The organism is Shimia sp., from assembly GCF_022448905.1.
In the GTDB taxonomy this organism is placed as follows: Bacteria; Pseudomonadota; Alphaproteobacteria; order Rhodobacterales; family Rhodobacteraceae; genus Shimia.
Genome location: NZ_JAKVCW010000009.1, coordinates 167066 through 212509, shown reverse-complemented (window position 1 = coordinate 212509; position 45444 = coordinate 167066). Strand labels below are relative to the sequence as shown.

Genomic DNA, 45444 nt, shown 5'->3' with positions numbered 1-45444 from the left:
TTGGTCCAAATGACCAATGGCTTTAACGCCTCACAGCTTCAGACTCATAACATGACGGACACAGCGGGGATTGAAGCTTGTGGGTCGTACAACATATTGCCTAAAAAGGCTCTTGGGCCTCAGTGTCTAAAGGAAAGCTGCAAACCTTCAGCGAAACTCCACATCTCGGTTCTTGCCCTCACTTTGCTACATGAAAGCGTTGCCGCACAGACGCCGCATAAACAAGAATGTGCATTTATCGAGAGGTTCAACACGATTAATGACACGTGGATTGTCGAGAATTTCCTCTTTAGGACACACAATGCAAAGGCTTGTGTAGGCGGCTAAACTGTTACAGCCCCATTAGAAAACGTATTTTGTTTGTCTATCTTACGGTCGGTGAATTCGTGCCGGGGATCGATCCCGCAATTCTAGGCGCTGTGATGCGAGGTCTCGGTACTCGTCAAATCTGGTCATCCGGCATAACCGGACTTGAAGTCGCCTCAGTGAAAACACTGTTCGTATGCAAGATATCGGCTTCATGCGGGTCGAAGTCGTCGTTGCCAACAAGGCTCGAAGAATCCTGAAACCCAAAACCCAGACAGCGAAAGCCGACTATAAAAAATTCATTCGGAAGGACGAAATTAAGTGTCTGGCTTTGAAGGAGGATTGGGAAAATGCGGGTCTTGACTACTCTGAGGCATGGGGCAAAGCCCACCAAAATCTAAAAGATTGCTCCCAATGTGTGACGTAGGAAGTTTTCTATACTCTTGGGTCAAAGCCGGCCCGATTGGCTTGGGCACGCTCTACTCAGACCCGCGGTATTTGCGGGCGCAATCCGGGGAGCCGTACTTTGTTCTACCAACTGAAAGGGACCTCATCATAATGAAGTTACTATATGACGACCTTCTAAAGGCCAGCGACAAGCTTGAAACAACTCGGGAAACGGCCGTAGAGATCCTGAAGCGGGACTGCGGGGTTGCCGATTGAGTGGCAGTATGCACCGCCAAAACGAGACACCTTGCGAAGCAAAAGTCCCGCACCATAGTTTTCGGCGTTTCGTGCTCCGCGGAAAGTCAGACATCCAAAATTCCCTTAGCCCACGCCACGCATTGTCGCAAATAGTACACGCTGAGACGCAGTCCCTTGTTGACCGGTCCGCCCGTGGTCTGGCACACACGCGTCATGTTCGGTTCCGGGGGAATCCTCTGGAAGCAATAGGGAATGCAGTGCGGCCAATTCTGCCAATTCTGCAACTGCCCCCGCAACTGTAGGCGGTGAGCACAGCTGATCATGCCACTGGGATCACCCCGGGAAGGCCAGCTTCGTGTTTTGACCCGCAAGTCAGGAGACCTGCCGAACACGTGCCCTTGGGAAGGGGGCTCATCAACGGCGACGGGGTGTGCGCTGGATCTGTGTGTCGCGCGCGATATCCGGTTCCAAGCCATTCCAAGTCACAAGGACCAATGCGCCGGGGAAGGCGCGACGTGATAAGGACTAATTTTGTGAAAAAACTGCTTTTGGCGGCCACCGCTGCACTGGCCCTGCCAGTTATGGCACAAGCGCATTTCCTGCTTGAGTACACCGAAGACACAATGATCGAGCGTCCCGGCGATGTGCCGGTGAAGCTGATCTTCTGGCACCCACATGACGCCGGTCACGTGATGACTCTTGAAAAGCCGGAAGAATTCTATGTGATCCACAATGGCGAAAAGACCGACCTGTTGGACACGTTGGAAGAGACCACCTTTGATGGTCCTGACAACAGCGCCAAAGCCTTCATGGGCTCGGTGCCCGTGAAACGCTCCGGTGATTACGTGCTCGTGACCGTGCCAGCGCCGTATTACGAAGAGTCCGAGGACATCTACATCCAGCAGATCACCAAGGCCTATCTGAACCGCAACGAGCTGCCCACCGATTGGGATCGGCCACAGGGTCTGGCCACCGAGATCCTGCCGCTGAACAAACCCTACAACGTGATCGCAGGCGGCACTTTCACCGGCCGCGTGCTGAGCGAAGGCAAGCCGGTTGCCGGTGCGGAGATCGAGATCGAATACATGGCGGCAGAGCCTGACCTGTCGGGCACCGGCGCGAAGGCCACCACCGTGTCTCCACTGCCTGGTGGTGCGATTGTCGCGATTTCTGACGACAATGGCTACTTCACCTTTGGTGTGCCAAAGGCTGGCTACTGGGGCTTTGCCGCACTGGGGTCTGGCCCAGCCACAGAGCATGAAGGCAAAGAGCTTAGCCAAGACGCGGTTATCTGGATCCGCGCCTGGGATCTGGAGTAACCCCATATGCACATCGTTGACGGAGCCTTGTCCAACCCTGTTGTGATCGGTGGCGCAGTTGCCGCCGCAGGCGGGATCGCCATGGGCCTCAAGTCGCTGGACATCGACCGCATCCCAACCGCTGGGGTGTTGTCGGCCAGCTTCTTTGTCGCCTCGCTGATCCATGTGCCGATTGGCCCGTCTTCTGTGCATTTGATTCTGAACGGTCTGGCCGGGCTTCTGCTCGGCTGGGCCGCCTTTCCGGCGCTGTTTGTCGGATTGCTTCTGCAAGCGGTGTTCTTCGGCTTCGGTGGACTGACCGTGCTGGGCGTGAACACCTTCAACATTGCCATGCCCGCAGTTCTGGCCTGGATGATCTTTGGTCGTTTGATTGGCCGCGGTTCTCCTGTGCAGGGGGCGATCTGGGGCGGCCTTGGCGGGGCCTTTGCCATTGCCGCCACAACCCTCTTTGTGGCCGTGTCCCTTGCGTTGACTGGCGATGAGTTTTTGCCTGCTGCCAAGCTGGTGTTCTTTGCCCATATTCCGGTCATGGTGATTGAAGCTGTGCTCACTGGCTTTGCTGTGCTTTTGGCGCGTAAGGTCAAACCGGAGTTGTTTTTGAAAGGATCCTCCGCGTGAAACAGCTGATCCTGATTGTCAGCCTGATCTGCGCGCCGCTTCCCGTGCTGGCGCATAAGGTCATTGCCGGCGTGTTCCCGGCAGGTGACGCCATCGAGGGAGAGCTTGGCTTCTCCAATGGAGACATGGCTGTCGGGCAGGAGGTCATTGTGTTTGGCCCCGATGGCTCCGAGCTGGGCCGCACCGTGACCGATGAAGACGGGTTTTTTCTTTACACCCCCACTAGCCCCGTGGCGCATACCTTCACCGCCGACATGGGCGCGGGGCATGTGGCCAAAGTTGTCATGCTTGCCGAAGAGGTGGCCGACATCATGGGCGTGGCCGCAGAGATCGTAGATACGCCGGTGGCCGCTTCTGACGGACCAGTCGAAGGTGCAAATGTTGTCACCGTTGCTTCTCTGTCTGATGAGGAGCGTCAGGTTATCGCCAAGGCGGTGCGCGATGAAATCCGCCCACTCCGCCGCGAGATTGCCGCCTATCGTGAGAAAAACGACATGCAGAGCATCCTGGGGGGGATCGGTTATATCGTGGGCCTGTTTGGATTTGGCTTCTACCTCGCCGCCCGTCGGAAGATGGCCGCCTGATGGCGCACGCGCTGGAACCCAAGGCCAAAACCCTGGCCGAGGCGGGCAGCGATGCGCCCTATGGGGTGATCGGCGATCTCGACCCGCGTGTGCGTGTCGTTCTGGCCTGTGTCTTTGCCATCACCACCGTCGCGCTGACCACGATCCCAGCGCTGATTGCCGCGCTCGCCACCGCCATTTCGCTGTTGATGATGTCGCGCCTGCCCATCCGTCGCACGCTCAAACGTATGGCGATGATGGACAGCTTCATCATCTTTATGCTGGTGCTTTTGCCCTTCACCATGCCGGGCGACCCGATGTTCTCCGTCTTTGGCTTCCCCGCCAGTTGGCAAGGGCTGTGGAAGGCCATCGAGATCGGCCTGACCGCCAATGCGGTGATCCTCACGCTCATGGTGCTGGTCGGCACCATGGAGCCGGTCACATTGGGTCACGCCTTGCACAAGCTGCGCTGCCCCGAAGTGCTGGTGCATCTGTTGATGTTCACCATCCGCTACATCGAAGTGCTGCGCGAAGAATACCTCCGCCTGCGTGGGGCCATGAAAATCCGCGGCTTCCGGCCGGGCACCAATTGGCACACCTACCGCAGCTTCGGTTATCTTGTGGGCATGATGCTTGTGCGCGCGATCGAACGTTCCGAGCGCATTCTGGGCGCGATGAAATGCCGGGGCTTTTCAGGTCAGCTAATCTTGCTACAAGAGTTTCGCATGATCCGCCGTGATCACTTGTTCGCAACCCTTCTTGGTGGGGTCTGTGTCGGCTTGCTGTTTCTGGACTTTCTATGACGATCCTCGCACTGGAAAACATCCACTTTGCCTACCCTGGGCAGCCTCCGGTGCTGGATGGGGCGTCGGTACAGCTCACGGCGGGGCAGCGTCTGTCGATTGCAGGTCCTAATGGCGCAGGCAAGTCGACCCTGTTGCGCATTGCGCTGGGTCTACAGCTCCCTACCGCTGGCACCGTTACCATCTTTGGCACAGAGCGCCGGGTGGAGGCGGATTTCCACGAGGTCCGCCGCCGAATTGGCCTGGTGTTTCAGGACCCGGACGATCAGCTGTTTTGCCCCACCGTGGCGGAGGACATCGCTTTTGGCCCGCTCAATTTGGGCCGCACCAAAGGTGAGGCCTTGGCGATTGTCGACAAGGTGCTCACCGACCTGAACCTGATGCACCTGCGCGACCGCATCACCCATAAGCTCTCAGGCGGCGAAAAGCGTCTCGTGACCCTCGCCACTGTACTCGCCATGGAGCCCGAAGCGCTCCTTCTGGATGAGCCAACCAACGCGCTCGACACCAAAAACGAAGCGCGCCTGCTGGAAATCCTGCAAGGCCTGCCGCAAGCCATTCTCTTGGTCAGCCACAACCCCGCGTTCCGCGCCGCGCTGGCGCCGGAAATGCTGGAGTTGCAGGAGGGAAAGCTGGTCTGACCAACCGCTATCCAACGGCGTCACAGGGCGCCGTAGGTTGTTGGTATGTCCTCCTGAATAAGACCGATCACAGACTTTGCCACTAACGCCGCATTTTCGGCAGAATTAAAGCCTTCGATCTTGTCAAAGAACAAACCGTCGATTGCACCTTCATGTGACCGATCCACCAAGGCGCCGTATGCGCGTTCAAGCGCTGCATGGTCTACTCCAGCAGCGGCGATTTTTTCAAAATCTAAACCCTCTTCATAGAGCGTCACGCCAGGCAGGGATTTATACCACGCGCCGCCAAACACCACGGCCGGAATACCTGAGAGCAGCCCTTCCCAACCAGCCGTGCCGGCCACGGTACCGACCACTTGTGCGTTGGCCACCAATGCAGCTGAATCAGCAAAAGAGGGCAGCATTTTCACATTGGGGATGCGAGATAGGCGGTGAAAGAAAAAAGGTCCTCGAGCAAAAACACCCTGACGTGGATTCTCTTTGACATATACTTGCCAATCTTCCGGGATGGAGCGGGCAATGGCTTCTATCATCAACAGCTGATCGCGATACCGCCCGCCCAAAGTTGAAGCGGACATTTCAGGCTGGTTGTGCAGTGGCACGTATACGTATTTTTGGTTGTAATCGACCGTGCCGCGATCAAACTCGGCTAGATGCTCATAGTACGCCAGCGCATTTTTGTGGAAGTAATTTGCAAACGGATCCCGCCAATCGGGTAAACTCCCATAAACGTCCGAAACGCGCTTTAGCAGTTTATAGAGGTGAAGGGGCTTCAAAATAAGGCTGGGTTCACGCCTTAGGACATATTTCAAGAAACTCGCAAAGGCTCTTAGGTTTATTTTGCCAGTTTCACCAGGTTTCTGCCAGGTGCCATCCATATAAAACAAATCCAGCAATTTTCCTTGTTCCAATGGGATTGCTGGGGCGTCGCTATCAGTTGGATCAAAATTGCCATAGTCGTCGATGGAGCCAGAGGAGAAGAAACGGTTATTAAATAAGGACTGTTGGTTCATCACCAGCGTCTTGATGCCCAAGCTCTTTGCGACTTGGTATAGCACAGTGTCGTAACCCAGGTGCGGCGTCATAAAAAACACAACGTGGGTGATCTCTTCTTCAATCATCCGCTGGGAAATGACGTCAGTAAGAATGTAATAGTAGTCGAGGTAATCTTGAACGCTATCTAGATTGTGAGAGTTGTAGTTGTAGTTCTTGCTGACACGCTGAAAATGGTCGATCGCCATGGTCGCCATGTCGTGGAACTCATTGGAGGACAGCAAATCCAAATTGGCGCTCTGATGCACCGTATCTTGCATGTGATGTTTGCGCAGTCGTTCATGCCGCCAGTCCCGTTTCATCGTATTGATCGGGCGCGAGAACAAATCAGCACCACGGTCCCCGACAACAAGCGATACTTCTATTTCGCCACCTGACTGCTCCTCAATCTCTCGTAGGAACTCTAGGCGGTACTTTCCGCGAACATCACAGAGAAGTTTGGCCATTGGTTTCGGTCTCCCAAAGAAATTGAAGTGGCTTCTGGTGCCCCGGCGTTTCCATCGAAGCTCAGAAGCAGAATTGTCTCTTTCGTCTATAGTGCGCGGATCGGCTCATTTTAAGGCCAAATTCGCCTATCGGGCGACTTTTGAGGGAGGGTTCAGACAGTATGTGGACGACTGAGTTTTAAAGCGATCGGAAATCCATAAGTTTTTACTCGGGCAGGAAATTGTCGAACAAATCCTGAGACTTGGCGACCTGTTCCACCTTGTCGCGTGCCTTGTTGCCAAGCTCTGTCACCACATCCTGAAACATCAGGTTCAGACCAAAATGGATGCCGGTCGGGAATGGCAGGAACATATGGCCTTCGTTGGGGTAGGGCAGCATCACGTCGCTCAGGCTTGAGCCCCAATCACAGAACTCGTCGCAAAACAGGATCACCTTGAAGCCGCGCTCCCGCGCTGCCTTGGCCAGGATTGGCCCGTGATTGCCGTACCGGAACGTATCAATCAGGATCAGCGCCTTGGTCTCGGAGTCATCGCCAAAGACCTCGGCATAGACCCCGTCGGTGCCATCCAGAAAAATCACATTGGAGCGCAGGTATTTGAGCCGCATGGCAAAGCCATTCGCCAGATACTGCATCACCTGAAAACCCACCGCCATGACGCTGTCAGAGTGGGCGACATATTGCACCGCATCCTGCCAGCGTTCGGTTTCGCGCAAATCCAGCGCGGTGCGAATGGCGGCATTGGCGATGGCATGATCCTGCGTCGCGTCGCGGGTCTGGCTGGCCTGTTTGAAGCTTTTGAAGCGGCTGCCGATTCGTGCGGAGGTTGGACCATAGAGATCGCGCCGCGCATCTGCCCGCAGCTCGTTCAAATTGGTAAACCCCAGCTTCTTGAAAAACCGGCTCACCGTCATTGGGCTGACTTGTAGTTTTTCAGCAATTTCGGCGCTGGTTTCCAAGGCCACCGCCTCGGGCCGGCTGCTCAGATAGGTGGCAACCCGTTTTTCCAGCTTGGTAAACGACTGGTTTGCACTGGCAATTGCCTCCGAAATATTCACGCCCATCCTCAGACCCTTCTGCCCGACGCTGTCCCCAATGGGAGGACAGCGAAGATGAAAAATTCACAGTGGTTCCAGGTAGTTGGCGCAGCAGCCATCTCCTTTGGCATGGTGGCGAATGCCCCAATTGCCATCGCAGATAGCGATGCTGATCTCCTGGTGGTGGCTAAGGCGGCTGACCCGCAAACGCTCGATCCAGCACAAACCATGAATAACAATGATTGGACCGTAACATATTCGCTGTTCCAACGGTTGGTGCGCTATGACGTGTCTGAGGACGGCAAAGGTCTCACCTCCGTGGTGGGCGAATTGGCCAGCAGCTGGTCGGCGTCCGACGATGGCACGGTCTGGACCTTTGATCTGGCCTCCGCAACGCGTTTCACGACGGCGCAGCCGTGGATGCCGCCGCCGTGGAATACTCCTTCAACCGCCTGATGGATCTGGGCCGCGGCCCGTCTGAAGCCTTCCCGGGTGGTATGAAAGTCGAAGCCACCGGCGATATGCAGGTGACCTTCACGCTGGAGCAGCCTTTTGCACCGTTCCTCTACACTTTGGCCAACAACGGCGCAGGCATTGTAAACCCAGCGGTTGAAGGCAAAGGTGGCGACCGCGGCACCGAATGGCTCTCCGCCAATTCCGCTGGTTCCGGCGCCTACATGCTGACCGGTTGGGAGCGTGGCCAAAACCTCGTGCTGGAGCCAAACCCGAACTACGGTGGTACCACGCCTGAGATCGAGAAAATCCGCGTCGACATCATCGCAGAAGCCTCGGCCCGTCGTCTGAAGCTTGAAGCCGGTGACGTACACATCGCCGAAAGCCTGCCGGTGGATCAGCTGGACGCCTTGGGCAGCACCGATGGGGTTGAGGTACAGAACTACCCAAGCCTGAAGGTGACCTATCTCTACCTGAACAACAAAGTGGCCCCGCTGGACAATGTTGACGTGCGCCGTGCGATTTCCGCAGCTGTGGACTATCAGGGTATCATCGACGGCATTCTGGACGGCAACGGCGTACAAATGCACGGTCCGATCCCAGAAGGCATGTGGGGTCAGAACAAAAACGCGACCCAGTATTCTTATGATCTGGCCTCTGCGAAGAAAGCCCTCGACGTGGCCGGTGGCGCAAGCGAAGAAATCACCTTCCTCTATTCCGACCGTGACCCCCTGTGGGAGTCAATCGCCATCGCAACCCAGGCGTATCTGTCCCAACTGGGCCTGAACGTGAAGCTGGAGAAGCTGGCCAACGCCACCATGCGTGAGCGCTTTGACACTGGCGAATTTGGCATCGCAACCGGCAACTGGAGCCCGGATTTTGCGGACCCTTACATGTTCACCAATTACTGGTTTGACAGCAAACGCCATGGTCTGGCGGGCAACCGCAGCTGGTACTCCAACGACAAGGTTGACGGTCTGCTGCAACAGGCTGTGGTCAGCTCCGATCAGGCAGAACGCTCCGCGCTATACGGTGAGCTTCAGGAGATCGTGACCGACGAGGCCGCCTACGTCTATCTGTTCCAGAAAGATTACCGCATTGCCGTGCGTGATGATGTAGCCGGCTTTGTCTTCAACCCAATGCTCGAAGACATCTTCAACTTCGGTGACATGTCGCTCTCCGACTAAGCCTTAAGCAATCGGCCCCAGATCATCCCGGTGGTCTGGGGCCTTCAGCCACTAAAGAAACGCGCCGATGTCTTTCCTCAATGTCATCCGCCGCCGCTTGATGTTCCTGATCTTGGTTCTCTTCGGTGTGACGGTCATCACCTTCACCATCTCCAATCTCATTCCCGGCGACCCGGCCCGCATGATTGCGGGTGACCGCGCGACGCCCGAGATTGTGCAGAACATCCGCGAGGCCCTCGGCCTCGATAAACCGCTACCGGTCCAGTACGTCCGCTACCTCGAAGGCGTGGTCCAGGGCGACTTTGGCACCTCGATCCGCACCCGTCGTCCGGTGCTCGAGGACCTGCGTATCTTCTTCCCGGCCACATTGGAGCTGGCGCTGACCGCGCTGCTGTTCGCCACCGCATTGGGCATCCCGCTGGGCGTGGCCTCCGCCGTGTGGAAAGACAAACCAATTGACCACTTTGTGCGTGTGATCGCCGTGACCGGCATCTCCACCCCCGCCTTCTGGCTGGGCCTGCTGGTGATCCTGTTGTTTTATGGCAACCTTGGTTGGCTCCCCAGCGGTGGGCGCATTGATCCCTCGCTTGAGATGCCCACCCGCGTCACTGGCTTCCTGATGATCGACAGCCTTTTGGCCGGCGATTTGCAAGCCTTCGGCTCCGCCCTCAAACACATCCTTCTGCCCGCTTTCACCCTTGGCTTTGTCCACCTCGGTGTGGTGGCCCGCCAGGTGCGCGGCCATGCTGGAAGAGCTGCAGCAAGACTATATCCGCACCGCCAAGGCCAATGGCCTCAGCCGCTTCAAGATTGTCTTCACCGAGGCACTGCCCAACGCCATGATCCCTTCGATCACTGTGCTGGGTCTCGCGCTGGGCGACCTGCTTTACGGGACGGTGTTGACAGAAACCGTCTTCGCTTGGCCTGGCATGGGCGCTTATGTGGTGAACTCTATTCAGGCGTTGGATTTCCCAGCGGTCATGGGCTTCACCGTGGTGGTCTCGCTGGCCTATGTGCTGATCAACTTGGCGGTTGATCTGATCTATATGGCGGTTGACCCGCGCATCCGGGAGGTCTCGTGATGAGCGACGCAACCGTTTCTACAAACCCCGTGAAACGCGCCTTGTCGCGGGTGGATTGGGGCTATCTCTGGTATCAAGTCAAGAAAAGCCCGCTCACGCTTGGCGGCGGGGCCGTGGTGCTGATCGTGCTGTTTCTGGTGATCTTTGCACCTGTCTTTGCCACGCACGATCCCAATGCCATCGACCTGCGCGCCCGTCTGGCCGCGCCCAGTTGGGACAACTTCTTTGGCACCGACGAAGTTGGGCGCGATCTCTACTCCCGCATTCTTTATGGCGGGCGGCAATCTGTGGCCGTGGGTTTCTTTGTTGTGGTTGTCGCCGGCTCCATCGGCACTTTCATTGGCGTCTTTGCCGGCCTGATCGGCGGACGTGTGGACGTGGTGATTATGCGCATGATGGATGTGGTGCTCTCGGTGCCCTCACTGGTGCTGATCATGGCGCTCGCCGCAGCGTTGGGCCCAAGCCTGATCAACGCGGCCATCGCCATCGCGCTGGTGCGCATCCCGGTCTATGTGCGCATTTCGCGCGGTCAAACCCTGCTGATCCGGGAAATGTCCTTTGTGACCGCCGCCGAAACCTTCAAGGCGTCCAAGCTGCACATCCTACGCTGGCACATCCTGCCCAACATCCTGTCACCGGTCATGGTGCAAGCCACACTGGACCTCGGCAGCACCATCCTTCTGGCCTCCGCGCTCAGCTTCATTGGCCTTGGCGCACAACAGCCCACCGCCGAGTGGGGCGCCATGGTCGCGACGGGACGCAACTACATCCTGGACCAGTGGTGGTACTCGGCCTTTCCAGGCTTCGCCATCCTGATCACCGCCACCGCCTTCAACCTTTTGGGTGACGGCATCCGCGACATCCTTGATCCCAAACAGAAGGCACGCTGACATGGCGGACCCAGTATTGAAAATTGACGGACTGGAAGTTCTGTTTCCGGGCTTCGCAGGTGATGTGCATGCGGTGAACGGTGTGGATCTGGAAGTCCAGCCGGGCGAGATTGTTGGCCTTGTCGGCGAAAGTGGTTCGGCCAAATCCGTGACAGCGATGACCGCCCTGCGGCTCCTGCCGGACGGCGCGTTCCGGCAGGACGGCGGCAAGATCAGCCTGCTTGGCCGCGATGTGCAATCCATGTCCGAGCGCGAGATGAACCGCCTGCGCGGCGGTGATGTGGCGATGATCTTTCAGGAGCCACAAACGGCTCTGAACCCAACCAAGACCATTGGCAAACAGATGCTGCGGGTGATCGAGTTGCATTCCAATCTGCGTGGCATGGCGGCCCGGGATCGGGCCATCGAACTGCTTAAGGATATGCGCATCAATGATGCCGAAGAAATATTGGGGCGCTATCCCTTTGAGCTCTCCGGCGGTATGCGGCAGCGTATCCTGATCGGCATGGCCTTTGCCTGCTCTCCCAAGCTGCTGGTGGCGGATGAACCCACCACCGCTTTGGACGTGACCGTACAACGGCAGGTGCTGCAACTGCTGCACGCCAAAGCCCGCCAAACCGGCGCCTCGGTATTGTTCATCTCGCATGACCTCGCGGTGATCAGCCAGTTTTGCGACCGTATCTATGTGATGTACGCAGGCCGCGTGGTGGAAACCGGACCGGCCCAAAAGGTGCTCGGCAACCCGCAGCACCCCTATACGGCCGCTTTGATCGAAGCCTTGCCAGAAGACGCGGACCCGGGCGCACCGCTGGCCTCTATCCCCGGTACCGTGCCCAATCTGGTCAATCCCCCCAAGGGCTGCGCCTTTCAGGCCCGCTGCTGCCACGCGCGGGACGCCTGCAACTCGCGCCCATCACTCACGGATGTGGGTAAGAAACACCAAGCCGCCTGCTGGCTCTGTGAGGAGGTCACCGCATGAACACCAATAGCGTGATGACGCTCACCAACATCCACATGCGCTTTCCCTTTGGCGAAGACTGGCGCGGCCGTCCACGTGGCTTTGTGCACGCACTTAATGGCATTGATCTGGATATTCCTCGCGGGAAAACGCTGGGCATTGTGGGAGAGTCCGGCTGTGGCAAGTCTACTTTGGCGCAGGTGCTCATGGGCATCCGCAAACCTTCTGAAGGGGAGGTCACCCGTTACTTTGGCGCAGACCACGATGTGCAGATTGTGTTTCAGGATCCGCAAAGCTCGCTTAACGCGCGTATGCCGGTTTGGCGCGTGATCACGGAACCGGTCTTTGCGGTCTCCAAAACCCCAAAGGCCGAGTTGCGTGCGCTGGCCGCAGAGCTTGCCGCCAAAGTGGGGCTGCGTCCCGAAGTGCTGGACCGCTATCCACATGAATTCTCCGGTGGCCAGCGTCAGCGGATCGCCATTGCCCGCGCGCTGTCCTCCGACCCGGATGTGATTGTGCTCGACGAACCCACCTCGGCGCTCGACATCTCCATTCAGGCGCAAATCCTCAACCTGCTCAAAGAGCTGCAGGCGGCACGTGACCTGACCTACATTTTCATTTCCCACGACATCTCCGTGGTGCGTTATCTCTGTGATGAGGTGGCGGTGATGTATCTGGGGCAGGTGGTGGAGCACGGCGCGTCGGAAGTTGTCCTTGCTGCGCCCAGACATCCTTACACCCGTCTCCTGTTGGACTCGATCCCCACCATGCGCGCCACCGGCGGGCTGGGCGAGGCTCTCAGCAACACCGATCTCCCGTCCAACCGTAATCTGCCCGCAGGCTGCTTCTTCAAGGACCGCTGCGAGCTGGCGGGCGTGGGCTGTGACGTACGACAAAACATGGTGCCGACCGAGCAGGCCCAGGTGCGCTGTTGCCAAACAACAGCAGCCATCCCTCAGAAGGTGCCTGCATGACATTGGTCGCGATCCAACATGCAGCCATCGACGTGCAGCTGGCCTATGCGACCACCCAAAACTTTGCCGGTGAGGTGCTTTACACCACGCCGGAGGATCAACAGGCGCGCCTGCACAGACACGCCGCCGATGCCCTCTTTCATGCCGCTGATCGCGCCGCCGCCCTCGGACTGCGCTTTCTGCTGCTGGATGCCTATCGCCCCCAAGCGGTGCAACGCCGCTTGTGGGAGGTACGGCCCGACCCCGAATTTGTTGCAGACCCCGAGATTGGGTCAGACCACAGCCGCGGCACCGCCGTGGACCTGACGCTGACCCGCGCAGACGGCACTGTGCTCGATATGGGCACAGACTTTGACGCCGCCCTGCAATAATCGCATCACTCCAGGATCGACATCCACCGTGAGGCCCAGCAAAATCGTTTGATTCTGTTGGGTCTCATGGTGGGTGCCGGTTTTGAGATCAACCCCTATGAATGGTGGCACTACGCCTTGGAGAACTCGGAAAACTATCCGCTTCTCTGAGGTGATTAGGACAGGGCGCTTTACCGCGCCCGCCGCCGCAACAACCAGACAAAGAACATACCGCCCACCAAGCCGGTGACGATGCCAATCGGCATGTCTTCCGGTGCCATAATTGTGCGTGCGATGATGTCGGACCACAAAAGGTAGATTGCACCAAACAGGGCAGAGGCCGGGATCACGCGGGCATAATCCCCGCCCACCAGCATCCGCACAATATGCGGCACCATCAGGCCAACAAAACCAATCATGCCGGAAAAGGCGACCATCACCCCGGTGATCATGGCGCCGACAACAAAGATCATCAGACGAAACCGCGCCACCGGAATGCCCAGGGTGGAGGCGGTCTCATCCCCCACCGTCATCGCATTCAATTTCCGCGCATTGATCCAGATGTAGGTGCCGCAGAGGGCGAGCACCGCCAGCGGGAAAATCAAATGACTCCACTGCGCCAAGCCCAGACCACCCAGCATCCAGAACACCACCGTATGTGTCGCCCGTGGGTCGCCAAGGAAAATCAGCACATTGGCCAGCGACATCACAATGAACGACACGGCCACCCCCGCCAGGATCAACCGATCCGCGCTGGTGGCCGAGGCAAACTGCGACACGGCCAGCACCAGTAAGGTGGCCGCCAAGGCCCCGCCAAAGGCAAACAACGGCACGGTGATGAGTCCCCAAAACATGCCGGTGTGCATTAGGACCATGATCGCCCCAAAGGCCGCGCCGGAAGAAATCCCCAGCAAATGTGGATCGGCCAGCGGATTGCGCGTCACGGCCTGCAAGCTGCCGCCCACAACTGCCAATCCGGCGCCCACCAGACAGGCCAGCAAAGCGCGAGGAAACCGAATGTCCCAGACAATCGCTTCCCGTCCTTTGGACCAGTCCTGCTCAATTGTGCCCGGCGCGACCTGATTGATCAGGATGCTCCAGACGGTTTGCAGGGGCACAGAGACCGCCCCCACACTGATTGCGACCGATATCGAGAAAAGCAACAGGAGCACCCCTGCGCCGATCACATAAGGAAACCTGCTCTTTGGCTGTCCTGCTGCTCTTCCTGTCATTTATTTCGCCCGGAACGCTTCTGCGAGGGTTTTCACCGCAGCGATGTTGCGCGGACCTGGCGTCGCTTCAATGTATTCCAGGGTCACAAACCGGTCGTTCTTCACCGCGTCCATCTCGGCAAAGGCCGGATTGTTCATCATGAAGGCGCGCTTTTCTTCTGCGGTCACATTGCCGTAGTTCACGATCACGATGACCTCCGGGTTGCGCTCCACAACCGGTTCCCAGCCAACCTTGGCCCAGCTTTTTTCCAGATCGTTCATGATGTTGGTACCACCGGCCGCTTCAATCAACGCGTTTGGCATCGCATAGCGCCCTGCGGTGAACGGCGTGTCTTCGCCGCTGTCATAAACAAACACACGTGGGGCCGTTTCCAGAGGCGCCAAACCATCCGTGAAGGCGGCGAGGTCTGCTTTGTAGCCATCGACAAGCGCATCCGCCTTGTCTTTCACGTCAAAGATCGCGCCGAGGTTTTGGATGTCGTTGTACATATCATCCATGCTGGCGGCGTCTTTCTCGCCAATGTGGATGCAGCTCTCGGTCAGCTCATAAACCTTGATGTCAAACGGCGCGAGCGTCTCTGGTGTGACTTCGCCGCCCACTTTCATGCCGTAGTTCCAACCGGCAAAGAAGAAGTCCGCATCCGCGCCGATCAGCACCTCTTTACTTGGGTATTTTGCGGACAGCTCTGGCAGTTCTTCCACACCCGCGCGCATCTCTTCGTCCAGCGTCTTCCAGCCAGAGATACCGGTGTAGCCGACCATGCGATCCGCCAAACCCAGCACGAGCATCATTTCGGTCAGGTTCACGTCGTTGGAAATGGCCGCTTTGGGCGGTGCGTCAAACGTCACTTGGCGGTTGCAGCTGTCCACGGTGGTTTCCGCCAGCGCAGCGGTGGTGGACAGAGCCAGAAGAGCGCTGACCGCGACGGTTGTCAGTTGGGTTTTCATGGAGAAGGTCCTTTAGTTAGGTAGATGAAAAGTGAGGTGTTGATTTTGGCTGACGCTCAGCACTTGGCGCTGGGCGGTGACTGAAAACGTGTCAGAGACAAGCTGTTCGCTCAGCACGTGATTGGCGCTGCCAAAGCCTTGGCTGTGTCCGTCTTTCAACAGCAGGATGGCGTCACACACGTCTGCGGCCATGTTCAGATCGTGCAACGAGACCACGATGGTCAGCCCAAGCGACCGGATCAGCGATAGGATTTCGAGTTGATGGCGTATGTCGAGGTGGTTGGTGGGCTCATCCATCACCAGAACCTGCGGCTGCTGCGCCAAAGCCCGCGCGACCATCACCCGTTGCCGCTCGCCCCCTGAGAGGGTGTCGAAATCGCGGGCAACCAATGCTTCTAGCTGCATCCGGGAGATGGCCGCATCAATGATCTCCGCATCTCTTGCGCCTTCCGACGACAGTCCACTGCGGTGAGGCGTGCGCCCCAGAGCCACAATATCGCGCACCGAAAGGCCAAAGGCCCCTGGTTGTTCCTGCAACACAGCGGCCACCTTGCGGGCGGCGACTTTGGCGGACATCCCCCAAAGGTCCTGTCCATCCACCAAAATCTGCCCGGATGTGGGCTTCTGATAGTGATACACCATCCGCAACAGCGTCGACTTGCCTGCACCATTGGGGCCAACCACGCCAAGCACGCGGCCTGGATAGACCTCAAAACTCACAGGATTCAGCAGGAAGGGCTGGTTTCTGCCGGGGCGCCAGCACACATTCTTTGCCACCAGATGCCCTGCGATCATGATAGGCGCTCCGCGCTGTCTTCAATCGCCAGCATCATTGACGGTACCCGTGCCAAGGTGTTTTTGCGCAGCTTGCCGGGGCGATCCACCGACGAACACCAGCCGTCCCCAAGCACCGCATATTGCTGGGCAAAGGACACCAAATCCTCAATGTCCTGTTCCGGCGTGATGTCGCCAAAAAGATAGGTCGCCTTGCGTGTGCTGTGATAGGCCACGGTGCAGGGTCGCTTGCAGCTCGCCATGCAGGCCACACCGGAAATCTCGAACTCTTCCGTGATTGCATCACCCGCCATATCAATGGCGGCGCGCAAGCGCTTGATCAACTCATAACCGGGACGACAGCTTTCGCCGACATGTTTGCAGGATGTGCAAATCGAAATTCTGTGGGTGGGGTTGGCCATCTCGCCCTCCGCGATAGCGCGGGGCAAGCACAGTCAGTTTTTCACACGGATCAATCCGTAAAGCCATCTTGGCCTCCTGTCCGGACGCCCCGCCCGGGTTGAAGTTATCGTCGTGATGGCAGGTCTCCTGACTTGCGGGTTGTCGCGTTCCCGAACCTTCCCAAACGCATCGCGCTCAGTGGTGTTCTCGGGAGGCTCGCCGCTTACAGTTGCGGGGGCAGTTACGGAGTTGGTCTTTGAAGGCCGCACCGTATTCCCTTTTCATCCCGTTCTGACAAAGGTCGTCGCGGGAACCATCTCCGTCACCAAGTCAGGCAAAATCTCGATTGTGTCAATTCATTTTTGAACGGACGCTTTGTTCTGCGGCATCATGTGTCATGACGTTTTCCGAGTCGGAACTTAGGTCGCAACCTCTGGATGTAGGCTTCTTCTCGGATCCATATGCCGTCGGTTTTGTCTGTTTTGGTACGGCGTTGTGGTCTGGAAAACGAGCCAGTAGACACTTACAATAGTCGTCATACGCCGCTCTGCGACATCACGTTTGAGTAAGCCAAGACAATTGTTCCGAAGGGCAACTTGCGTCTTTTTCAAGCTTGGTATACATCGGCATACAATACCTGCCCTGTGAATCGCCTCCGGGTCAAAAACAGGGTGTTCATGCTTAAGCCAACCTCAAATCGCTAGGATCATCATGAGCTTGTATACAGATTATCTGAATGAGATTGAGACCCGCAAAACCGAAGGTCTGAATCCAAAGCCAATTGATAGCGGCGCGCTGGTCAGCGAACTGATCGAACAGATCAAAGACACCGGCAACGCCCACCGCGAAGACTCCCTGAAGTTCTTCATTTACAACACCTTGCCAGGCACCACGAGCGCCGCAGGTGTGAAAGCCGAATTCCTCAAAGAGATCATTCTCGGCGCGGCTGACGTGGCTGAAATCACCCCGGAGTTTGCCTTCGAACTGCTGTCCCACATGAAGGGTGGCCCATCGGTCCGCGTACTGCTTGACCTGGCGCTGGGCGACGATGCCGCGATTGCTGCGCAAGCCGCAGCCGTGCTGAAGACTCAGGTCTTCCTCTATGAGGCCGACACTGATCGCCTTGAAGAAGCCTTCAAGGCCGGCAACGCCATCGCCAAAGATCTGCTGGAAAGCTACGCCAAGGCGGAATTCTTCACCAAGCTCCCAGAAGTCGAAGAAGAAATCAAAGTTGTGACATACATCGCCGGTATCGGAGATATCTCGACCGACCTTCTGTCGCCCGGTGCCGAAGCACACTCCCGTGCCGACCGTGAATTGCACGGCAAATGCATGTGCTCGCCGGAAGACCAGGTGGCCATTCAGGAACTGCAGAAACAGCACCCTGAGGCACGTGTGATGCTGATTGCGGAAAAAGGCACCATGGGTGTGGGCTCGTCCCGTATGTCTGGTGTGAACAATGTGGCGCTGTGGACCGGTAAGAAGGCATCGCCTTACGTACCGTTCATCAACATCGCACCTGTCGTCGCGGGCACGAACGGCATCTCTCCGATCTTTCTGACCACCGTGGGCGTGACCGGCGGTATCGGCATTGATCTGGACAACTGGGTCAAAAAGACCGATGCGGACGGCAATGTTGTTGTGGATGAAGACGGCGAAGCCGTGCTGGAAGAAGCCTACTCCGTGGCCACTGGCACCGTGCTGACCATCAACACCAAAGACAAAACGCTGCGCGATGCGGACGGCAACGTGCTGAAAGACGTCTCTGCGGCCTTCACCCCGCAAAAAGTGGAGTTCATGAAGGCGGGTGGCTCCTACGCTGTGGTCTTTGGTAAGAAACTGCAGACATTTGCTGCAGGCGCTCTCGGTCAGGAACTGAAATCTGCCTACGCACCATCCAAAGAGCTGTCTGTGGAAGGCCAAGGCCTGACCGCAGTTGAAAAAATCTTCAACCGCAATGCGTTGGGCACCACACCGGGTGCAACGCTGCACGCGGGCTCTGACGTGCGCGTCAAAGTGAATGTTGTTGGCTCACAGGACACCACTGGTCCGATGACCGCGCAGGAACTTGAGGCGATGGCGGCGACTGTGATCTCCCCTTCCGTGGACGTGGGCTATCAGTCCGGCTGTCACACCGCGTCGGTTTGGGACAAGAAGGCGCAAGCCAACATTCCGAAGCTGATGAAGTTCATGAACGACTTCGGCCTGATCACCGCGCGTGACCCGAAGGACGAGTATCACGCGATGACCGACGTGATCCACAAAGTGCTGAACGACATCACCGTGGATGACTGGGACGTGATCGTTGGCGGCGATAGCCACACCCGTATGTCCAAAGGCGTCGCCTTTGGCGCGGACTCCGGTACTGTTGCTTTGGCGCTGGCGACCGGCGAAGCCTCTATGCCGATCCCTGAGTCCGTGAAGGTGACCTTTAAGGGCAAGATGGCTGACCACATGGACTTCCGCGACGTGGTGCACGCCACCCAGGCGCAGATGTTGCAGCAGCACGGCGACAACGTCTTCCAGGGCCGCGTGATCGAGGTTCACATCGGTACATTGCTGGCCGACCAGGCCTTCACCTTCACCGATTGGACCGCAGAGATGAAGGCGAAAGCCTCTGTTTGTATCTCCAACGATGACACGCTGATCGGGTCCCTGGAGCTGGCGAAAAGCCGCATCCAGATCATGATCGACAAAGGTATGGAAAACCGCACCAACACGCTGCAAGGCCTGCTGGACAAAGCGGACGCACGTATCGCGGACATCCGTTCCGGTGCGAACGGCGCTCTGAAGCCGGATGACAGTGCCAAGTACTTTGCCGAGGTTGTGGTTGATCTGGACCAGATCGTTGAACCCATGATCGCCGACCCAGACGTGAACAACGAAGACGTGTCCAAGCGGTACACACACGACACCATTCGCCCTGTGTCTTACTACAATGCAGAGAAGGTGATTGATCTGGGCTTTGTCGGCTCCTGCATGGTGCACAAAGGCGACATCAAGATTGTGGCGCAGATGCTGAAGAACCTCGAAGCTGCCAACGGCAAAGTCGAGTTCAAGGCACCGCTGGTTGTTGCTGCCCCAACCTACAACATCATTGATGAGTTGAAGGCAGAGGGCGACTGGGAGATCCTGGAGCGCTACTCCGGCTTTACCTTTGACGATCTGTTCCCAAAACAGCAGGCCCGCACCGAGTATGAGAACATTCTCTACCTCGAGCGCCCAGGCTGTAACCTCTGCATGGGTAACCAGGAAAAGGCGGAGAAGGGTGACACCGTTCTGGCAACCTCAACCCGCCTGTTCCAGGGCCGCGTTGTGGGCGACCTTCCGGAGAAGAAAGGTGAATCGCTGCTGGCATCGACACCACTGGTTGTGTTGTCCGCAATCCTTGGCCGCACACCAACTCTGGAAGAGTACAAAACCGCTGTGGAAGGCATCGACCTGACCAAGTTTGCACCTCCTCTGGAAGTTCCGGCCAACACCAAGTCGGCGCACTTCTAAAGCCAGACGGCGCTTCGGCGCAGTTTAGCAAAACGAAACCCCGGCGCAGCGATGCGCCGGGGTTTTGCGTTGCGTGGGCGCTTTGTTCAGATTCGAGGTTTCATATTTTTCAAAGCCCTCAGGATTCCGTTGCGATTGCTCAAGAAGAAGGAGAGCCCAACCGCGATCAAAGACACAAACAGCGCCGAGAAGATCACGTCAGATAGGAAATGACCGCCAAACACCACACGCAGTAAGGCGCCTGCGACGGCTAGGCTTAGCGCCGAGCCAAATAGGGTGCGGCGGAGTGCCGACGACCTGACAAATCGGGTCAGCACATAGGCGGCGATGGCAAAGGCGGTCGCGCCAGCGGCCTCGCCGGAAACAAAGGAGCAGTTGGCGACACATTGCGCCGCAATTTCAAAAGGCGGCGTGAACAGCAGGTCTCCGCCAAATTCCGTGGTCGCGACAGGCCGCGCGCGTCCCCAATGCGCCTTCAGGATGGAGTGCACCAACAGGCCCGGTCCAAAGAGATAAACCCCAACCAGGAAAAGCCAAACGCTCCCGGGGATGGTGAGCAGTTTGATATGTTTGAGCGCCAGCAAAGCACCAATCAGCGCCAGAACAGCCATCGCCGTATAGGCATGATAGCCGATGGCCCGCAGTTGTTTCAGGCTGTCGGCCTGCGCTAGATAAAACCCCTCTTCCGTGCTCCAAAACAGAGACGACACCCAGAGGTCAAGCGAGGGCAGAGAGGCAAACAGCGCCTGAAATGCGGCTGTCATCACAAGCAGCCAAAGCAAGGCCCGAAGGCGGGTTTGCCGCGTTTTGAGCTGCCATCTGCGCCGGGCGCTGTCGGAAAAACGGTCGCTTTGAGCGAGCTGTGTCGATGTCATCAAGTCCATCCTGTTCTGGCTCTTAGCGGACATGTGGCGCGCAAGAGCTATAGCCGTGCGTTGGTCCTGCCGCCGCTGCACCCGAGGTCTTGGGCGCAAAGCAATTCGCGGTGCGGGAGCGCAGCGAGGCAGTGGACTGAGGACTGGCGCAAAGGCGGCTTACCGATCCAGCGCAGATGCTTGAGTGGGCGGCGATCTGCGTGTGTGGTCACGCGGATTTCGCGAACGGTCGTTTCTGGACCGGTCGCGAAGCGGGTGGTAACGAGGGAGCATGATTTCGCAGAAGATTGCCCTCACCCCTCAAACACTAAAAACCACATTTGCTGCTTCGGTGGCTGGTGCAGTGGTGGTGTTGGTTCTGCAGCCGGAACACACCTCAAGCCTACCGATTCTGGTGGCTTATAGGCTTTGGGCGACACATCTGTTTTTTGGATTTTTGCTGTTTCTGTCCGGTGTGGCCTTGCTCCAACGGCTGGGCTGGCGCAATCCCTGGCCCACCATCGTGTCGGCCTTGATGTTGCCGATTCTGTTTGGCTGCGTCTCTCTGGCGCTGGACTATGGTTTTGGCAATCCGGAAGAGGGCGAACCAACTGCTACGACGTTTCTGGGTTTGCTGCTCGAAGAGATTGTCGCCGTCACGCCGGCCAGCTTTGTCATTGCCGGTGCTTTGATCTACCTGCTGCGCCGCGAAGCGCCGCCCGTTGAGCCCGCCGAGCCCGACGAGCCCACGCCCGTGTCGTTAAGAGGCCTGATCGCGTCCGTGCCGCTTGATCTTGGAAACGACATCATCCGCATGCATGCACAAGACCACTACGTCGAGGTGGTCACTACTCAGGGCCGTAGTCTGTTGTCCGAGCAGTTTGGCGAGTGCGTCGAGAAGCTCGCGGACCTTGACGGCATACACTGCCATCGCTCCCATTGGGTGCGTTTGGCCCATGTCGTGGACATCAAGAAAAAGGGCAGCGCCTATGCTTGCCTCTTGAGCAATGGGGACGAGGTCCCGATCAGTCGGCGCAAATACAGCGAATTCAAGTCCCGCCTCCACGACACAGCCACCAGGACCTGACGGTTTTTCAGGCGGATTGGGTTGTTTTTTGCGAAAGCGATGGGCGCGAAACAGCGGACACAACCCGAGTATGGAGCCGGTCTGACTTGACTGTCCGGAGGTTGGTTTGGTGGAGCCTAGGAGGATCGAACTCCTGACCTCTACAATGCCATTGTAGCGCTCTCCCAGCTGAGCTAAGGCCCCAAACCTGGTAGGCATCTCTGCCTGTGCGCGCCTAATTAGGCGCATCCCGGGGCGGGTTCAAGCGAAAAATTCCGCCCCAGGGAAACTTTTTTGACGATTAGTTTTCTTCGTCGTCAGAGGCCACGTCCGCGATTTCATCCAGCGAAACGTTGTCGTCCTCATCATCGTCATCCAGGACATCATCTTCGAGGTCCAGATCAACGGTGTCATCATCATCCAACACGTCATCCGCGTTGTCTGCATCAGACGCTTTGGCTTTCAGTGTTGCCGCATCCGCTTCGTCTGCCGCAATCATCCGGCTCTTGCCGGCGTCTACTTCCACGACATCGCCCGTGTAAGGGCTGATGACTGGGTTTTTGTTCAGGTCATAGAATCGTTTGCCGGTGGTTGGGCAAACGCGCTTGACGCCCCATTCTTCCTTGGGCATGGGTTGTCCCCTTCAATCGGTTGAGTCTCTCTCGACGATTTGGGGGAGGTGCCATAACAATGGCCCCGTGTCAAAGGGTAACATCGCATTGTCGATATAGGAGCGCGCATGGCGCAACATATCATCCCCGGAACGCCTCCTGTAGCGGTGGCTTTGCGCCGATCCAGCCGCGCGCGGCGCATCAGCCTGCGGGTGTCGCGGCTTGATGGGAAGGTGACACTGACGATTCCCTCCAGCGTTTCAGAGCGCGAGGCCATGGCCTTTGCTTTTGAGAAACAGGACTGGCTGCGCAAGCAGGTCGCACAACAGCCCGAAACTGTGGCGGTCGCACATGGCGCATCGGTGCCAGTCGCCGGGCGTCCACGATTGATAGTTGCCGGTGAGGGCCGATCCGTGCGCCTGGGAAGCGATGAGCTTTCCGTGCCCGGCAAGCCCGAGCAGGTCGCGCGCAAGGTGCAGGGCTTTTTGAAGGAACTCGCGCGCCACCGACTCGCCGAAGCGGTGGATCATTACGGCGCGCGCTTGGGGCGTCAGCCGACCAAACTCACTCTGCGTGACACCCGTTCCCGTTGGGGGTCTTGCTCCTCCACTGGGGCGCTGATGTTCTCTTGGCGTCTGGTGATGGCCGCGCCAGATGTGTTGGATTACGTGGCGGCCCATGAGGTGGCGCATCTCAAGGAGATGAACCACTCCCAAGCCTTCTGGAACGAAGTCTCCATCATTCACGGCCCTTACGAGGCCCCACGCCGCTGGCTGCGCGACCACGGACAGGAATTGCACCGCTACCAATTTGCCGCGTAACCCCGCCGCATTGACCTTTCTGACGTTTGTGATCACAAAGACGGCATGATCCCATCCAGCCGTCAACCGCAAGACCAATCCGCCGCCGCTCATGACCGCGTCTACCGCGCGCTGCGCACCAGTATCATGTATGGTGAACTTGCACCCGGCGAGGCGCTCACCCTGCGCGGCATCGGCAAACAGTTCGAGGTTTCCATGACCCCGGCCCGCGAGGCCGTGCGCCGCCTGGTGGCCGAAGGCGCGCTGACGTTGTCCAACTCCGGACGGGTCGCCACGCCGGAACTCAGCAGCGAACGGCTCGAAGAACTTGCCGCCCTGCGGGCCCTGATCGAAGTCGAGCTTGCCAGCCGCGCCTTGCCGCGGGCCCATATGGCCCTGATTGACCGTCTTGTCGCGATCAACGGCACCGTGGCTGATGCCGTCAGCCGCCGCGACTCCGTGGGCTATATTCGCGCCAATCTCGAATTCCACCGCACGCTCTACTTGCGCGCCCAGGCCCCGGCGATGCTGGCCATGGCCGAAACCGTCTGGCTGCAATTGGGCCCCACCATGCGCGCGCTCTATGGCCGTTTGCGCCAAACAGAGCCGCCGCATTACCACCGCTTGATCATTGCGGCGCTCAAAGCCGGTGACGAACCCGGCCTGCGCCTCGCGGTGCGCTCTGACGTGACCCAAGGCCTGCGCCTGCTGGCGCGCTAACCCCACTTACCCTTGAGTGGGCCAAACCTGGTGCTCATCATCAATCACAAAGGCATGCGCATGTGTGCCATGGCCATGCGCCTTTAGATGAGGGTGATCTGCCGGCAAGTCTGGGTGGTCATGCGCCACTTCTTTTGGTGACGGCGTCCAGAGGGCATACCCAAGCACCGCGCTGGCAAGCCCCACCGCTCCAAGAACAAGTAGGGACACCGCCTGCGATCCTGCCGTGGCGCTCCAGCCAGCCAAAGGATAGGCCAACAGCCAGCATGCATGGCTCAGCGCAAACTGTGCGGTAAACACGGCGGTTCTGTCCTCCTCATTGGCAGAGCGCCGCAGCAGTCGCCCGGACGGGGTGAGAATTGCCGAATACAACATGCCGGTCAGCAGCCAAACGCCAAGGAGCAGTGGCCAGCTCAATGTGCCCATGGTCTGCATCACCAGTCCGTGGCCAACCGTCAAACCGGCCAACAAAACCGCACTGTTGCCTATGAGCATTCGGTCTGACAGCTGAGATAGCAATCTTGGCAAAACCAAAGCGGTGATCATGCTGCCTGTGCCAAAGGCCCCCATGGCAATGGCCAATCCGGTTTCGCCCATGCCGTAGCCATCCCGCACCAACACCACCGTGTTGACCAGCACATAGGCCACACAGGCTGAGGCGGTCATGTTAAACGCCAACAGGCCACGCAGACGTGGCGTGGCCAGATAGATCCAGCTGCCACGGGTAAGGCGCTCCCGGAACGGGCGCTCTTTGGACATTGGACGTTTGGGCAAACGCGTAGACAGAATCAACAGAGTGGAAATCAAAAAGCCTGCCGCCGTGCCAACAAACAGTCCGTGATAACTCATCACCAAAAGTAGGATGCCAGCCAAGGCAGGGGAGAGCAGGTTTTCGAGGTCATAGGCCAGACGGGACAAGGACAGCGCGCGGGTGTAATCTTCCTCGTCTTTTAGGATATCGGGGATGACGGCCTGAAACGTCGGCGTAAACACGGCCGAGGCGCTTTGAATCACAAAGATCAGCACATAAATCTGCGCCACTGTCTCCACAAAGGGCAAACATAGCGCCACGCCAAAACGAACCAAGTCCGCCCCAATCAGCACCGCACGGCGGGGGAATTTACTGACCGCAGCCGCAAGTACGGGTGCCAAGCCCACATAGGCCACCATCTTGATTGCATAGGCCGTGCCCAGCACAGCCCCTGCCGCAGGACCGGCCAATTCAAACGCCAAAAGTCCAAGTGCGATGGTCAGCAGCCCTGTTCCGGCCAATGCCACAATTTGGGCGGCAAACAACTTGGCAAAGGCGGGATGTGAAAGAATCTTTAGCATGCCTTCACACTATCCCCGATCCCTCAGATCGCAAGAGACCCAGTCGCCGCGTCAGCGCGACAAAAGTGCCTGTTCCCCTATGCCTAGCCTCTGTTAGACAGAAGGCACATCACAGGGAGACCACCATGACACAGACCATGACTGCCGTTGAAATTTCAAAACCCGGTGCTGCGGATGTGCTCAAAACGGTGCAACGCCCGATCCCGACCCCCGGTCCCGGCGAGGTTCTGATCAAGGTGGCCTACTCCGGTGTGAACCGCCCGGACGTGCTGCAACGGGCCGGTCTCTATAATCCGCCGCCAAACGCGTCCGATCTGCCCGGTCTCGAAGCTTCTGGCTCCATTGCCGCTGTCGGAGCGGGGGTAAGTGAGTGGGCCGAAGGCGACGAAGTCTGCGCTCTGCTGCCCGGCGGCGGCTACGCCGAATATGTGCTGACACCGGCTGCGCATTGCCTGCCCGTGCCCAAAGGCATGGGATTGAAAGAGGCGGCCTGTCTGCCAGAGACCTTCTTCACCGTCTATTCCAACGTCTTCCAGCGTGGCGGTCTCAAAGCGGGTGAACGCTTTTTGGTGCACGGTGGCTCTTCTGGCATTGGCACAACCGCCATCCAGCTCGCCAATGCCTTTGGCGCGCGCGTCTTCACCACCGCAGGCTCTGACGAGAAATGCGAAGCCTGCCTAAAGCTTGGCGCAGAAAAGGCCATCAACTACCGCTCGGAGGACTTTGTCGATGTGCTGCGGGCTGAAGGCGGGGCCAACCTGATCCTCGATATGGTCGGCGGCGATTACCTGCCACGCAATGTGAAGGCCCTCGCCGATGACGGACGTCTGGTACAGATCGCCTTCCTGCAAGGCCCGCAAATCCAGCTCAACTTTGCCCATGTCATGATGCGCCGTCTGACCATCACCGGCTCCACTTTGCGCCCGCAAAGTGACCTTGCCAAAGCCAAAATCGCCGAAGCTCTTTTGGCGGATGTCTGGCCACTTCTGGAAAGCGGTCGTGTTGCCCCTGTGATGGACAGCGAATTTGCCCTCGCGGATGCCGTGGCGGCGCACCAACGCATGGAAAGCAGCGGCCACATCGGCAAAATCGTGATGAAAGTTGGGTAGTTAGCGAAGTCTGAATTGGCAAAGCAACCAATGGTTGACTTGAGAGGGAATCTCGGCGACCATTGGTTTACTCATTTAATTCATGCTGATTGCCACCACTCACCTAGCTTACAATCAGCATGCCATGCCCCGCTCACGGGACGCTTCGCGCTTTTGCTGTGATCTGCGCAGCCAAAAGACCACAAAAAAGGCCGGAGTGTTGCCACTCCAGCCCTTCCCATTTACTCGCGATCAGGCCGATCCTCAGATCGCCGCCTTCTTGCTCTCGTCCAGATAGATCTCACGCAGACGGGTCGCAATTGGCCCTGGTGTGCCATCTCCCAGCGCCACGCCGTCGATCTCCACGACCGGCATCACAAAGGCACTCGCCGAAGTGGTAAACGCCTCATCCGCGCACTGCGCTTCCTCAACGGTGAACAGACGCTCTTCGATTTTCAGCTGCGCTTCAGCCGCCATCCGCAAAACCGCCTTACGGGTGATGCCATGCAGGATGTCGTTGCTCAGCGGACGGGTGACAATCACACCATCCTTCACAAAATACGCGTTGTTGGAGGTTCCCTCAGTCACATAGCCGTCTTCCACCAGCCAAGCGTCATCCGCACCCGCCTTTTTGGCCATCATCTTACCCATCGACGGATACAAGAGCTGCACGGTTTTGATGTCGCGACGGCCCCAGCGGATGTCCTCAATCGAGATGATCTTCGCGCCCTTCTTGGCCGCGGGGCTGTCCGCCAGGCCCGGTTTGTTCTGGGTAAACAGCACGATGGACGGGGGCGTGTCTTCAGACGGGAAGACAAAATCGCGGTCACCATCGCTGCCACGGCTGACCTGCAGATACACCAGACCTTCCACAATGCCGTTGTCCTCGACCAGCTTGCGGTGGATCGCCAGCAACTCGTCTTTGCTGCAAGGCTCTGCCATCTCCAACTCATCCAGCGAGCGCTTCAGACGTACAGCGTGGCCTTCAAAGTCGATCAGCTTGCCGTCCAGCACGGAGGTCACCTCATAGACCGCGTCCGCCATCAGGAAGCCCCGGTCGAAAATCGAAATCTTGGCGTCTTCTTCCGGCAGGTATTCGCCATTGACGTAAACAGTGCGGCTCATCGTGTGTCTCTCCTAGCAATCTGCTGCTTTGTCGGGTGCGCTGCACCACAGGTCAAGCGTGTTTCGAAATCTCAGGTCTCAAACCATCCGGTTTTCAACGGATGCGCCCAGTCTGAGCGGTTGTGCGCCTGCGCAAGCGTCACCATCCGGTTGGCGTCATAGGCCACCCGGTGCAGGGAGATGTTCCACCCATGGGGTCCGCGCTCCAACACCGCAAACTGCGCCGCTGGGTCACCACTTTGCACCACATGTGGCACCGGCGTGACGTCGTCATAGGCGGGCAGGCCAACGCTGCCGGGATTGAGCACCACTGCACCAGTCGCCAGTTGCACAATGCGCGGCAAATGCGTGTGACCACATAACAGTACCTGTGCCTCAACAGGCGCAGGGGTTGCCAATGCCGCCACCGCACACGCGCTGCGATCCACCAAATCCCCGTGCGACGTCACATCATGCAGCCAATAGGTCTCGTCACTGTCCGGCGTGCCATGGCAAAGGAAGACATCCTCCACCAAGGCTGTTGGCGGCAGCGCTGCAAGCCATTCCTTGTGGGCGTTCGTCAACTGTGCTGCCGCCACCGCATCCGACGGGCCCAGCGTCTCCGGGGGAGCCAAAAGATAGCGGTCATGGTTGCCGCGCACAGAAATCATATCATCCCACGCCATAAGCACATCCAGCGTTTCCGCTGCCGCCAAAGGCCCACTGGCGTGATCGCCAAGGTTCAGGATGCGGGAGCAACCCAGCCGGTCAATCTCGGCCAGCACCGCTCGCAATGCGTCCACGTTGCCATGGACGTCGGAAATCACCGCCCACCGGTCCGTCATGGCTTAGCCCCAAAGCGCCGCGCTGGGCGGATGCACGCCGTCTGCGTCAAAGGTTAGCGGCGTGTCGCGATCTTCGGCCAACAACAGCGGCCCGTCCAGATCGGTCACCATGGCGCCCTGAGCCACCAGTGTTGCCGGGGCCATCGCCAGCGAACTGCCGACCATGCAGCCGACCATCACCTTGTAGCCTTCCGCCAAGGCCGCTTCACGCAAGCGCAGCGCCTCGGTTAGACCGCCGGTTTTGTCGAGTTTGATGTTCACCACATCATATTTGCCCTTGAGCTTGGACAGGGTTGAGCAGTCATGCGCGCTCTCATCGGCACAGACAGGCACCGGGCGCTCCATGCCCAACAGGGCGTCATCGTCCCCAGCGGGTAGCGGTTGCTCCACAAGCGCCACACCCAGCCGCACCAGATGCGGCGCCAGATCGGCATAGACCTCGGCAGACCAGCCTTCATTGGCATCCACAATGATGGTGGATTTTGGCGCACCGGCGCGCACCGCTTCCAGACGCGCCATGTCATCCGGCGTGCCCAGTTTGATTTTCAACAAAGGCCGATGGGCATTCTTGGCCGCTTGGGCCTGCATCTCTGCCGGTTCTGCCAAAGATAGCGTGTAGGCGGTGATCTCCGGTCCCGGCTTCGGCAAGCCAGCCAACTCCCAAGCGCGCTTTCCGGCCTTCTTGCACTCCAGATCCCAGAGCGCACAGTCCAGCGCATTGCGGGCCGCGCCCGCAGGCAAAGTATACAGCCCTTCACGGGTCACCGGGCCTTTTACGCTTTCGATCAGCTGCGTGACATTCTCCAATGTCTCGCCATAGCGCGCATAGGGCACACATTCACCCCAACCTAAAAATCCGTCTTCCTCGACCTTCACGGTCAGAACTTTGGCTTCAGTGCGTGAGCCACGGGAAATGGTGAACACCTGCGCCAGTTTGAACACATCAGGGGTGACGGAAATTTGCATGGACAGCCTTTCAGGTCGCGCTTTTGCCATTTGACAGGCGTTCAGACGCGCCTGCCCATTTTCTTCTTGCCGGAAATATCCCGGGGGGCCGGGGGCCGCGCCCCCGGCTCGTTGTCGCAACGTTAAAGCGCTGAGAGTGCATCCACCAGCTTGCCCGCGCCAAAACGGAACGGGTCTGTGGCGGGCAGGCCCATATCGGCTTCAACCCGCGCCAGATAGGCTTTTGCCTCATCTTCCGCCATGTGCTGGGTGTTCACCGACACGCCCACAACCTGACAGGCCGGGTTGGCCACTTTGGCCAGCGGCAGCGCCAGATCGCGCAGCTCTTGCAGGCTGGGCTGCTGATACTCCGGCAGGCCACGCATGTGGTCGCGGGTTGGTTCGTGCGCCAGGATCAGTGCGTCCGGCTGGCCGCCGTGGATCAACGCCATGGTCACACCGGAGTAAGACACGTGGAACAGGCTGCCCTGACCTTCGATGTGGTCCCAGTGGTCCTCGTCATTGTCCGGCGTCAGCCACTCCACGGAGCCTGCCATAAAGTCGGCAATCACCGCGTCCAGCGGTACGCCGTCGCCGGTCACCAGAATGCCGGTCTGACCGGTGGCGCGGAAGGTGGATTTCATGCCCCGCTTGCGCATTTCCGCATCCATGCAGAGGGCGGTGTACATCTTGCCAACGGAACAATCAGTGCCCACAGCCAGCACGCGTTTGCCGCTGCGCTTCTTACCGTTGGCGATTGGATACTCGACTTCTGGAACCCGTACATCGTGCAGCTTCTGGCCGGTCGCCTCAGCCACCGCCACCAGATCCGGCTCGTCGCGCAGCAGGTTGTGCAGGCCGGAGGCCAGATCAAAACCCTCTTCCAGCGCCATCACTAGCACTTTTTTCCATTCGGGGGAAATCACGCCGCCACGATTGGCCACGCCAATCACCAGCGTTTTAGCACCCGCTTCGCGGGCTTCCACCAGACTCATGTCGGTCAGCCCCATATCGGCTTTGCAGCCTTCCATGCGGAATTGCCCTACGGCATTCTCTGGACGCCAGTCTTTGATGCCCTGCGCCACTTTGGCGGCCAGTTGGTCCGGTGCATCACCCAAGAACAGAAGGTATGGAGTTTCGATCATCGCGCGTCCTTTTCGTATCATCCCCAGTTAACGGACAAAGTTTATGCGCTGGGCGCCGGGTCAGGTTCTCAAATATTGCGTCTGTACATCATAGCATTGCAAATTTCTTCGAAAGGGACTTGGATTAACGAAAGAAATTTGCTGCATCCGCGAAAAATTCGCACCTCCGTGATACAGCTGCGATACCGACACAATACCGACGTGCCAAACCACGCATTTGCGCCGCAACGCAGCGAAATTAATGCCGCGTACGCACAATTCACTTGCGGTTAATCACGCAACTTCCTAACAATCGGCGTCAGAAAAACGTAATATCCTTACTTAGAGAGTGACGTCATGAGCTTCCGACTTCAGCCTGCCGCCCCCGCCCGTCCCAACCGCTGCCAGCTGTTTGGCCCAGCGTCCAACACCAAGCTGTTTGCCAAAATGGCGGCGTCTGCGGCGGATGTGATCAACATCGATCTGGAAGATTCTGTGGCGCCATCGGACAAAGACATGGCGCGTGCGAATGCAATTGAGGCAATCAATTCAATTGATTGGGGCAAAAAGACCCTGTCGGTGCGCATCAACGGTCTGGACACGCCATACTGGTACCGCGACGTTGTTGATCTGTTGGAGCAGGCCGGTGAGCGTCTTGATCAGATCATGATCCCCAAGGTCGGTTGCGCCGAAGACATCTACGCCGTGGATGCATTGGTGACCGCGATTGAAGCCGCCAAAGGCCGCAAAAAGCGCATCGCGTTCGAAGTCATCATCGAATCGGCCGCCGGCATCGCCCACGTAGAAGCCATCGCCGCTGCTTCTCCAAGACTCGAAGCCATGTCCCTCGGCGCCGCCGACTTTGCCGCGTCCATGGGGATGCAGACCACAGGTATTGGTGGCACGCAGGAAAACTACTACATGTTGCATGAAGGCCAGAAACACTGGTCTGACCCATGGCACTGGGCGCAGGCCGCAATTGTGGCTGCCTGCCGCACCCACGGCGTGTTGCCGGTGGACGGTCCGTTTGGCGACTTCTCCGACGATGAAGGCTACATCGCGCAGGCCAAACGTTCTGCCACTTTGGGCATGGTTGGCAAATGGGCAATCCACCCAAAACAGATCGCGCTGGCCAACGAGGTGTTCACCCCATCTGACGAAGCGGTCAATGAAGCGCGTGAGATCCTTGCTGCGATGGAACAGGCCAAAGCCAACGGCGAAGGCGCCACTGTCTATAAAGGCCGCTTGGTCGATATTGCGTCCATCAAACAAGCCGAAGTGATCGTGGCACAAGCGGAATTGATCGCGGCAGGCTAACTGTAAGGCCCTGATAAGAATATAGAAGCGCCCGTGACTTATGAATTCGCGGGCGTTTTTATTTGGCAAAATCGCTTAGGCGCGCTCGTCTTTTGGCGAACCCATCACCACATAGCTGGTAATCGAATGTACCTGTTCGACCGTGCCCAGAACCTCGGTATGGAAGCGCTTATAAGACGGCAAATCTGCCGCCTCTACCCGAAGCAGATACTCCACCTGCCCAGTGATGTTGTGACACTCCCGCACCTCCGGGGCTAGCGCCATCGCCCGCTCAAACGCCAATTGTGAGTCCTTGGTGTGTTTGTTTAAGCCCACAGTGATGTAGGCCACAAACCCTGTCCCCAAGGCCGCCCTGTCCAGAACCGCGCGATAGCCAGTGATAATCCCGGTCTTCTCTAGCGCGGCAACGCGCCGCAAACAGGCAGAGGGGGACAGCCCCACTTTCTCTGCCAAAGCCAGGTTGCTCATACGCCCGTCCTTGGAGAGTTCACGCAATATGTGTTCGTCAATTTGATCAAGCGCCGTCATAAGTTGTGAATTTATCTGTCTTGCGCACAAAAACGCAACTCAAATGCGCGAGCTTTGCGTCACGCTTGGTCCATGACTTACGATATCCTGACCGCTCTTCTCCTGTTTGCCTTTGTGTCCTCGATCACTCCGGGACCAAACAATCTTATGCTCATGGCCTCTGGTGCCAACTTCGGCTTTGCACGCACGATCCCACATATGCTTGGCGTCGGCATTGGCTTTGTGGTCATGGTGGCTTTGGTCGGCGTAGGGTTGATGCAGGTGTTTGACAGTTATCCCATTGCGCACACAGTTTTGGCGGTCGCGTCAGTGACTTACCTGCTGTGGCTGGCTTGGAAAGTCGCCAATGCGGGGGCGCCCGAGGAGGGCGAAGGCACGGGTGGCACACCGATGACCTTCTTGCAGGCGGCGGCCTTCCAATGGGTCAACCCAAAGGCCTGGACTATGGCGCTCACCGCAGTCACGCTCTACGCTCCAGATCGCTCACTGACGGCGGTACTTCTGGTCGCTGCTGCCTTTGGTGCGGTGAACTTGCCCTGTGTCTCCAGCTGGACCGTCTTGGGGCAGCAAATGCGGCGGCTCCTGACCTCTCCCGCGCGTTTAACTGCCTTCAACTGGACCATGGCAGGCTTGCTTGTCCTGTCGCTCTATCCCGTTGTGGCGCCCATGGTTTCGGCAGGCTAACGCCGCGCTTTGATGTCTAATGTGGCGCGGCTTTGTGCGCTTCCCGTTGCAATTACCCAAAGTCACCGTCATATAGCCTTGTCAAGAAACCAGTGTGTGGAGTGCACAATGACCAACTATCTCGACTTCGAAAAACCGCTCGCAGAGATTGAGGGCAAAGCCGAAGAACTGCGGGCGCTTGCGCAGCAGAACGAAGAGATGGATGTCAAAGACGAAGCCGCCGCGCTGGACCGCAAAGCAGCGGAGTTGCTTGAAGAGCTTTACAAAGACTTGACCCCTTGGCGCAAATGCCAGGTCGCGCGCCACCCGGACCGTCCGCACTGCCGCGACTATATCAACGAGCTGTTCACCGATTATACCCCTCTGGCGGGGGACCGGAACTTTGCCGATGACCTCGCCGTCATGGGCGGCCTTGCGCGTTTCAACGATCAGCCGGTTGTGGTGATTGGTCAGGAAAAAGGCCATGACACCAAGTCGCGGATTTCCCACAACTTTGGCATGGCCCGTCCGGAAGGCTACCGCAAGGCAGTGCGCCTGATGGAAATGGCCAACAAATTTGGCCTGCCAGTTGTAACGCTGGTGGACACTGCTGGTGCTTACCCGGGTAAGGGTGCTGAGGAACGCGGCCAATCTGAGGCCATCGCGCGTTCAACAGAGATGTGTCTGCAAATTGGCGTGCCGTTGATTTCCGTGATCATCGGTGAAGGTGGCTCCGGTGGCGCCGTGGCCTTTGCCACCGCCAACCGCGTCGCGATGTTGGAGCACTCGGTGTACTCCGTGATCAGCCCTGAAGGCTGTGCGTCGATCCTGTGGAAAGACAGCACCAAGATGCGCGAAGCGGCTGAAGCGTTGCGAGTGACTGCGCAGGATCTGGAGCAGCTGGGCGTTGCCGACCGTGTGATCGCAGAACCCATGGGTGGCGCGCATCGTGATCGTCAGGCCACCATGAAGAGTGTGGCTTCGGCGATTGAGACCATGCTGGGCGAGTTGAAAGACATGTCCAAAGAAGATCTTGTGGCCAACCGCCGCAAGAAGTTCCTCAACATCGGTTCCAAAGGTCTGGCTGCCTAGGGTCACGCGAGACCAAGAAATACTCGCTGGAATTCAGAGGGGGCTTTGGCCCCCTTTTCTTTTTTAAAGCACAGGTAGCTTAGCTGCCTTTCTGTCCCCAATGACCCGGCATGTTGCCCGGAATCGTGGGCGCGCGCAGCTTGGAGAGCGCGCCAAGCGGTCCGGACATCATTTTGCCAACCGGGCTGTTGTTGAACTGCGCTTTGGTTTTTTCAAACTGCATCACATTCTCGATGCGCCGATCCAAAAACGCCCAGGTGGCGGTATGGCCGTCGCTGTCATCGCCAAGCCAATAAAGCACCGTTGCGGAGTAAACCGCGGACAAGGTTGCGCGCTTAGAGTACCAATTGAAGTCTTGTGACGTGTCGCCAATTGCCGTCCAAATCGCATCGGCTGTGCCCCAGATCAGCTGCGCGCCGGTCGCCGCATATTGGGGCAGGGCAAACAACGTGCTACCCCGACGCACAATTTCCCGATCCGGGCAGAGTTCTAATCGCGTGCGGACGGCAAAGGTGATCTTTTCCCGAATTTTCATCTCGGCAAGCGTCGCATCCGTCAGGGCCGCCACCATCTGAGAATCACCGCGTTTGTGGTAAGCGACAGCCAAGTCCACGGCGCCCCGCGGGCAAAGCGCTTTGGCCACGGCCGGGTCGACGCCGCTGTCGGCGATGGCGGCCTGAAAGCTTGCATCAGACCAGCCATCAAACGGCACATGCATCTCTGCGGCCTCAAGAAGTTGGCTTTTGATATCGGTGTGGGCGGTGTCTGACATGGAAGCTCTCCGGCGCTGTGAAACAAGCTCTGTTGCACTGACTACGATACTAGACAAACTTTGGACCCTTTGCTATACGGCGGCCTCCTGCAATTTCATTGCAACTCAAACTTAGAAAGGTGGTGAAAACCACATGCAGGTTAGTGTTCGTGACAACAATGTCGATCAGGCGCTTCGTGCCCTGAAGAAAAAGCTGCAGCGTGAAGGCGTCTTCCGCGAAATGAAGCTCAAGCAACATTTCGAAAAGCCGTCCGAGAAAAAAGCGCGCGAGAAGGCTGAAGCGATCCGCCGTGCCCGTAAACTGGCACGTAAGAAAGCACAGCGTGAAGGTTTGCTCTAAGCACACCTTTCCAGCTTTGGACACAAGAATTGACGACCCCCGAGGCCTGGCTTCGGGGGTTTCTCTTTTGTTGTAGCGACGGAATTTGTGCTTACATGCGTTGAGGTCGCATAGACGGCACTCCAAAACGGGACGGGAAGTAAGATGAGGCGCACCTTTGGGTCGTTTGTGTTTGTGCTGGTGGCGGGTGCCATCATTGGCGCGCTCTATGGCCTCATGATGAATGAGATCCTCGACCGCAATTGGGGGTTAAAAGCGCCTATACGCGGGGCTGTGCGAGGCATGGTGGTGGCCTCTGTGGCCGTAGTGCTGGAGGTCTGGATCAGCAACAGCGCCATTGGCCGTTGGCAGCGCAGCCTGAAGTTCCGTCGGGGCGTGGCGCTGCGTGTCATTATCACCTGCCTTATCATCTACGTCGCGCTGGCAAGCTCTCACCTGGTTCTGATTGGCGACCGGGAAATCTACCTTCAGTGGTTTCAGAACGGCTTTGCACCAGATTTCCTGTTTGCGCTGGGCGCCGGTGTGGTCATTCAGGTGATGCTGCAGGCGCGTCGCCTGATTGGTGGCCGGACACTGACCTACTTCCTGTTGGGGCGCTATGCGCGCCCTACAGAGGAACGGCGGATCTTTGTGTTGGCTGACCTGAAAGACTCCACGGCCATCACCGAAAAACTCGGAGATCAGAAGGCGCTGGAGCTCATCACGGGTGTTTTTCTGGATATTGATGCGGCGATCAAACGCAACCGCGGTGTGATCCACAACTACGTTGGTGATGAGATCATCATGAGTTGGCGGGACCGTGGTCCAGACGGTAATATGCCGTTGCTGCAATGTATTGATGAAATTTTTCAGACCCTCTCCGTGCGACAAGCGCATTACCTCAAGAAATACGGCGTGGCACCAACATTGCGGCTCGGGATCGCGGGCGGCCCGGTGGCGGTTGGCGAATGTGGTTGGGAAAAGCGCCAGGTGGTCTACATCGGCGATACGATCAACAAAGCCAAACGCATGCAGGAAGCCTGCAAACGCCATGATCTGTCTGTGATTTTGGATGCGGAAACCGCGCGCGGGATCACCATGCCAATGGGGATCGGCATTGCGGCGGTCGAAGAGGCCACGCTACGCGGCCGTGCCGAGGCGACCAAGATGCTGACGTTGACGGGACCTGACGGAAACGCGCTGGAGGCGCTTCCGTCACTGCCTGTGCCTGCTTAAGGCCTATTTGCCCGACTTGCCTTTGGCCGCTGCTTTAGCAGCAGCTGCACGGGCTTTGTTTTTCTTGCTGTTCGCTTTGCCTTTTGGCGGTGGTGGGCCTTTAGGCTTGCGGCTTGGCTTTGCCTCGCTCAAGGCACCATCCGCCATGGCGCGACGACGTGGGGCTGCATCCCCACCAGACTCACCGCCGCGTGGCTTGCCGTTTTTTGGTGCAGCCTTGGGCTTTTTCTTGCGTGGGGCCGGGTCATCGTTCCACTCAACGGGTGGCGTGGATTTGGCGGATTTTTTGCCCTTGGTCGGCGCATAGTCCGATTTTTCATCGAATTTTTTGCTTTTCGGCTTGTCAAAAGACGGCTTGTCGTCGGCAAATTTGTCGCCCCGAGGCCGCTCAAACTTGTCTTTTTCGAACTTGCCTTTGCCGCGATGCGGTTTGCGGTCATCCCGACGCGGGCCTTTTCCTTTGTTAAAAGGTTTCTTGCCGCTGTCGCCGCGTGGACCGCGCTCCAGAACAGGCTCTTTGTCCATCTGGGCCAGCTTTGCGCCCTCTTCGAGGGTCATCTTTGGCCCAATTGCGTTCAGGAACCCAGCTACGCTGGTTTCCAGGACCTGCACGTAGCTTTCGTCCTGATTGATGCGGATTGCGCCAATGTCGTCTTTGGTTAGATCGCCCATTTTGCACAGCATGGGCAGCAGGCGACGTGGCTCCGCACCCGCCTTACGGCCACCGGAAATGGAGAACCAAACGGACGGTCCAAAATCTTTACGCGGCGCCGGTTTTGCATCAGATGCAGCAATCTCTTCTGGTGCAGAATGTTTGGAATTGTAAAGGCGCAGGTAAGCAGTGGCGACTTGCTCCGCGCTAAATGTGCCAAGCAAAGATTCAATAAGAGGCTTTTCGTTAACTGTTGGCGCCTCAGCCCAATCCGGATCGGCAAACATCCGTCCCTGATCCTGCGCGGAGACTTCTTCGGCAGATGGCGCGCCGGACCACTCCGCTTCAAGCTTGGCCCACCGCAACAAACGCTCTGCTTTCTTGCGCGACTTGCGGGTCACGATCAGGGCGGACACGCCTTTGCGACCAGCGCGACCCGTCCGGCCAGAGCGGTGCAACAAAGTCTCGTGGTTGTTGGGCAGTTCTGCGTGCACCACCAGATCAAGGTTTGGCAAATCGATGCCACGTGCGGCCACATCGGTGGCCACACAAACCCGCGCGCGGCCATCACGCATGGCTTGCAGCGCGTGGGTGCGCTCAGATTGGCTCAATTCACCGGACAAGGACACCACCTGAAAGCCGCGGTTGGACAGACGGGTGGTGATCCGGGCCACCATGGCGCGGGTGTTGGCAAAGACAATCGCATTGGGCGCTTCGTAAAAGCGCAGCGTGTTGATCACAGCGTTTTCCGCATCCCGATCCATAACGGTCATCGCGCGATATGTAATGTCGGCGTGCTGTTTCTGCTCGGATTTGGTTTCCACGCGAATTGCGTCGCGCTGATAGTTCTTTGCCAGCTGCGCGATCATTTTTGGTACAGTGGCGGAGAACAAAAGCGTCTGGCGCTCTTCTGGCACCTGCTCAAGAATGAACTCCAGCTCTTCGCGGAAGCCGAGGTCCAGCATTTCGTCCGCTTCATCGAGCACAACCGCGCGCACGTCCAGCAGGTCGATCGATCCACGATCGATGTGATCGCGCAGACGGCCCGGCGTAGCAACAACGATATGTGCGCCGCGAGCCAAAGCACGGCGTTCGTCACGCATGTCCATCCCCCCCACACAGGAGGCGACCCGCGCGCCCGCTTCGGCGTACAGCCAAGTCAACTCGCGTTTGACCTGCAACGCCAGCTCACGTGTTGGTGCGATGATCAGGGCCAGCGGGGCCGCTGCTTCATCAAAGGCTTCGGCGTCGCCAAGCAGGGTGGTCGAGATGGCGAGACCAAAGCCTATGGTCTTGCCGGAACCGGTTTGCGCGGAGACCAACAGGTCTTTGCCGGTCAACTCAGGGTTCATGACCGCTTCTTGAACTTGCGTCAGCTTGTCATAGCCCTTGGCGTCCAGGGCTGTTTGGATGGCTTGTTTCACAGTGATGTCTACTTTTGTCAGAGAAGTGCCAGCGTGACGGCGTCGGCGGGCTCCCTCAAACTCTGAACCGCTCTCAACATCATATGTGGCAAGAAGCGCTGCGTTTAGCTTAGTTTTGCGCACATGTATAGACCTGTACCCAAAAGCGTTAACAGGGATGTGAGCAGAAACTTTCTAACAATCTGCGCCACACGGTTTGAAACCGCGCCAAAAGTCTTAAGTTAACGCAAACGCAATTCACACACAGGGCTTGAAACGATGACCGAGAGCTACACTCCCCCCAAAGTCTGGACATGGGATTCCGAAAGCGGCGGCAAATTTGCCAGCATCAACCGCCCCATCGCCGGGCCAACCCACGACAAAGATCTGCCGCGCGGTGAGCATCCCTTCCAACTCTATTCCTTGGCGACGCCCAACGGTGTGAAAGTTACGGTGATGTTTGAGGAGCTTCTGGAAGCCGGTCACAAAGGCGCCGAGTATGACGCCTATCTGATCAACATTGGCGACGGTGATCAATTCTCCTCCGGTTTTGTCGATGTGAACCCCAACTCCAAAATCCCGGCGTTGATGGATCTCAGCGGCGATAAGGAAGTGCGCGTGTTTGAGAGCGGCGCGATCCTGCTGCACCTGGCCGAGAAGTTTGACGTGTTCCTGGGCCCGAAAGAAAACCGCGCCGAGATGATCAGCTGGCTGTTCTGGCAGATGGGCAGCGCGCCCTATTTGGGTGGCGGCTTTGGCCATTTTTACGCGTACGCGCCGGAGAAATGGCAGTACCCGATTGATCGCTTTGCCATGGAAACCAAGCGCCAGTTGGATGTGTTGGACCGTCAATTGGCCGACAACACCTACATCTCCGGCGAAGCGTATACCGTGGCTGATATCGCGATCTGGTCCTGGTATGGGCAACTGGTACTTGGACGGCTTTATGAGGCGGCAGAGTTCCTCGATGTGGCCAGCTACAAAAACGTGGTGCGTTGGGCGGAAGCGATCGATGCGCGCCCCGCGGTGAAACGTGGCCGCATGGTCAACCGCGCTTGGGGTGAGCTTTCTGAGCAATTGCGCGAGCGCCACGCGGCGGAGGACTTCGACACCCGCACGCAAGACAAGCTCGAGCCGGAAGCCGCAGAGTAGTTGGCGCTGCCCCCGTCACATCGATGATGTGACTCCCCCGAGATATTTGGGGAATGAGAAAGCAGAACGCCGCCCGTTTGGCGCGGCGTTTTTTGTTTTGGGTACAATGCTTGTGTTGAGCGGGCCGCGGTTTGGCGTCAGGTTTCTGACAACGTCGCAGGAGAGCCCGATGAGCATCACCGAAATTCTGACCTTTGCATTTGTGGCAAGTTTGCTGGTGATGTCGCCAGGTCCCAATGGGGTTCTGATTGCCAAGACTGTGCCAACTTCGGGCCGGGCGGCGGGATTTGCCAATGTTGCTGGATTTGTGGCGGCGTTTTATGGCCACGGCGCCTTGTCTGTGTTGGGGATTTCGGTCCTGTTGGTGCAGTCGGCGGTGGCGTTTTCCATCGTGAAGTTTTTGGGCGCGGCTTACCTGTGTTGGATCGGGGTTAAGGCGCTTTGGGCGGCTTGGCGCAGTGTCGAAACAGCGGCGGGCGTGGCGCCTTCGCAAAACAAACGCACGCTTTGGAAAGCTTTTGGCGAGGGTGTTCTCACCAATGGGCTTAATCCGAAGGTGTCGATGTTTTATCTGGCTGCATTTCCTCAGTTCCTAACGGTCGGCGATGCCTCGGCCTCTGCCGCTTTTACTTTGGTTACGGTGCACGCGGCCATCAATGCGCTGTGGTTCACGGCTATGGTCCTGTTGTTTGCGCAGCTCACGCAGGCCGCGCGTAGTGGGCAGTTTCAGCGGTGGCTAAAAGGCGTGACGGGCGCGGTGTTTGTTGGCTTTGGTGTAAAGCTAGCGACGCTGCGCGCCAGATTCTGAGGGGCTTCCTATCGCGCCGCCAGCATCATTTCGGCGGCTTTTTCACCGATCATAATGCACGGCGAGTTGGTGTTGCCGCTGGTGATCTTTGGCATCGCTGAGGCATCGACCACACGAAGTCCGCTCAGACCACGTAAGCGCAAATCTGCATCCAATGGTGCGCTGGGCTCACTGCCCATCCGCACGGTGCCTACGGGGTGAAATATCGTTGTGCCGATGTCGCCCGCCGCCTGTGCCAACTCTGCGTCGTCTTGCGCGGCGAGGCCGGGCTTCATTTCCTCTGGCGCATATTTGGTCATGGGCCCTTGCGCCATGATGCTGCGGGCCTGACGGATCGCTGCCACCGCGGTTGCGCGATCTCCTTCCGTGGAAAGATAGTTGGGCGCAATCTTGGGTGCCACAGCGGCGTCCGGTGAGGTAATTTCCACCGTGCCACGACTCTCGGGGCGCAAATTGCACACGCTGGCGGTCATGGCTGGGAAGTCATGCAGAGGTTGGCCAAAGGCTTCCAACGACAGCGGTTGCACGTGATATTCAAGGTCCGCTGTTGCCACATCCGGGCGGGATTTGGTGAAAGCGCCCAGCTGGCTTGGCGCCATTGACATGGGACCGCTGCGCTTTAACAGGTATTCCATGCCAATCTTGGCTTTGCCAAACAGCGAGTTCGCCATGGTATTGAGAGTTTTTGCGCCGGTGAGTTTCCATGCGCAGCGCAGTTGCAAATGGTCTTGCAGATTGCGGCCAATCTCCGGCTGATCCAGCTGCACATCGATTCCATGTTTTTGCAGCAGGGCCCCCGGTCCGATGCCGGAAAGCTGCAGGATTTGAGGTGAGTTCACCGCACCCGCAGAGAGCACAACTTCGCCGCCACACTTGGCTTGCTGCAGGGTGCCGTTCTGTCGGTACTCCACGCCCACAACTTTGCCATCTTCGATCAGCAGACGTGTTGTATGCGCGTGGGTTTCGACCTTCAGCTGGCCATCTTTCTGCGGGCGCAGAAAGGCCTTGGCGGTGTTCCAGCGAAACCCACGATGTTGATTGACTTTAAAGTAGCCCACGCCTTCGTTGTCGCCGCCGTTGAAATCATCCGTGCGCGGCACACCCGCCGCTTCCGCCGCAGCCATCCAATCGTCTAACACATCCCAGCGCAGGCGCTGATTGTTCACATGCCAGGGGCCGCCTGCACCATGCAGATCAGACTCGCCCTCCATGTAGTCTTCAGATTTTTTGAACAGCGGCAGCACATCTTCCCAGGACCATCCCGGCAAGCCCATCTGGCGCCAGCCATCATAATCGGCGGCCTGTCCGCGCAGGTACAACATGCCGTTTATGGACGAACAGCCGCCCAAAACCTTGCCGCGCGGGTAAAGCAATTGCCGTCCGTTCAAACCTGCATCCGGTGCGGTTTTGTACATCCAGTCAGTGCGCGGATTGTCGATACAGTAGAGGTAGCCCATCGGGATGTGAATCCAGTGATAGCTGTCTTTGCCTCCGGCCTCCAAAAGCAGAACGCGCCGCCCAGCCTCTGCCAGTCGTGCCGCAACAACACAGCCTGCGCTTCCTGCGCCCACCACGATGTGATCCCAGTCCATTTGTGCTCTCTCCTCGCTCCAGCATCGAGAAAAGAGCGAAGCTGAGACCATGTCAAACACATTTGTCTGACATTTAAGCGTTGGACGGAAGTACGCGTAATTTTTCAGGGTTGCGCATCACGTAAATCCAATGGGTTGCGCCGGTTTTGTCGGGCAGGACCAGCGTCAATGTGTCCAGAACACCGTCCACGTATCGCGCCACGGCGGGTTGCCGGTTCGCCGTGACTTGTGCAAACCGTACGTTTGACAGCTCTTTGGATTTTTCCATGACAGCTTGCGTGACCGTCATAATATCGGCTGGTCCAAATAGGACGCGGAAGGCCGCCGAGGCTTTTCCGCCGCCATCGGTGATCGCTATGGCGTCTTCCGACAGGACTTTGATGGCTTGGGCGTGGTCCTGTGCCGCGGCAAAGAAAAACCGCTCAGCCGCTTTGGCCGCGTCCTCGGCGCTGACATCAAACCTCGGCCCGCTGGTTTGCAACCGCTTGTGTGCTCGGCTGACCATTTGGCGGCACGCAGCCTCGGATTTGCCCAGAGTTTTGGCAATCTCGGCGTAGTCTGCGTCAAACGCCTCGCGTAACACAAACGCGGCGCGCTCTGTGGGTGCCAGTCGCTCCATTGCCCAAAGCAAGGCCAACTCACACTCTTGTGCCAATTGAAATTGGCTTTCCGTGGAGGGGCCATGCTCCGAGATGATCGGTTCCGGCAGCCACGGACCAACATAGCTTTCCCGTCGGACGCGTGCAGATTTCAATGTGTCCAGCGCAATGTTGGTCGCCACGCGGCGCAGCCAGGCGCTTGGGTTCTCGATTGCGGGTACGTCTGAGGCGGCAAACCGCAGCCAGGCTTCCTGCACCACATCTTCAGCGGCGCTGACTTCGCCCAACATACGATACGAGATCGACAGGAGCGCAGGGCGCTCCCGTTCAAAGACTGCTGTGTTGGGATCCATCTAGACCGCCACCTTTCCGACCCGTCCGTTTACCACAAGCTGCTGACAGGCATGTCCGTCCCCCAGCCCGCGTTTGAAGACCGGATAAAACCGTCCGGACCCAGCTGCGAAACTGGCGGCAATGACAGCTTGGTCGCCAAATCGCTGCCGAATGCGGTCGCCAAATGTGTTAGGCTCATAAGAGCCGGAAATGGCATGATGGGCAAATTGAAACCCCAAACCAACGTCACCGGCCTCATCAAACCGGCCCTCCATGGCGGCAAGCAGCTGATCCCCATCCACGCCCTCTTCGAGCGCAAAAGAGACCACTAGTTGACCACATGGCCCGCAGTCTCCGTCCAAGGTAGAGGCCAGCAGCGCCCCGGCCCAGACGGCACGAGCTTCCTCCGGTCCTTTGTACTGCGTGACCATCGGCAGAAAGGTCAGTGCCAATCCGGCCTTTGTCGAGGCGTCGATCACCTCGTGCATATAGGTAACATCATAGTCGTATTTCTTGCCAAAGCTGCGGGTGCCAGAATGGAGTAGCGTGCGGATCATGCCTGTGCTCCCTCTTGTTTGAGTTTAGACGCTGCAAAAAGGGCCATCCACGCCGGAACTTGAATTCCAAGTAAGTTTGTCAAGGCAATCACGTCCACCGCAGTGTTGCGATGCGCGATCCAAATCCAGATGTGGAAGACGGCATGCAAGCAGGGCCATGCAGCACCAAACATTGCCAATCGGTGGTCATTTAGTCTGGCCGCAGCCACTAGAGCCAAAGATGAGACCAAAAAAGCTAGGGCAACATCTTTGATGAAGTGGCTATTGAAGGGGCCGGTTTGGGCAACTCCTGGAACGGTGTCATACCAAGCAATAGGGGCAGTCCACATAAATTCCGCGTTGATTAGGAAGTATGCTGACAGCCCTAAAAGTAAGGGGTGGTTCATTACTGGTCTCCTAGATGTTTCTAAGGAGACGACACAGCCCGTCGATTTGTGACAGCTTGCTTGGATTAAACCGGCAGGGCCGTTGTTTTGAACACGGTCCGCAGCGCAAAACTGGATTGCATCTGCGCCACACCCGGCAGGCGGGCCAGATGTTGGCGATGGATGCGAGCAAAGTCCTCGGTGTTTTCTGCCACTACCTTCAGGATGTAGTCGGCTGTGCCCGCCATAAGATGGCATTCCAACACATCCGGAATGCGTGACACGGCTTTCTCAAACGCGTCGAGCACTTCATCGGCTTGACCCGAGAGTGTGATCTCGACAAACACCGTGGTGGGCACATCCAGCTTGCGAGGGTCCAGCAGCGCCACATAGTCTTTGATGTAACCGTCTTTCTCCAACCGGTGCACGCGGCGGTGACAGGCGGATTGGGACAGATTCACGCGCTCTGCCAGTTCCGCATTGGAGATGCGTCCCTGCTTTTGTAAGACGGTGAGAATCCGACGATCTGTTTGATCAAGTGACATATGGCGAAAGCTCCTTGCGCGCCTGAATACAGTATTCGAAGGTTCTTGCAATCGCGAGTTTTTAAACTGCCTAAATTCTAAGCAAATTCGGGGCGAGGCTTCCTAAGCTGAGGACAGTTCAATTTGGAGACGGCGCATGAAAATCGGTTGCCCCACAGAAATCAAACCCCAGGAATTCCGCGTCGGTATGACGCCTGACGCGGCGCGTGAAGCGGTCAATCATGGCCACGAGGTGCTGATCCAGTCCGGCGCTGGTGTAGGTGCTGGTTTCACGGATGAGGACTATGTCGCCGCCGGTGCCAAGATGATCGGCACCGCAGAGGATGTCTTTGCCGAAGCCGACATGATCGTGAAGGTGAAAGAACCTCAGGCGGTAGAGCGCAAGATGCTGCGGGAAGGCCAGCTGTTGTTCACCTACTTGCATTTGGCTCCGGACCCTAAGCAAACCGTAGACCTGCTCGAAAGCGGTTGTACGGCCATTGCCTATGAAACGGTAACCGACGATCGTGGCGGTTTGCCGCTGCTGGCCCCGATGTCTGAGGTGGCCGGACGTCTTGCACCGCAGGTTGGTGCTTGGACGCTGCAAAAGGCCAATGGCGGTCGTGGCGTGTTGATGGGCGGTGTTCCCGGCGTGGCGCCTGCCAAGGTGGTTGTGATTGGCGGCGGTGTTGTTGGCACCCATGCGGCCAAAATCGCCGCTGGCATGGGCGCAGACGTGACCGTTCTGGATCGCTCTCTGACACGCCTGCGCTATCTGGACGATGTCTTTGGCGGCACCTTTAAGAACCAATACTCCACCGCTGGCGCAACCGCCGATCTGGTGCGCGAAGCCGACATGGTG

The 45444-nt window shown here is 58.0% G+C and carries 46 protein-coding genes, 1 tRNA gene, 2 pseudogenes and 2 riboswitches (1 of these 51 running past the window's edge); of the genes and pseudogenes, 27 read left to right on the top strand and 22 right to left on the bottom strand.

What is annotated here, in order from left to right; translation table 11 throughout:
- From MK208_RS13055 to MK208_RS13025, 7 genes are all read left to right on the top strand, one after another.
- Positions 1–327: hypothetical protein (locus MK208_RS13055; protein ID WP_294117170.1), on the top strand; the 327-nt coding region annotated here is incomplete at its 5' end.
- A 175-nt stretch (positions 328–502) separates the two neighbouring features.
- Positions 503–733 carry a hypothetical protein gene (locus MK208_RS13050; protein WP_294117169.1) on the top strand — a complete coding sequence of 77 codons (231 nt, stop codon included), beginning with the start codon at positions 503–505 and terminating at the stop codon, positions 731–733.
- 419 nt (positions 734–1152) lie between these two features.
- Positions 1153–1355, top strand: a riboswitch (cobalamin riboswitch).
- Positions 1356–1484: 129 nt separating this feature from the next.
- Positions 1485–2270, top strand: a complete 786-nt coding sequence (locus MK208_RS13045) for a DUF4198 domain-containing protein (protein WP_294117167.1) — start codon at positions 1485–1487, stop codon at positions 2268–2270.
- Positions 2271–2276: 6 nt separating this feature from the next.
- A complete protein-coding gene (gene cbiM / locus MK208_RS13040) occupies positions 2277–2888 on the top strand; it encodes a cobalt transporter CbiM (protein ID WP_294117166.1) in 612 nt (203 codons plus the stop codon).
- Positions 2885–3472 carry a cobalt ABC transporter permease gene (locus MK208_RS13035; RefSeq protein ID WP_294117164.1) on the top strand — a complete coding sequence of 196 codons (588 nt, stop codon included), beginning with the start codon at positions 2885–2887 and terminating at the stop codon, positions 3470–3472. The genes cbiM and MK208_RS13035 overlap by 4 nt, the downstream gene beginning before the upstream one ends.
- Positions 3472–4254 (top strand): cobalt ECF transporter T component CbiQ, encoded by a 783-nt coding sequence (gene cbiQ / locus MK208_RS13030; RefSeq protein ID WP_294117162.1) that lies wholly within the window; start codon positions 3472–3474, stop codon positions 4252–4254. The genes MK208_RS13035 and cbiQ overlap by 1 nt, the downstream gene beginning before the upstream one ends.
- Entirely contained in the window at positions 4251–4895 is a 645-nt protein-coding gene (locus MK208_RS13025; protein WP_294117161.1) for an ABC transporter ATP-binding protein, read from the top strand. Before cbiQ ends, MK208_RS13025 begins: the two co-directional genes overlap by 4 nt.
- A gap of 20 nt (positions 4896–4915) precedes the next feature.
- Here MK208_RS13025 and MK208_RS13020 read toward each other — a convergent pair whose 3' ends face one another.
- Together MK208_RS13020 and MK208_RS13015 are read right to left on the bottom strand one after the other, a co-directional pair.
- The gene (locus MK208_RS13020) at positions 4916–6394 is read right to left on the bottom strand and encodes a hypothetical protein (protein WP_294117159.1); all 1479 of its coding nucleotides are present in this window, start codon (positions 6392–6394) and stop codon (positions 4916–4918) included.
- Between the two features lie 205 nt (positions 6395–6599).
- A complete protein-coding gene (locus MK208_RS13015; protein ID WP_294117157.1) occupies positions 6600–7451 on the bottom strand; it encodes a MurR/RpiR family transcriptional regulator in 852 nt (283 codons plus the stop codon).
- Positions 7452–7505: 54 nt separating this feature from the next.
- Here MK208_RS13015 and MK208_RS13010 point away from each other — a divergent pair, with 54 nt between their 5' ends.
- The 7 genes and pseudogenes from MK208_RS13010 to ddpX all read left to right on the top strand — a co-directional run bounded on the left by MK208_RS13010 (position 7506) and on the right by ddpX (position 13495).
- A complete protein-coding gene (locus MK208_RS13010) occupies positions 7506–7886 on the top strand; it encodes a hypothetical protein (protein ID WP_294117155.1) in 381 nt (126 codons plus the stop codon).
- On the top strand, positions 7847–9070 hold the full coding sequence (locus MK208_RS13005; RefSeq protein ID WP_294117152.1) for an ABC transporter substrate-binding protein: 1224 nt from the start codon (positions 7847–7849) through the stop codon (positions 9068–9070). Before MK208_RS13010 ends, MK208_RS13005 begins: the two co-directional genes overlap by 40 nt.
- 67 nt (positions 9071–9137) lie before the next feature.
- A pseudogene (locus tag MK208_RS13000) lies at positions 9138–10152 on the top strand (ABC transporter permease).
- Positions 10152–11042, top strand: a complete 891-nt coding sequence (gene ddpC / locus MK208_RS12995; protein ID WP_294117148.1) for a D,D-dipeptide ABC transporter permease — start codon at positions 10152–10154, stop codon at positions 11040–11042. Before MK208_RS13000 ends, ddpC begins: the two are co-directional and overlap by 1 nt.
- A 1-nt stretch (position 11043) precedes the next feature.
- Entirely contained in the window at positions 11044–12021 is a 978-nt protein-coding gene (locus tag MK208_RS12990) for an ABC transporter ATP-binding protein (RefSeq protein ID WP_294117146.1), read from the top strand.
- Entirely contained in the window at positions 12018–12974 is a 957-nt protein-coding gene (locus MK208_RS12985) for an oligopeptide/dipeptide ABC transporter ATP-binding protein (protein WP_294117145.1), read from the top strand. The genes MK208_RS12990 and MK208_RS12985 overlap by 4 nt, the downstream gene beginning before the upstream one ends.
- Positions 12971–13495, top strand: a pseudogene (gene ddpX / locus MK208_RS12980) (D-alanyl-D-alanine dipeptidase). Before MK208_RS12985 ends, ddpX begins: the two are co-directional and overlap by 4 nt.
- 20 nt (positions 13496–13515) lie before the next feature.
- Here ddpX and MK208_RS12975 read toward each other — a convergent pair.
- The 4 genes from MK208_RS12975 to MK208_RS12960 are packed head-to-tail and all read right to left on the bottom strand — an operon-like array spanning position 13516 to position 16727.
- Positions 13516–14556 carry an iron ABC transporter permease gene (locus MK208_RS12975; protein ID WP_294117143.1) on the bottom strand — a complete coding sequence of 347 codons (1041 nt, stop codon included), beginning with the start codon at positions 14554–14556 and terminating at the stop codon, positions 13516–13518.
- Positions 14557–15504 (bottom strand): ABC transporter substrate-binding protein, encoded by a 948-nt coding sequence (locus MK208_RS12970; protein WP_294117142.1) that lies wholly within the window; start codon positions 15502–15504, stop codon positions 14557–14559.
- 12 nt (positions 15505–15516) lie between these two features.
- Positions 15517–16299: an ABC transporter ATP-binding protein gene (locus MK208_RS12965; protein ID WP_294117140.1), complete on the bottom strand. Its 783-nt coding sequence runs from the start codon at positions 16297–16299 to the stop codon at positions 15517–15519.
- On the bottom strand, positions 16296–16727 hold the full coding sequence (locus MK208_RS12960; RefSeq protein WP_294117139.1) for a DUF1636 domain-containing protein: 432 nt from the start codon (positions 16725–16727) through the stop codon (positions 16296–16298). The genes MK208_RS12965 and MK208_RS12960 overlap by 4 nt, the downstream gene beginning before the upstream one ends.
- 72 nt (positions 16728–16799) lie before the next feature.
- Positions 16800–17013: riboswitch (cobalamin riboswitch) on the bottom strand.
- Positions 17014–17391: 378 nt separating this feature from the next.
- Here MK208_RS12960 and MK208_RS12955 point away from each other — a divergent pair.
- Positions 17392–20181 carry a bifunctional aconitate hydratase 2/2-methylisocitrate dehydratase gene (locus MK208_RS12955; RefSeq protein WP_294117138.1) on the top strand — a complete coding sequence of 930 codons (2790 nt, stop codon included), beginning with the start codon at positions 17392–17394 and terminating at the stop codon, positions 20179–20181.
- An 86-nt stretch (positions 20182–20267) separates the two neighbouring features.
- Here MK208_RS12955 and MK208_RS12950 read toward each other — a convergent pair whose 3' ends face one another.
- Positions 20268–21065 (bottom strand): phosphatase PAP2 family protein, encoded by a 798-nt coding sequence (locus tag MK208_RS12950; protein WP_294117136.1) that lies wholly within the window; start codon positions 21063–21065, stop codon positions 20268–20270.
- Positions 21066–21327: 262 nt separating this feature from the next.
- Here MK208_RS12950 and MK208_RS12945 point away from each other — a divergent pair, with 262 nt between their 5' ends.
- The gene (locus MK208_RS12945; RefSeq protein WP_294117134.1) at positions 21328–22122 is read left to right on the top strand and encodes a LytTR family DNA-binding domain-containing protein; all 795 of its coding nucleotides are present in this window, start codon (positions 21328–21330) and stop codon (positions 22120–22122) included.
- A gap of 107 nt (positions 22123–22229) precedes the next feature.
- Here the strand turns inward: MK208_RS12945 and MK208_RS12940 are convergent.
- Positions 22230–22305: transfer RNA gene (locus MK208_RS12940), tRNA-Ala, on the bottom strand.
- Positions 22306–22402: 97 nt separating this feature from the next.
- Entirely contained in the window at positions 22403–22732 is a 330-nt protein-coding gene (locus MK208_RS12935; RefSeq protein WP_294117132.1) for a TIGR02300 family protein, read from the bottom strand.
- Positions 22733–22840: 108 nt separating this feature from the next.
- Between MK208_RS12935 and MK208_RS12930 the strand changes: the two genes are divergently transcribed.
- Together MK208_RS12930 and MK208_RS12925 are read left to right on the top strand one after the other, a co-directional pair.
- Positions 22841–23533 carry a SprT family zinc-dependent metalloprotease gene (locus MK208_RS12930; protein WP_294117131.1) on the top strand — a complete coding sequence of 231 codons (693 nt, stop codon included), beginning with the start codon at positions 22841–22843 and terminating at the stop codon, positions 23531–23533.
- 45 nt (positions 23534–23578) lie between these two features.
- Complete coding sequence (locus MK208_RS12925) at positions 23579–24232, top strand: GntR family transcriptional regulator (RefSeq protein WP_294117129.1); 654 nt, start codon at positions 23579–23581, stop codon at positions 24230–24232.
- Between the two features lie 6 nt (positions 24233–24238).
- Here the strand turns inward: MK208_RS12925 and MK208_RS12920 are convergent, their stop codons facing one another.
- On the bottom strand, positions 24239–25564 hold the full coding sequence (locus MK208_RS12920; RefSeq protein ID WP_294117127.1) for an MFS transporter: 1326 nt from the start codon (positions 25562–25564) through the stop codon (positions 24239–24241).
- Between the two features lie 125 nt (positions 25565–25689).
- Between MK208_RS12920 and MK208_RS12915 the strand changes: the two genes are divergently transcribed.
- On the top strand, positions 25690–26673 hold the full coding sequence (locus MK208_RS12915) for an NAD(P)H-quinone oxidoreductase (protein WP_294117126.1): 984 nt from the start codon (positions 25690–25692) through the stop codon (positions 26671–26673).
- A 243-nt stretch (positions 26674–26916) separates the two neighbouring features.
- On the opposite strand, the gene MK208_RS12910 is transcribed toward MK208_RS12915, so the two are convergent.
- The 4 genes from MK208_RS12910 to dgcN all read right to left on the bottom strand — a co-directional run bounded on the left by MK208_RS12910 (position 26917) and on the right by dgcN (position 30691).
- Positions 26917–27777 carry a D-amino-acid transaminase gene (locus tag MK208_RS12910; protein ID WP_294117124.1) on the bottom strand — a complete coding sequence of 287 codons (861 nt, stop codon included), beginning with the start codon at positions 27775–27777 and terminating at the stop codon, positions 26917–26919.
- 71 nt (positions 27778–27848) lie between these two features.
- Positions 27849–28601 (bottom strand): metallophosphoesterase family protein, encoded by a 753-nt coding sequence (locus tag MK208_RS12905; protein WP_294117122.1) that lies wholly within the window; start codon positions 28599–28601, stop codon positions 27849–27851.
- Positions 28602–28604: 3 nt separating this feature from the next.
- The gene (dgcA, locus tag MK208_RS12900) at positions 28605–29567 is read right to left on the bottom strand and encodes an N-acetyl-D-Glu racemase DgcA (protein ID WP_294117120.1); all 963 of its coding nucleotides are present in this window, start codon (positions 29565–29567) and stop codon (positions 28605–28607) included.
- Between the two features lie 122 nt (positions 29568–29689).
- Complete coding sequence (gene dgcN, locus MK208_RS12895; protein ID WP_294117117.1) at positions 29690–30691, bottom strand: N-acetyltransferase DgcN; 1002 nt, start codon at positions 30689–30691, stop codon at positions 29690–29692.
- A gap of 336 nt (positions 30692–31027) precedes the next feature.
- On the opposite strand from dgcN, the gene MK208_RS12890 reads away from it, so the two are divergent.
- The gene (locus MK208_RS12890) at positions 31028–31987 is read left to right on the top strand and encodes an L-malyl-CoA/beta-methylmalyl-CoA lyase (protein ID WP_294117115.1); all 960 of its coding nucleotides are present in this window, start codon (positions 31028–31030) and stop codon (positions 31985–31987) included.
- Between the two features lie 75 nt (positions 31988–32062).
- Here the strand turns inward: MK208_RS12890 and MK208_RS12885 are convergent, their stop codons facing one another.
- Positions 32063–32515, bottom strand: a complete 453-nt coding sequence (locus tag MK208_RS12885; protein WP_294117114.1) for an Lrp/AsnC family transcriptional regulator — start codon at positions 32513–32515, stop codon at positions 32063–32065.
- Between the two features lie 72 nt (positions 32516–32587).
- Here MK208_RS12885 and MK208_RS12880 point away from each other — a divergent pair, with 72 nt between their 5' ends.
- Positions 32588–33199 (top strand): LysE family translocator, encoded by a 612-nt coding sequence (locus MK208_RS12880; protein WP_294117112.1) that lies wholly within the window; start codon positions 32588–32590, stop codon positions 33197–33199.
- Positions 33200–33307: 108 nt separating this feature from the next.
- Positions 33308–34270, top strand: a complete 963-nt coding sequence (locus tag MK208_RS12875) for an acetyl-CoA carboxylase carboxyltransferase subunit alpha (RefSeq protein ID WP_294117111.1) — start codon at positions 33308–33310, stop codon at positions 34268–34270.
- A 79-nt stretch (positions 34271–34349) separates the two neighbouring features.
- Here MK208_RS12875 and MK208_RS12870 read toward each other — a convergent pair whose 3' ends face one another.
- Positions 34350–35042: a COQ9 family protein gene (locus MK208_RS12870; RefSeq protein WP_294117110.1), complete on the bottom strand. Its 693-nt coding sequence runs from the start codon at positions 35040–35042 to the stop codon at positions 34350–34352.
- 133 nt (positions 35043–35175) lie between these two features.
- Between MK208_RS12870 and rpsU the strand changes: the two genes are divergently transcribed.
- Together rpsU and MK208_RS12860 are read left to right on the top strand one after the other, a co-directional pair.
- Positions 35176–35382: a 30S ribosomal protein S21 gene (rpsU, locus tag MK208_RS12865; RefSeq protein ID WP_005614280.1), complete on the top strand. Its 207-nt coding sequence runs from the start codon at positions 35176–35178 to the stop codon at positions 35380–35382.
- 144 nt (positions 35383–35526) lie between these two features.
- Entirely contained in the window at positions 35527–36597 is a 1071-nt protein-coding gene (locus MK208_RS12860) for an adenylate/guanylate cyclase domain-containing protein (protein ID WP_294117109.1), read from the top strand.
- Between the two features lie 3 nt (positions 36598–36600).
- Here MK208_RS12860 and MK208_RS12855 read toward each other — a convergent pair whose 3' ends face one another.
- On the bottom strand, positions 36601–38673 hold the full coding sequence (locus MK208_RS12855; RefSeq protein ID WP_294117108.1) for a DEAD/DEAH box helicase: 2073 nt from the start codon (positions 38671–38673) through the stop codon (positions 36601–36603).
- A 258-nt stretch (positions 38674–38931) separates the two neighbouring features.
- Here MK208_RS12855 and yghU point away from each other — a divergent pair, with 258 nt between their 5' ends.
- Together yghU and MK208_RS12845 are read left to right on the top strand one after the other, a co-directional pair.
- Positions 38932–39804 carry a glutathione-dependent disulfide-bond oxidoreductase gene (gene yghU, locus MK208_RS12850; RefSeq protein WP_294117106.1) on the top strand — a complete coding sequence of 291 codons (873 nt, stop codon included), beginning with the start codon at positions 38932–38934 and terminating at the stop codon, positions 39802–39804.
- Positions 39805–39973: 169 nt separating this feature from the next.
- Positions 39974–40612 carry a LysE family translocator gene (locus tag MK208_RS12845; protein WP_294117104.1) on the top strand — a complete coding sequence of 213 codons (639 nt, stop codon included), beginning with the start codon at positions 39974–39976 and terminating at the stop codon, positions 40610–40612.
- Between the two features lie 8 nt (positions 40613–40620).
- Here the strand turns inward: MK208_RS12845 and MK208_RS12840 are convergent, their stop codons facing one another.
- From MK208_RS12840 to MK208_RS12820, 5 genes are all read right to left on the bottom strand, one after another.
- Positions 40621–42204 (bottom strand): GMC family oxidoreductase N-terminal domain-containing protein, encoded by a 1584-nt coding sequence (locus MK208_RS12840; RefSeq protein WP_294117103.1) that lies wholly within the window; start codon positions 42202–42204, stop codon positions 40621–40623.
- Between the two features lie 73 nt (positions 42205–42277).
- Complete coding sequence (sigJ, locus tag MK208_RS12835; protein ID WP_294117102.1) at positions 42278–43156, bottom strand: RNA polymerase sigma factor SigJ; 879 nt, start codon at positions 43154–43156, stop codon at positions 42278–42280.
- The gene (locus MK208_RS12830) at positions 43157–43693 is read right to left on the bottom strand and encodes a hypothetical protein (RefSeq protein ID WP_294117100.1); all 537 of its coding nucleotides are present in this window, start codon (positions 43691–43693) and stop codon (positions 43157–43159) included. It abuts the gene before it with no gap.
- A complete protein-coding gene (locus tag MK208_RS12825) occupies positions 43690–44079 on the bottom strand; it encodes a hypothetical protein (protein ID WP_294117098.1) in 390 nt (129 codons plus the stop codon). Before MK208_RS12825 ends, MK208_RS12830 begins: the two co-directional genes overlap by 4 nt.
- Positions 44080–44144: 65 nt before the next feature.
- Positions 44145–44603 (bottom strand): Lrp/AsnC family transcriptional regulator, encoded by a 459-nt coding sequence (locus MK208_RS12820; RefSeq protein WP_168591042.1) that lies wholly within the window; start codon positions 44601–44603, stop codon positions 44145–44147.
- Between the two features lie 136 nt (positions 44604–44739).
- Here MK208_RS12820 and ald point away from each other — a divergent pair, with 136 nt between their 5' ends.
- Positions 44740–45444, top strand: the 5' portion of a protein-coding gene (gene ald, locus MK208_RS12815; RefSeq protein WP_294117096.1) for an alanine dehydrogenase. 414 nt of this gene lie beyond the right edge of the window; the window shows 705 of its 1119 coding nt (coding positions 1–705); it begins with the start codon at positions 44740–44742; the stop codon falls past the right edge of the window.

Bases quoted from the DNA above. Each gene is read 5' to 3' on its own strand.
- MK208_RS12880 (WP_294117112.1), top strand. From the start codon at position 32,588: ATGACTTACGATATCCTGACCGCTCTTCTCCTGTTTGCCTTTGTGTCC.
- MK208_RS13020 (WP_294117159.1), bottom strand. From the start codon at position 6,394: ATGGCCAAACTTCTCTGTGATGTTCGCGGAAAGTACCGCCTAGAGTTC.
- MK208_RS12990 (WP_294117146.1), top strand. From the start codon at position 11,044: ATGGCGGACCCAGTATTGAAAATTGACGGACTGGAAGTTCTGTTTCCG.
- dgcN (WP_294117117.1), bottom strand. From the start codon at position 30,691: ATGATCGAAACTCCATACCTTCTGTTCTTGGGTGATGCACCGGACCAA.
- MK208_RS12910 (WP_294117124.1), bottom strand. From the start codon at position 27,777: ATGAGCCGCACTGTTTACGTCAATGGCGAATACCTGCCGGAAGAAGAC.
- sigJ (WP_294117102.1), bottom strand. From the start codon at position 43,156: ATGGATCCCAACACAGCAGTCTTTGAACGGGAGCGCCCTGCGCTCCTG.
- MK208_RS12905 (WP_294117122.1), bottom strand. From the start codon at position 28,601: ATGACGGACCGGTGGGCGGTGATTTCCGACGTCCATGGCAACGTGGAC.
- MK208_RS12935 (WP_294117132.1), bottom strand. From the start codon at position 22,732: ATGCCCAAGGAAGAATGGGGCGTCAAGCGCGTTTGCCCAACCACCGGC.
- MK208_RS12975 (WP_294117143.1), bottom strand. From the start codon at position 14,556: ATGACAGGAAGAGCAGCAGGACAGCCAAAGAGCAGGTTTCCTTATGTG.
- MK208_RS13025 (WP_294117161.1), top strand. From the start codon at position 4,251: ATGACGATCCTCGCACTGGAAAACATCCACTTTGCCTACCCTGGGCAG.
- MK208_RS12875 (WP_294117111.1), top strand. From the start codon at position 33,308: ATGACCAACTATCTCGACTTCGAAAAACCGCTCGCAGAGATTGAGGGC.
- MK208_RS12950 (WP_294117136.1), bottom strand. From the start codon at position 21,065: ATGGACTTGATGACATCGACACAGCTCGCTCAAAGCGACCGTTTTTCC.
- MK208_RS12860 (WP_294117109.1), top strand. From the start codon at position 35,527: ATGAGGCGCACCTTTGGGTCGTTTGTGTTTGTGCTGGTGGCGGGTGCC.
- ddpC (WP_294117148.1), top strand. From the start codon at position 10,152: ATGAGCGACGCAACCGTTTCTACAAACCCCGTGAAACGCGCCTTGTCG.
- MK208_RS13010 (WP_294117155.1), top strand. From the start codon at position 7,506: ATGAAAAATTCACAGTGGTTCCAGGTAGTTGGCGCAGCAGCCATCTCC.
- MK208_RS12870 (WP_294117110.1), bottom strand. From the start codon at position 35,042: ATGTCAGACACCGCCCACACCGATATCAAAAGCCAACTTCTTGAGGCC.
- MK208_RS12965 (WP_294117140.1), bottom strand. From the start codon at position 16,299: ATGATCGCAGGGCATCTGGTGGCAAAGAATGTGTGCTGGCGCCCCGGC.
- rpsU (WP_005614280.1), top strand. From the start codon at position 35,176: ATGCAGGTTAGTGTTCGTGACAACAATGTCGATCAGGCGCTTCGTGCC.
- MK208_RS13050 (WP_294117169.1), top strand. From the start codon at position 503: ATGCAAGATATCGGCTTCATGCGGGTCGAAGTCGTCGTTGCCAACAAG.
- MK208_RS12920 (WP_294117127.1), bottom strand. From the start codon at position 25,564: ATGCTAAAGATTCTTTCACATCCCGCCTTTGCCAAGTTGTTTGCCGCC.
- MK208_RS12925 (WP_294117129.1), top strand. From the start codon at position 23,579: ATGATCCCATCCAGCCGTCAACCGCAAGACCAATCCGCCGCCGCTCAT.
- MK208_RS12890 (WP_294117115.1), top strand. From the start codon at position 31,028: ATGAGCTTCCGACTTCAGCCTGCCGCCCCCGCCCGTCCCAACCGCTGC.
- yghU (WP_294117106.1), top strand. From the start codon at position 38,932: ATGACCGAGAGCTACACTCCCCCCAAAGTCTGGACATGGGATTCCGAA.
- MK208_RS12915 (WP_294117126.1), top strand. From the start codon at position 25,690: ATGACACAGACCATGACTGCCGTTGAAATTTCAAAACCCGGTGCTGCG.
- MK208_RS12830 (WP_294117100.1), bottom strand. From the start codon at position 43,693: ATGATCCGCACGCTACTCCATTCTGGCACCCGCAGCTTTGGCAAGAAA.
- MK208_RS12970 (WP_294117142.1), bottom strand. From the start codon at position 15,504: ATGAAAACCCAACTGACAACCGTCGCGGTCAGCGCTCTTCTGGCTCTG.
- cbiM (WP_294117166.1), top strand. From the start codon at position 2,277: ATGCACATCGTTGACGGAGCCTTGTCCAACCCTGTTGTGATCGGTGGC.
- dgcA (WP_294117120.1), bottom strand. From the start codon at position 29,567: ATGCAAATTTCCGTCACCCCTGATGTGTTCAAACTGGCGCAGGTGTTC.
- cbiQ (WP_294117162.1), top strand. From the start codon at position 3,472: ATGGCGCACGCGCTGGAACCCAAGGCCAAAACCCTGGCCGAGGCGGGC.
- MK208_RS12820 (WP_168591042.1), bottom strand. From the start codon at position 44,603: ATGTCACTTGATCAAACAGATCGTCGGATTCTCACCGTCTTACAAAAG.
- MK208_RS12840 (WP_294117103.1), bottom strand. From the start codon at position 42,204: ATGGACTGGGATCACATCGTGGTGGGCGCAGGAAGCGCAGGCTGTGTT.
- MK208_RS12930 (WP_294117131.1), top strand. From the start codon at position 22,841: ATGGCGCAACATATCATCCCCGGAACGCCTCCTGTAGCGGTGGCTTTG.
- MK208_RS12945 (WP_294117134.1), top strand. From the start codon at position 21,328: ATGATTTCGCAGAAGATTGCCCTCACCCCTCAAACACTAAAAACCACA.
- MK208_RS12955 (WP_294117138.1), top strand. From the start codon at position 17,392: ATGAGCTTGTATACAGATTATCTGAATGAGATTGAGACCCGCAAAACC.
- MK208_RS12845 (WP_294117104.1), top strand. From the start codon at position 39,974: ATGAGCATCACCGAAATTCTGACCTTTGCATTTGTGGCAAGTTTGCTG.
- MK208_RS12985 (WP_294117145.1), top strand. From the start codon at position 12,018: ATGAACACCAATAGCGTGATGACGCTCACCAACATCCACATGCGCTTT.
- MK208_RS12825 (WP_294117098.1), bottom strand. From the start codon at position 44,079: ATGAACCACCCCTTACTTTTAGGGCTGTCAGCATACTTCCTAATCAAC.
- MK208_RS12885 (WP_294117114.1), bottom strand. From the start codon at position 32,515: ATGACGGCGCTTGATCAAATTGACGAACACATATTGCGTGAACTCTCC.